Annotated in this window: 57 protein-coding genes and 1 tRNA gene (1 of these 58 cut by a window edge); 34 read left to right on the top strand and 24 right to left on the bottom strand. The window is 64.8% G+C overall.

Annotated elements, in window-relative coordinates:
* The 3 genes from Q4610_RS15985 to Q4610_RS15975 form a co-directional block, all read right to left on the bottom strand.
* A protein-coding gene (locus tag Q4610_RS15985; RefSeq protein ID WP_304536966.1) for a hypothetical protein crosses the window boundary here: on the bottom strand, positions 1-43 show its beginning. The gene continues 869 nt to the left of window position 1, outside the view; only the first 43 of its 912 coding nucleotides appear in the window; the start codon lies at positions 41-43; its stop codon lies beyond the left edge, outside the window.
* Positions 44-107: 64 nt separating this feature from the next.
* Entirely contained in the window at positions 108-1,745 is a 1,638-nt protein-coding gene (locus tag Q4610_RS15980; RefSeq protein WP_304536965.1) for an SUMF1/EgtB/PvdO family nonheme iron enzyme, read from the bottom strand.
* Positions 1,742-2,398 carry a hypothetical protein gene (locus Q4610_RS15975; protein WP_304536964.1) on the bottom strand — a complete coding sequence of 219 codons (657 nt, stop codon included), beginning with the start codon at positions 2,396-2,398 and terminating at the stop codon, positions 1,742-1,744. The genes Q4610_RS15980 and Q4610_RS15975 overlap by 4 nt, the downstream gene beginning before the upstream one ends.
* 148 nt (positions 2,399-2,546) lie before the next feature.
* Between Q4610_RS15975 and Q4610_RS15970 the strand changes: the two genes are divergently transcribed.
* Entirely contained in the window at positions 2,547-4,166 is a 1,620-nt protein-coding gene (locus Q4610_RS15970; protein WP_304537031.1) for a caspase family protein, read from the top strand.
* Positions 4,167-4,178: 12 nt separating this feature from the next.
* On the opposite strand, the gene Q4610_RS15965 is transcribed toward Q4610_RS15970, so the two are convergent.
* Positions 4,179-4,832 (bottom strand): hypothetical protein, encoded by a 654-nt coding sequence (locus tag Q4610_RS15965; RefSeq protein ID WP_304536963.1) that lies wholly within the window; start codon positions 4,830-4,832, stop codon positions 4,179-4,181.
* Between Q4610_RS15965 and Q4610_RS15960 the strand changes: the two genes are divergently transcribed.
* Together Q4610_RS15960 and Q4610_RS15955 are read left to right on the top strand one after the other, a co-directional pair.
* A complete protein-coding gene (locus Q4610_RS15960; RefSeq protein WP_304536962.1) occupies positions 4,831-5,760 on the top strand; it encodes a toll/interleukin-1 receptor domain-containing protein in 930 nt (309 codons plus the stop codon). The two genes, Q4610_RS15965 and Q4610_RS15960, sit on opposite strands and share 2 nt — an antisense overlap.
* A gap of 18 nt (positions 5,761-5,778) precedes the next feature.
* Positions 5,779-6,132, top strand: coding sequence for a hypothetical protein (locus Q4610_RS15955; RefSeq protein WP_304536961.1), 354 nt, complete (start codon positions 5,779-5,781; stop codon positions 6,130-6,132).
* Positions 6,133-6,134: 2 nt separating this feature from the next.
* Here Q4610_RS15955 and Q4610_RS15950 read toward each other — a convergent pair whose 3' ends face one another.
* Positions 6,135-6,893, bottom strand: coding sequence for a class II aldolase/adducin family protein (locus Q4610_RS15950; RefSeq protein ID WP_304536960.1), 759 nt, complete (start codon positions 6,891-6,893; stop codon positions 6,135-6,137).
* Positions 6,894-7,117: 224 nt separating this feature from the next.
* Here Q4610_RS15950 and rpsU point away from each other — a divergent pair, with 224 nt between their 5' ends.
* A complete protein-coding gene (gene rpsU / locus Q4610_RS15945) occupies positions 7,118-7,324 on the top strand; it encodes a 30S ribosomal protein S21 (protein ID WP_304536959.1) in 207 nt (68 codons plus the stop codon).
* A gap of 89 nt (positions 7,325-7,413) precedes the next feature.
* Positions 7,414-7,965, top strand: a complete 552-nt coding sequence (locus Q4610_RS15940; protein ID WP_304536958.1) for an FKBP-type peptidyl-prolyl cis-trans isomerase — start codon at positions 7,414-7,416, stop codon at positions 7,963-7,965.
* 161 nt (positions 7,966-8,126) lie between these two features.
* Here Q4610_RS15940 and Q4610_RS15935 read toward each other — a convergent pair whose 3' ends face one another.
* The 6 genes from Q4610_RS15935 to pyrE form a co-directional block, all read right to left on the bottom strand.
* Positions 8,127-8,462 carry a hypothetical protein gene (locus Q4610_RS15935; RefSeq protein WP_304536957.1) on the bottom strand — a complete coding sequence of 112 codons (336 nt, stop codon included), beginning with the start codon at positions 8,460-8,462 and terminating at the stop codon, positions 8,127-8,129.
* A gap of 72 nt (positions 8,463-8,534) precedes the next feature.
* Entirely contained in the window at positions 8,535-9,410 is an 876-nt protein-coding gene (gene lepB / locus Q4610_RS15930; protein ID WP_425262580.1) for a signal peptidase I, read from the bottom strand.
* A gap of 50 nt (positions 9,411-9,460) precedes the next feature.
* Positions 9,461-9,862, bottom strand: a complete 402-nt coding sequence (acpS, locus tag Q4610_RS15925) for a holo-ACP synthase (RefSeq protein WP_304536955.1) — start codon at positions 9,860-9,862, stop codon at positions 9,461-9,463.
* The gene (locus Q4610_RS15920) at positions 9,859-10,173 is read right to left on the bottom strand and encodes a hypothetical protein (protein ID WP_304536954.1); all 315 of its coding nucleotides are present in this window, start codon (positions 10,171-10,173) and stop codon (positions 9,859-9,861) included. The genes acpS and Q4610_RS15920 overlap by 4 nt, the downstream gene beginning before the upstream one ends.
* On the bottom strand, positions 10,170-10,898 hold the full coding sequence (locus tag Q4610_RS15915) for a pyridoxine 5'-phosphate synthase (protein WP_304536953.1): 729 nt from the start codon (positions 10,896-10,898) through the stop codon (positions 10,170-10,172). The genes Q4610_RS15920 and Q4610_RS15915 overlap by 4 nt, the downstream gene beginning before the upstream one ends.
* Positions 10,899-10,902: 4 nt before the next feature.
* The gene (gene pyrE / locus Q4610_RS15910; RefSeq protein WP_304536952.1) at positions 10,903-11,484 is read right to left on the bottom strand and encodes an orotate phosphoribosyltransferase; all 582 of its coding nucleotides are present in this window, start codon (positions 11,482-11,484) and stop codon (positions 10,903-10,905) included.
* A gap of 289 nt (positions 11,485-11,773) precedes the next feature.
* Between pyrE and coxB the strand changes: the two genes are divergently transcribed.
* From coxB to Q4610_RS15865, 9 genes are all read left to right on the top strand, one after another.
* Positions 11,774-12,787, top strand: coding sequence for a cytochrome c oxidase subunit II (coxB, locus tag Q4610_RS15905; protein WP_304536951.1), 1,014 nt, complete (start codon positions 11,774-11,776; stop codon positions 12,785-12,787).
* A gap of 15 nt (positions 12,788-12,802) precedes the next feature.
* Entirely contained in the window at positions 12,803-14,470 is a 1,668-nt protein-coding gene (ctaD, locus tag Q4610_RS15900; protein ID WP_304536950.1) for a cytochrome c oxidase subunit I, read from the top strand.
* A gap of 128 nt (positions 14,471-14,598) precedes the next feature.
* On the top strand, positions 14,599-15,519 hold the full coding sequence (locus Q4610_RS15895) for a heme o synthase (protein WP_304536949.1): 921 nt from the start codon (positions 14,599-14,601) through the stop codon (positions 15,517-15,519).
* Positions 15,516-15,653, top strand: a complete 138-nt coding sequence (locus tag Q4610_RS15890; protein WP_304536948.1) for a hypothetical protein — start codon at positions 15,516-15,518, stop codon at positions 15,651-15,653. The genes Q4610_RS15895 and Q4610_RS15890 overlap by 4 nt, the downstream gene beginning before the upstream one ends.
* Positions 15,653-16,228, top strand: a complete 576-nt coding sequence (locus Q4610_RS15885) for a cytochrome c oxidase assembly protein (protein ID WP_304536947.1) — start codon at positions 15,653-15,655, stop codon at positions 16,226-16,228. Before Q4610_RS15890 ends, Q4610_RS15885 begins: the two co-directional genes overlap by 1 nt.
* A gap of 35 nt (positions 16,229-16,263) precedes the next feature.
* The gene (locus Q4610_RS15880; RefSeq protein ID WP_304536946.1) at positions 16,264-17,094 is read left to right on the top strand and encodes a cytochrome c oxidase subunit 3; all 831 of its coding nucleotides are present in this window, start codon (positions 16,264-16,266) and stop codon (positions 17,092-17,094) included.
* An 87-nt stretch (positions 17,095-17,181) separates the two neighbouring features.
* On the top strand, positions 17,182-17,829 hold the full coding sequence (locus Q4610_RS15875; protein WP_304536945.1) for an SURF1 family protein: 648 nt from the start codon (positions 17,182-17,184) through the stop codon (positions 17,827-17,829).
* Between the two features lie 44 nt (positions 17,830-17,873).
* Complete coding sequence (thrC, locus tag Q4610_RS15870) at positions 17,874-19,274, top strand: threonine synthase (RefSeq protein ID WP_304536944.1); 1,401 nt, start codon at positions 17,874-17,876, stop codon at positions 19,272-19,274.
* A gap of 5 nt (positions 19,275-19,279) precedes the next feature.
* Positions 19,280-20,149, top strand: coding sequence for an RsmD family RNA methyltransferase (locus tag Q4610_RS15865; RefSeq protein WP_304536943.1), 870 nt, complete (start codon positions 19,280-19,282; stop codon positions 20,147-20,149).
* 6 nt (positions 20,150-20,155) lie between these two features.
* Here Q4610_RS15865 and Q4610_RS15860 read toward each other — a convergent pair whose 3' ends face one another.
* Genes Q4610_RS15860 through rnd form a run of 3 tightly spaced genes read right to left on the bottom strand, consistent with a single transcriptional unit; the run spans position 20,156 to position 22,087 of the window.
* The gene (locus Q4610_RS15860) at positions 20,156-20,539 is read right to left on the bottom strand and encodes a DUF4440 domain-containing protein (RefSeq protein ID WP_304536942.1); all 384 of its coding nucleotides are present in this window, start codon (positions 20,537-20,539) and stop codon (positions 20,156-20,158) included.
* Positions 20,540-20,598: 59 nt separating this feature from the next.
* The gene (locus Q4610_RS15855) at positions 20,599-20,910 is read right to left on the bottom strand and encodes an I78 family peptidase inhibitor (RefSeq protein WP_425262579.1); all 312 of its coding nucleotides are present in this window, start codon (positions 20,908-20,910) and stop codon (positions 20,599-20,601) included.
* Positions 20,911-20,920: 10 nt separating this feature from the next.
* Entirely contained in the window at positions 20,921-22,087 is a 1,167-nt protein-coding gene (rnd, locus tag Q4610_RS15850; RefSeq protein WP_304536941.1) for a ribonuclease D, read from the bottom strand.
* 127 nt (positions 22,088-22,214) lie between these two features.
* On the opposite strand from rnd, the gene aspS reads away from it, so the two are divergent.
* From aspS to Q4610_RS15830, 4 genes are all read left to right on the top strand, one after another.
* On the top strand, positions 22,215-23,999 hold the full coding sequence (aspS, locus tag Q4610_RS15845) for an aspartate--tRNA ligase (protein ID WP_304536940.1): 1,785 nt from the start codon (positions 22,215-22,217) through the stop codon (positions 23,997-23,999).
* A 57-nt stretch (positions 24,000-24,056) separates the two neighbouring features.
* Positions 24,057-24,839, top strand: coding sequence for a polyphosphate kinase 2 family protein (locus Q4610_RS15840; protein ID WP_304536939.1), 783 nt, complete (start codon positions 24,057-24,059; stop codon positions 24,837-24,839).
* Between the two features lie 73 nt (positions 24,840-24,912).
* The gene (locus Q4610_RS15835; RefSeq protein ID WP_304536938.1) at positions 24,913-26,214 is read left to right on the top strand and encodes a methyl-accepting chemotaxis protein; all 1,302 of its coding nucleotides are present in this window, start codon (positions 24,913-24,915) and stop codon (positions 26,212-26,214) included.
* Positions 26,215-26,279: 65 nt separating this feature from the next.
* Positions 26,280-26,465 (top strand): hypothetical protein, encoded by a 186-nt coding sequence (locus tag Q4610_RS15830; RefSeq protein WP_088184162.1) that lies wholly within the window; start codon positions 26,280-26,282, stop codon positions 26,463-26,465.
* A gap of 377 nt (positions 26,466-26,842) precedes the next feature.
* On the opposite strand, the gene greB is transcribed toward Q4610_RS15830, so the two are convergent.
* Together greB and Q4610_RS15820 are read right to left on the bottom strand one after the other, a co-directional pair.
* Positions 26,843-27,328, bottom strand: a complete 486-nt coding sequence (gene greB / locus Q4610_RS15825; protein ID WP_304536937.1) for a transcription elongation factor GreB — start codon at positions 27,326-27,328, stop codon at positions 26,843-26,845.
* A gap of 31 nt (positions 27,329-27,359) precedes the next feature.
* Positions 27,360-29,447, bottom strand: a complete 2,088-nt coding sequence (locus Q4610_RS15820) for a lytic transglycosylase domain-containing protein (protein WP_304536936.1) — start codon at positions 29,445-29,447, stop codon at positions 27,360-27,362.
* Positions 29,448-29,546: 99 nt separating this feature from the next.
* Here Q4610_RS15820 and dapA point away from each other — a divergent pair, with 99 nt between their 5' ends.
* From dapA to recA, 6 genes are all read left to right on the top strand, one after another.
* Positions 29,547-30,425: a 4-hydroxy-tetrahydrodipicolinate synthase gene (gene dapA / locus Q4610_RS15815; RefSeq protein WP_304536935.1), complete on the top strand. Its 879-nt coding sequence runs from the start codon at positions 29,547-29,549 to the stop codon at positions 30,423-30,425.
* A 43-nt stretch (positions 30,426-30,468) separates the two neighbouring features.
* Positions 30,469-30,951, top strand: coding sequence for an SsrA-binding protein SmpB (smpB, locus tag Q4610_RS15810; protein WP_304536934.1), 483 nt, complete (start codon positions 30,469-30,471; stop codon positions 30,949-30,951).
* The gene (locus Q4610_RS15805) at positions 30,951-31,559 is read left to right on the top strand and encodes a DUF2062 domain-containing protein (protein WP_304536933.1); all 609 of its coding nucleotides are present in this window, start codon (positions 30,951-30,953) and stop codon (positions 31,557-31,559) included. Before smpB ends, Q4610_RS15805 begins: the two co-directional genes overlap by 1 nt.
* A gap of 49 nt (positions 31,560-31,608) precedes the next feature.
* Entirely contained in the window at positions 31,609-34,023 is a 2,415-nt protein-coding gene (locus tag Q4610_RS15800) for a hybrid sensor histidine kinase/response regulator (protein WP_425262578.1), read from the top strand.
* A gap of 86 nt (positions 34,024-34,109) precedes the next feature.
* Entirely contained in the window at positions 34,110-34,466 is a 357-nt protein-coding gene (locus Q4610_RS15795) for a response regulator (RefSeq protein ID WP_304536932.1), read from the top strand.
* Positions 34,467-34,591: 125 nt separating this feature from the next.
* The gene (recA, locus tag Q4610_RS15790) at positions 34,592-35,665 is read left to right on the top strand and encodes a recombinase RecA (protein WP_304536931.1); all 1,074 of its coding nucleotides are present in this window, start codon (positions 34,592-34,594) and stop codon (positions 35,663-35,665) included.
* 23 nt (positions 35,666-35,688) lie between these two features.
* Here the strand turns inward: recA and Q4610_RS15785 are convergent, their stop codons facing one another.
* On the bottom strand, positions 35,689-35,844 hold the full coding sequence (locus Q4610_RS15785; RefSeq protein ID WP_304536930.1) for a hypothetical protein: 156 nt from the start codon (positions 35,842-35,844) through the stop codon (positions 35,689-35,691).
* A 376-nt stretch (positions 35,845-36,220) separates the two neighbouring features.
* Between Q4610_RS15785 and Q4610_RS15780 the strand changes: the two genes are divergently transcribed.
* Positions 36,221-37,000, top strand: coding sequence for a transglutaminase-like domain-containing protein (locus Q4610_RS15780; protein WP_304536929.1), 780 nt, complete (start codon positions 36,221-36,223; stop codon positions 36,998-37,000).
* A gap of 113 nt (positions 37,001-37,113) precedes the next feature.
* On the opposite strand, the gene Q4610_RS15775 is transcribed toward Q4610_RS15780, so the two are convergent.
* Together Q4610_RS15775 and Q4610_RS15770 are read right to left on the bottom strand one after the other, a co-directional pair.
* The gene (locus Q4610_RS15775) at positions 37,114-41,325 is read right to left on the bottom strand and encodes a translocation/assembly module TamB domain-containing protein (protein WP_304536928.1); all 4,212 of its coding nucleotides are present in this window, start codon (positions 41,323-41,325) and stop codon (positions 37,114-37,116) included.
* On the bottom strand, positions 41,325-43,433 hold the full coding sequence (locus tag Q4610_RS15770) for an autotransporter assembly complex protein TamA (RefSeq protein WP_304536927.1): 2,109 nt from the start codon (positions 43,431-43,433) through the stop codon (positions 41,325-41,327). Before Q4610_RS15770 ends, Q4610_RS15775 begins: the two co-directional genes overlap by 1 nt.
* A gap of 139 nt (positions 43,434-43,572) precedes the next feature.
* On the opposite strand from Q4610_RS15770, the gene recJ reads away from it, so the two are divergent.
* The 4 genes from recJ (at position 43,573) to Q4610_RS15750 (ending at position 48,975) form a co-directional block, all read left to right on the top strand.
* Positions 43,573-45,339, top strand: a complete 1,767-nt coding sequence (gene recJ, locus Q4610_RS15765; RefSeq protein WP_304536926.1) for a single-stranded-DNA-specific exonuclease RecJ — start codon at positions 43,573-43,575, stop codon at positions 45,337-45,339.
* A 103-nt stretch (positions 45,340-45,442) separates the two neighbouring features.
* Positions 45,443-45,517: transfer RNA gene (locus Q4610_RS15760), tRNA-Glu, on the top strand.
* A gap of 460 nt (positions 45,518-45,977) precedes the next feature.
* Entirely contained in the window at positions 45,978-48,116 is a 2,139-nt protein-coding gene (locus Q4610_RS15755) for a TonB-dependent siderophore receptor (protein WP_304536925.1), read from the top strand.
* A gap of 190 nt (positions 48,117-48,306) precedes the next feature.
* Positions 48,307-48,975, top strand: a complete 669-nt coding sequence (locus Q4610_RS15750) for a peptidylprolyl isomerase (protein WP_304536924.1) — start codon at positions 48,307-48,309, stop codon at positions 48,973-48,975.
* Between the two features lie 389 nt (positions 48,976-49,364).
* Here Q4610_RS15750 and Q4610_RS15745 read toward each other — a convergent pair whose 3' ends face one another.
* Complete coding sequence (locus Q4610_RS15745; protein WP_304536923.1) at positions 49,365-49,550, bottom strand: PspC domain-containing protein; 186 nt, start codon at positions 49,548-49,550, stop codon at positions 49,365-49,367.
* 337 nt (positions 49,551-49,887) lie between these two features.
* On the opposite strand from Q4610_RS15745, the gene Q4610_RS15740 reads away from it, so the two are divergent.
* Positions 49,888-50,280, top strand: a complete 393-nt coding sequence (locus Q4610_RS15740; protein ID WP_304536922.1) for a gamma-glutamylcyclotransferase family protein — start codon at positions 49,888-49,890, stop codon at positions 50,278-50,280.
* 9 nt (positions 50,281-50,289) lie between these two features.
* On the opposite strand, the gene Q4610_RS15735 is transcribed toward Q4610_RS15740, so the two are convergent.
* Complete coding sequence (locus Q4610_RS15735) at positions 50,290-50,820, bottom strand: peroxiredoxin (RefSeq protein ID WP_304536921.1); 531 nt, start codon at positions 50,818-50,820, stop codon at positions 50,290-50,292.
* Positions 50,817-51,224, bottom strand: coding sequence for a VOC family protein (locus Q4610_RS15730; RefSeq protein ID WP_304536920.1), 408 nt, complete (start codon positions 51,222-51,224; stop codon positions 50,817-50,819). The genes Q4610_RS15735 and Q4610_RS15730 overlap by 4 nt, the downstream gene beginning before the upstream one ends.
* A 103-nt stretch (positions 51,225-51,327) precedes the next feature.
* Between Q4610_RS15730 and Q4610_RS15725 the strand changes: the two genes are divergently transcribed.
* From Q4610_RS15725 to Q4610_RS15715, 3 genes are all read left to right on the top strand, one after another.
* Positions 51,328-51,816, top strand: coding sequence for a hypothetical protein (locus Q4610_RS15725; protein WP_304536919.1), 489 nt, complete (start codon positions 51,328-51,330; stop codon positions 51,814-51,816).
* 187 nt (positions 51,817-52,003) lie between these two features.
* Positions 52,004-52,747 carry a Crp/Fnr family transcriptional regulator gene (locus Q4610_RS15720; protein WP_304536918.1) on the top strand — a complete coding sequence of 248 codons (744 nt, stop codon included), beginning with the start codon at positions 52,004-52,006 and terminating at the stop codon, positions 52,745-52,747.
* Positions 52,748-52,978: 231 nt separating this feature from the next.
* Positions 52,979-53,518 carry a hypothetical protein gene (locus tag Q4610_RS15715; protein ID WP_304536917.1) on the top strand — a complete coding sequence of 180 codons (540 nt, stop codon included), beginning with the start codon at positions 52,979-52,981 and terminating at the stop codon, positions 53,516-53,518.
* Positions 53,519-53,582: 64 nt separating this feature from the next.
* Here the strand turns inward: Q4610_RS15715 and Q4610_RS15710 are convergent, their stop codons facing one another.
* On the bottom strand, positions 53,583-53,843 hold the full coding sequence (locus tag Q4610_RS15710; RefSeq protein WP_304536916.1) for a helix-turn-helix domain-containing protein: 261 nt from the start codon (positions 53,841-53,843) through the stop codon (positions 53,583-53,585).
* Between the two features lie 97 nt (positions 53,844-53,940).
* On the opposite strand from Q4610_RS15710, the gene Q4610_RS15705 reads away from it, so the two are divergent.
* Positions 53,941-54,864 carry a hypothetical protein gene (locus Q4610_RS15705; protein WP_304536915.1) on the top strand — a complete coding sequence of 308 codons (924 nt, stop codon included), beginning with the start codon at positions 53,941-53,943 and terminating at the stop codon, positions 54,862-54,864.
* Positions 54,865-54,870: 6 nt separating this feature from the next.
* Here Q4610_RS15705 and Q4610_RS15700 read toward each other — a convergent pair whose 3' ends face one another.
* Complete coding sequence (locus Q4610_RS15700; protein WP_304536914.1) at positions 54,871-55,443, bottom strand: CRISPR-associated endonuclease Cas1; 573 nt, start codon at positions 55,441-55,443, stop codon at positions 54,871-54,873.
* Positions 55,444-55,537: the final 94 nt, after the last annotated feature.

Genomic DNA, 55,537 nt, shown 5'->3' with positions numbered 1-55,537 from the left:
GCAGCAGGACGGCCAGTGCGCCCGCAATCATAAATTTCCGCATAATCTTACCCCTCTTTGCGTGCCGCAGTCCCACCTGCGGCGCGAACCTTCAAGAAAATCGTCGATCAGGTCGTGCCCCCGATCTCGTCCGGCTCCAGGTCGCGCACGACGCGCAGCCCGGCGTCCTGCCGCCTTTTGCCTGGCGGCACGGTGAAGCGGTTGGCGGCGCGCAGCGCGCCCGGCGCGCTTTCGAACGATCCGCCACGCATTACCCGCGCCCGGCAACTCGTGTCGGTGCAGCCCGATGTCCATTCCCACATATTGCCCTGCATCTGGTTGAGGCCGAAGGCATTGGCGGGATAGCTGTTCACCGCTTCGGGATAGCCGCGATAGGGCGCGGTGTCGGACCCGTGATAGCGGGCGGTATGGTCGTAATTGGCCATGGACGGGCTGATGTCGTCGCCCCAGGGAAAGGCCGTGGGCGCCCCGGCGCGGCTGGCATATTCCCATTCCTGCTCGCTCGGCAGGCGATATGCGCGGCCCGACTGGACCGTCAGCCAGGCGAGGAACGCCTGCGCATCCTCATAGCTGATGTCGCTCGCCGGGATCAGCGGATTGGGATTTTCCCTGGCCCAGTTGCCCAGCTTCGCGCAGGCATTGTCGCGCACGCATGCATTCCATTCGGCGATGGTCACTTCATAGACGCCGATGGCGAAGGGGCGGTCGATCCTGACCTGCGCCTGCACCGGCTCGTCGCCGCTGCGGCCCGGTTCGGACGGCGGCGATCCGAAGGGCGACAGGCCGGCGGGGATCGCCCGCATCCAGGGGCAATTGGCGCAATCGTAGAAACGGTCGCTCGCCGCCCGGTCGCACGAAATGAAGCAGGGGGGCGCCCCTTGCAGCCCATAGTCGAAGGTCGGTTTCTGGAAATTCCTGCCCGACGACAGCGCAACCCGGTCCGACACGCGCTTGAGCGCATCGGCGATATTCTGCTGCGGCCGGCGGATTTCCTCGGCCAAAATCTTGGAAAAGACGCCATCGTCGAAGGCGACCTGGTCGGCGCTGGTGGAAAAGGCGACCAGATAGCCCTGGTCGGGGCGGATCGTGGCGGCGGCCGCGCGCACCATGCGGCGCAGCCCCTTGCTGCCCGCCAGTTCGCCCACCGCGCTGGCCTCCGTCCCGGTTTCGGCCGCGATCATCTGGGTCAGCGTCGGCGGCGGGGCGGGCAGGACGTTGCGGCACATGTCGAGCACGATCAGCACCGTCTGCGCGCCCGATCCCAGCAGATGGTGGGTCAGCGCCGCGCGGGTCAGGCTCGCACTTTCGGGGCTGAGGTCGCGGCCCGCATCGACCGGCAGCAGCATCACGTCGCCATAGCTGCCCAGCGCCGCGCCATGGCCGGAAAAGTAGAGGGTGCCGAACGCCTTGGGACCGGCGGCGGCAAGCTGCGCGCGGAAATCGGCGATCGCCTGCGCCATCGCCGCGCGCGTCAGGTCGCGGCGCACCTGTACCGGGCCGGTGCCGCTGGCGTCGGTGAAGCCGGTGGCGTTGAGCGCGGTCGCGACCTTCTCGCCATCGGCATAGGTGGAGCCGAGCCGGTCGAACGACTGATAGGCGCCGTTGACGATCACCAGCGCCAGCCGGGGTTCGGCCGACGCCTGCGCCGGCGCGGCCAGCCCCGCCAGCCACAGCAGCGCGATCAGCCAGCCTGTCGCCAGCGCGCGAAGCCCGCTGCACCCGCCCCCCGGCGACGGCATGATCATGTGCCGGCCCGGCGCGGCGCGAATTCGACCTGGGTGACGACCTGGTCGACCGCATCGACATGCAGCACCGCGTCATAACCGCGCGCGGCCTTATAGGGTTCGGCCGGGCCACCGCCGAACAGTCTGGCGAAGAAGCCGCCCATGCCGCGCCCCTTCTGGCAATAGGGCGCGACGCTGACCGCGCCGCCGCTCTGCTTCACCTCGTTGAGCCAGGCGCCGAGCGGGGCGGGCGCTTCATTGTCGACGCGATAGGGGGTGTCGAGATCGACCACCACCGCCCGGCCCCGGCGCAGCTTGGATCGCAACCGGCGATCGAAGCCGCCGGCTTCGCTGAAGCGCAGCGTGGGTTTGGCGACCGGCCGGTTGCAGGGCGCGAGCACCGGCAGGGCAGGGGCCGGCGCACTGGCGACCGGCGCGATGGCGGGGTCTGCCCTGGGGGCGACGGCGTTGGCGGTCGGCGCGACAGCTTGTGGCGGATTTGCAACGGGTGCGGGTGCGGGCGGCTCTGGCGGCAATATCCGCACGCCACGGCCGGCCGCGCCTGCTTCCGGCGCCTGGACAGGCGGTGAGCCGTTTGTCGCCTGCGCCAGGGCGCTGATGCCGCTGCCCAGCGAAAATGTCAGGGAAGCAATGACTATAGTGCAGCGCAGCATGGCGGTCGGCCCTCTCCGAGTCCAGATATAGTTATTGCCCCGTATAGCTTTATGAGATTATGAGGAGGGGGCTGATCAGGCAACAAAAAAGCGCGGGGTGTTTCCAATGTCGACGGGGCGGCGTGGACTCTGGGCAACAATATTGACCATGATTGTCACAATATTGGCAGGCCCAGGTTATGCCCAGGCGGAAACGCGGGCGCTGCTGGTCGGCGCGTGGCAATTCCGTTCGAAGCTGATCATGGACCTGGCCGGCCCGGAAAATGATCTGGCCGCGATGGAAACGGTGATTCGCGGGCAGGGCGCCACCGATGTCACGGTTTTGCGCAATGATGGCGTCAGCCGTACCACGGTCGAAACCGCGCTCCATGCGCTGGGGCTGCGGTCCCGGCCGGGCGACTGGATCTTCCTTTATTATACCGGCCATGGCGCGCTGGCGGAGGCAGCGGTCAAGGGCACGCGCGACGGCGACACCGACCAGTTCCTGCCGCTGCCCGGCTTCGACCCCGATGTGAAGGACGCCGAACGCTTCATCGTCGACAAGGATTTCTACACCTGGCTGTCGCTCTATGTGCCGCGCGGGGTGCAGGTGCTGATGATGGCCGACACCTGCCATTCGGGCACGCTGCACCGTTCGGTCGATCCGCGCGCCATGGGCCTGACCCCGCGCCTGACGCTGGGCGCGCGCAATGTCGAACTGGGATCGCGCCCCGCGCCGCGCTTCGCCAGCGTGCTGGCGCCGGGCGAGGGGGCGCCGGTCAGCGTGACCCGCGACGACCTGCCCAACCTCTTCTACATCAGCGCCGCGCGCGACGACCAGATCGCCTGGGAAAACGCCCTGCCGGTCGAAGGCGCGCCGGCGCGCGGCTTCCTCACCTGGTCGTTCGAACAGGGGCTGACGACGCCGCGCGCCGATGGCCGGGGCATGGCGGCGGACCAGAATGGGGACGGCACGCTCGCGATCGGCGAACTGGGCAGCTATCTCAACGTCCAGGTGCGGATGCTGAGCGGCCAGCGGCAGGAAAGCAGCACCATCATCCCGCCGGGCCGCGACATGCAGGGCCTGTTCGCCACCGTGCCGCCACCGCCCGCGCCCCCGGCCCCGCCGCCGCTGCCCGGCCTCTATGTGGCGGACGCAAAGGCGCGGGCGGGCGTCACCGGCGACTATCCCTGGCGCATCCTGACCGATGGACAAGGCGCGGACTTCGTTTGGGATGCGCGCGCGCAGGCCATGCTGCGCCGGACCGGCGACATCGTCGCGCAGAATGTGAAGGGGTTGCCGCAGGTGCGCGGGGTGATCGACAAATGGGCGACGCTCGAAGCGCTGCGCCCGTTCCTGTCGGAAAGCGCGGCGCGGGTCATGGTCGGCCCGCTCGACAATGGCGCGCGCTATCCCGCCGGCGCGCCGGTCACGCTGGCGCTCGCCCAGGCAGAGGTCGCCAGCGGGCCGCGCTACGCGACCGTGTTCAACATCGCGGCGGATGGCACGGTGCAGCGCCTCTATCCGGTAGCGGACCAGGACAAGGACGGGCAACTTGCCCCCGGCCAGTCGCTTCCCGTGCTCGAAAGCCAGGTCATCCCGCCCTATGGCGCCGATCATGTCGTCGCGCTGGTGACGCCGCACCCGCCGCACGATTTCCGCCTGTTGTTGCGCACCGTCGAAAATCAGCGCGCCTCCGCCCGGCTGGTCGCGCCGATCCGCGACCTGCTGGCCAAGGACGGCGGCCAGTCCAGCCTGTCGATCGGCGAGCTTTACACCGGGAGCTGAACCGCCATGCGCCTAGTTGCTGAGGATCACCGTCCGGCTGCGCGCGGCGCTCTTGTTGCCGATATCGACCCGATATTGGCCCGACGCGCGGGGCGTCACCGCGCAGACCGGGGCATAATCGGCATTGTCGTCCAGGCAGATCTGTTTCCCCGACGCATCGAGCAGGCGGATATACATGCTGGTGCCGATGTCGCCGATCGCCCCGATGCGCAGCGGCTCTCCGCCCCTGGCGGTGACGCTGAAGCGATAGGCGTTGCGCGGGCTGACATCCTGCACCCGCCGCACCAGCCCCTTGCCAAAGGCCGACGCCACCACGCCGCGCCCGGCCGACTGGGCAAGGCGGATTTGCAGCAGCAGCGTCTGGTCGTCGCGCGCCAGCGTCCTGGCTTCGGCGAACAGTGCATCGGGCGAGAATGCGGCATCGCCTTCCCCTTGGGCATCGTCGCGCATCGGCACCTGTTGCAGCATCCGCGCGGCGGTCAGCATCGCATGGGGGTCGCGTTCCCGCCGCGCGAAGTCGGCGACCTGCCGCGCGGCGACCGCCTGGGCGAAGGGATCGGCCGGGATGGCGGGCGCAGGGTGCGCTGCGGGCGCGCCGTCCTGCGCGACGGCCGGACCGCCCATCGCCATCATCGCCGCCCCGGCGGCTAGGATACAGCGCATCATGTCCAATCCCCTCGGCAAGATTTTCTCCGTTCCTGTGGATACTGCCGCAGCCGTCGGAAAGCCAGTGCTGGCGGGCGGGGCGGACCTCGCCGGCTTTGCCCAGAAACATCTGTCGGCGCTGGTCGGCGGGGGCGCGGGGCGTTACGCCGCCTTCATCAGCTACAGCCATGCCGACATGGCGTTCGCCCGCTGGCTGCACCGCGCGATCGAAAATTATCGCGTGCCAAAGGGGCTGGTCGGCACGATCGGCGATCGCGGGCCGATCCCCGCGCGGCTGCGCCCCATTTTCCGCGACGAGGATGAACTGGCGGGCGCGGCCGAACTCGGCCCCAAATTGCAGGGCGCGCTGGCCCGGTCCGACGCGCTGATCGTCATCTGCTCGCCTGCTGCCGCGCGTTCGGTCTGGGTCGACAAGGAAATTCGCAGCTTCAAGCGGATCAATCCCGACGCGCCGGTTTTCGCGGTGATCGCGGCGGGCGTGCCGGGCGACCCGGAACGGGAATGCTTCCCCGCCCCCCTGCTGTTCGCACTCGACGACGCGGGCGAACTGGATCGCGGCCAGCCGCTCGAACCGCTCGCCCCCGACCTGCAGAAAAATGAGCGCCAGATAGTGAAGCTCAAGCTGATCGCCGGGCTGCTGGGCGCGTCCTATGCCGCGCTCTATCGCCGCGACCAGCGCCGCAGCCGGCGGATCGCCGCCGGGCTGTCGGCCGCCGCGCTGCTGCTGATTCTGGTGCTTTCCGGCCTGTCGATCGCCGCCTTCAGCTACGCCCGCATGGCGGTGGAGCAGCGCAACGAGGCGCAGGCCGCGCGCCGCCTTGCCGAGGAAAATGCCGACAAGGCGGAGCGCCGCGCCTGGCTGGCCCAGGTCGCCGCGCAGGAAGTCCGGCGCATGGTGGATGAAGGCCAGAACTGCCCCCGGCCGTGACTTGGATTGGAGGATAACATGCAAGAAAGTGACCGCTACGAACAAACGGTCTATAAGTCTCTCAACCGCTTCCTAGGGTACAGCTTCGTTTCAATCATTGGAATGCTGAGCATTTTGGCGATTCTGATTACCACGGGTGAAATGAGCCATCCAGATTATGAATCGAGTAGCTGCAATAAGGAAATGTGGATGGTTGTCCCATATTTCATGGGATTTGTGAACGTCATAGTTATATTGATTCAATTGTTAACGTTTCAAAATCGGCAATCGAAGATCATTGCGGCTGTTTCGGTGGTGTGGCTTGTCGGATTGGCGCTTCCCTTCTTCCTGATAGACTATGTCCCGCCTGAAACGCCGGGAACATGTCTCTGATTCTATTCCCGCCACCCCCGGTCGATCCGGTCGATCACCCGCACCATCGCTTCGAAATCCGGTACGCCCGGTCCGACCGGCAATTGCACGCCGGACAGGTCGCGCTGATGCACGGCGATCACGTCGGCGGGAATGTCGACCGGCGTGCCGGCAGCGCCGGCGGCCACCTGGATCTCGCAGGCGCGCTGGAGCATCCAGTGCTTGAGGAAGGCTTCGGGCAGGCTTTCCCCCATCACCAAAGTCCCGTGGTTGCGCAGCAGCATGACCCGCCGGTCGCTCAGATTGGCGATCAGCCGCTCGCCTTCCTCCGCGCGGATCGTGACGCCTTCGAAGTCATGATAGGCGATTCGCCCGATGAAGGCGGCGGCGTAGAAGCTGATCGGCCGCAATCCTTCGGCGCAGGCGCTCACCGCCATGCCGGCGGTCGTATGGGTGTGGATGATGCAATGGGCATCGGGCAGGTGGCGGTGGAACACGCTATGCTGGGTGAAGCCGGCGCGGTTGACCGGATAGGGGCTGCCGTCCAGCAGCTGGCCGTCGATGTCGATCTTGACCAGGTTGGACGCGGTCACTTCGCCATAGCCCAGGCCGAACGGATTGATCAGGAACGCGCCCGATTCGCCCGGCACGCGCAGGGTGATGTGGTTGTAGATCAGTTCCGACCAGCCCATATGGTCGAAGATGCGGTAACAGGCGGCCAGTTGCTGGCGCGCTTCCCATTCCGCGGGCGACATGTCGGGGCATTTTGCGGCTGTGGCCATGGCGATCCTCCTCTATCTTTATCGCGTCACTATCCCTCCAATGGCCAACAATGTCGAGATTGCGGCCTTTAGGGTTGAATTTGCGTGACCCTGCTGGTAGGGCGCCCGCCACATGGCGCAGGGCAACCTGCGGCGACTCACTGGCTTTGCTATTCGGTCGGCCCGTCGGGAAGGATGAAAAATCCCGGCGAACCGCTCGTTTTCGATTGGAGATTGACGGACTTATGCAGATCATCGTTCGCGACAATAATGTCGACCAGGCCCTCCGCGCGCTCAAGAAGAAGCTGCAGCGTGAAGGCGTGTATCGCGAAATGAAGCTGCGTCGTCACTACGAGAAGCCGTCGGAAAAGCGCGCCCGTGAAAAGGCCGCCGCCATCCGCCGCGCCCGCAAGATGGATCGCAAGCGCGCCGAGCGCGACGGCGCGAAGTAAGCGCCGCAGGGGCCGGCCCAGTCTTTTGACCCGGCCGTCCCTGCTTTCCTGACACTGCCTTCCGCCCCTAATTTGCGAGCCTTACGCCCATGTCCACGACGGCTGTTCCCCTTCGTCCTGTCGCCAAGGGGTCGCTGACGCGGCTCTGGGTCGGCATTGCCGCCGTCGCGCTGGCCGCGGGCGGCCTTGCCTGGGCGGGGCAGCAGGGTGTCGACCCGTCGCCGGCCGCCTTTCTGGTGCAGAACGGCCATGCCGATGGCGTTGTGACAACCGAATCGGGCCTTCAGTACAAGGTGCTGTCGGAAGGCGCGGGCGCCACCCCGACCACCGCCGACGTGGCGCTGGTGGGCTATAAGGGCACGCTGCTCGACGGCACGGTGTTCGACGAGAATCCGCAGGCTGCCATGCCGATCGACGGCGTGGTGCCGGGCTTCTCCGAGGGTCTGCAAAAGATGAAGAAGGGCGGCAAATATCGCCTCTGGATCCCGCCGCAGCTTGGCTATGGCGATCAGGCCGCCGGCCCGATCCCGGCCGGTTCGGTGCTGGTGTTCGACGTGACGCTGCACGATTACAAGTCGAAGGCGGAACTGATGCAGCTTCAGCAGCAGATGCAGCAGGGCATGCCGCAGCCCGGCCGCTGATCGCACAAAGCCATCGACATGGAAAAGGGGCCGCCACTCGGCCCCTTTTTTCTTGTCCGGTTATATCCGCCGCGAAGCCGAAGGGGATGCGCGCGCAGCGCGTGACGGCGGGGTGTCACGCTATCATGAGCGCGCCGCCTCTTCCTGCCGCCGCGACCCGTTCAGGCGTGGCCCTGGCACACCGAATCGTCCGGCACGCCCGCGCCGAACGCCAGCGCGTCGGCGGTGCCGATCTTTTCTTCCCCGGCGAACAGCTTGTCGAGTCGGGCCTTGATGTCGCGCCGATATTCGGCGGTCGCGACCGATCGCGGCGCCGACACCTCGATGTCGCAGGCGATGGCGTCCTTGATCCGCTCCACGGCCGGACCATCCAGCACCCCGGCGCGCCGCAACTCCATGCAAAGCTGCAACAGTCCTGCGGCGGTCGCATGGGCGCGCAGCCCCACATTGGTCAGGTCGAAATGCAGTCTCTTCTGCTTGTCCAGCGTCACGCTCATCGTCCGGCTCCTCTCGGCGAAACATCTATCATAGCCAGAAGCACAGCGCAGGAAAGACGGTTCCAGCCAGACCTATCGCACGGGTGCGACGCTCTGCGGCCGCAGGCTGTTGCCCGCACGGCCGCTGCGAAACGCATGCAGCCAGCTCAGCGGGTTCCAGCCCGAATCGCCATCCAGGCTGAAGGTGATGAACTCCGCCCGGCCGCCGATCGCTTCCCACGGCACCGGCCCGCCCAGGCCGTTTTTCTCCAGCGGCGCGCGGCTGTCGGCGCTGTTGTCGCGATTGTCACCCATCAGGAACACATGGTCGGCCGGCACGCGGACCGGCCCATACCAGTCGAGCGCGCTCGGCCCCATGTCGATCGTCACATAGGTCTTGCCATTAGGCAGGATTTCCTGCCGCACCGGCAGTTCGCAATAGTCGCGACCGTCCCGGCCAGTGACGCGCGCGCCGGGGAATTGCAGCGGCGGGCAGGGGGCGTTGCCGTCGACCGGGATACGCATCGGTTTCAGGACCTTCTGCGGCACCGCCACGCCATTCAGGATCACCTGGCCGCCGCGCACCTCCACGATGTCGCCGGGCAGGCCGATCACCCGCTTGATATAATCCTCGCGCCGGTTCTGGGGGGAGACGATCACGATGTCGCCACGCTCCGGCAATCGCCCGAACAGCCGTCCTTTCAGGAAGGGCAGGGGGTGGAAGCTGGGCGAGACATAGGACCAGCCATAGGGAAATTTGCTGACCACCAGCCGGTCGCCGGTCAGCAGCACCGGCATCATGGATTCGGACGGGATGTAGAAAGGCTTGGCGACGAAGCTGTGAAAGGCCAGCACCGCGAGGATCAGCAGGGCGATGCTTTTGACCTCATGCCACCAGTTGACCGACGCCGCCGCCTCCGCTGGCGCGTCCGGGGCGGGCTGGGCGTCTGGCAGGTCGATGGCCGTCACGGGCTGGCTTTCGCTGGAATCGTCGGGGGAAGGGGGCATGGGGGCAGAGGTCACAGGGGCAGCGCTTCGATGATGACAAATGCCTGCGCCCATGGATGATCGTCGGTGAGCGTCAGGTGAATGACGGGCCTGTGCCCGGCCGGCACCATCGATTCGAGCCGGGCGAGCGCGCCGCCGGTGAGTTTCAGCGTCGGCGCGCCGGACGGGGCGTTGACCACGCCTATATCCTTCATGAACACCCCGGCCTTGAACCCCGTGCCGACCGCCTTGGAAAACGCCTCCTTGGCGGCGAAGCGCTTGGCCAGCGTCCCCGCCTTGGTGAAGGGGCGGCGGTTGCCCTTGGCCTGCTCGACATCGGTAAACACGCGGCTTTCAAAGCGCGCGCCGAAGCGGTCGAGCGAGTTCTGGATGCGCTCGATATTGCAGAGGTCGGAGCCGAGGCCGATGATCATACGTCGTGCCGAAAGATAAAAACCATCCACCAGATGATAGCCACAGTAGGCACCACAACTACCGATAAAAGCAGAATAGGAGAGATAAACCGTCCCTCCATTCGCTTTTTTCTAGCAGTGCCCACGCAGCAAACCGCAAGGACAGGACTGGCGATCCATGCAATTCGAATAGCGAGCGCCCTGCCTTCCCAGCTTCCCCAGACAAAGATCCCTTCCAAAGCCGCTAAAGCTGCTAATGGCAGAGCGAAAATGGCAATTATGAACATCGCGCCGTAAATAATTTTTTTTGAGCGCTCTGCCGCCAGACTCACCGCGCCAGATCCATCTGCCGCCGCATTTCGCGGATGCTGCCCTCCAGCCCGCCGAAAATCGCTTCGCCGATCAGGAAATGGCCGATATTGAGTTCGGCGATCTGCGGGATCGCGGCGATCGGCGCGACATTGTCGAAGGTCAGGCCGTGGCCCGCATGGGGTTCGATCCCGTTCTTGGCCGCCAGCGCGGCGGCATCGGCGATTCTGCGCAGTTCGGCCGCGCGCGCCTCGCCGCTCAGATGCGCATAGGCGCCGGTGTGAAATTCCACCACCGGCGCGCCCAGCCGGATCGCCGCGTCGATCTGGCGCGCGTCCGCCTCGATGAACAGGCTGACGCGAATCCCCGCATCGGCCAGCGCCGCGACGATGGGCTTCAGCGTTGCGAACTGCCCGGCGGCGTCCAGCCCCCCCTCGGTCGTGCGTTCCTCGCGCTTTTCCGGGACGATGCAGGCAGCGTGCGGCTTGTAGCGCAGCGCGATGTCCAGCATCTCCTGCGTCGCGGCCATCTCCAGATTGAGCGGCACGGTCAGCGCAGCCATCAAGGTGGCGATATCGGCGTCGCGAATATGCCGCCTGTCCTCGCGCAGATGGGCGGTGATGCCATGGGCACCGGCCTTCACCGCCAGCAGCGCCGCCTTGACCGGATCGGGATGCTCGCCCCCGCGCGCGTTGCGGATGGTCGCCACATGGTCGATATTGACGCCAAGGCGAAGGGGGCTGGTCATGGTCCTACTGCTTCCGGCTGCCGGGCTTGATCGCGGGCACCGCCGCCAGTTCGGGCGGTACGGCGTCGGCGTCATAGACCGGAAAGTTGATCGACACGAGCGGGTAGAAGGGGACGCCCAGATCGACCTCGCCGGCCGAACGGTCGACCAGCGCCGCTTCGGCGACGACGATGCCGCCTTCCTTCTCGACCGCTTCGATCGCCTGACGCGACGACAGGCCGGTGGTCACGACATCCTCGACCATCAGCACCTTTTGCCCCGGCGTGATGGCAAAGCCGCGCCGCAGCTCGAAAAAGCCCTCCGGCCGTTCCAGGAACACCGCGTCCTTGTCCAGCGCGCGGCCGATTTCATGGCCGATGATCAGGCCGCCCATCGCGGGCGACACCACCAGGTCGATCTCCTGCCGCAATTCGCGCGGCAGTTTCTGCACCGTCGCGCGGGCCAGCTTGCCGGCCCGGTCGGCGTTCATCAACACGCGCGCGCATTGCAGGTAATTGGCGCTGCGCCGCCCTGACGACAGGATGAAATGTCCTTCGAGCAGCGCCCCCGCCGCCCGGAATTCCGCCAATACTTCCTCGTCGTTCATGCCGTCATATGTCCATGCCGGGCGATGCGGCGCCGTCGGGCGCGCTTCGCCATTCCCTTGGCATGGCGAACCTTCCGGCCCGCCATGATCGCGCCCCTGTGCGCACAGCCTGCCGAATAGGCGGGCAAGGGAAGCGTTGCAACAGCGAAGAAAATCTGCTCCTGCGCGCTTGAGGCGGAGGAAAAGCCTGCCTATAAGCCGCGACAGAACCGAAACGGGCGAGGACCATCGCGCATCAAGTGCGTCTTCGTTGCAGCGGCGCCAAGGGGTTTAGGGGTACGAAGACGCTATGAAGAAAGTGAAATCGCTCGTTCTTGCCGGGTTGCTGGCCTTCGCGCCGGCGCTCGCGCTGAACGGACAGGTGCTGGCGCAGGACAATGCGGTCGCTGCCGCGCCCGCAGCGGACAATGCCGCCGCACCGGCCGAATCGGCCGCCAATGCCGCTGCGCCGGCTGCCGAAGCCGCGCCTGTGGCAAAGGTTGCCGCGCCGCCGCGCATGAAGCCGACCGAAGGCATCGGCATGCCCAGGCCTGGCGAAGTCACGCTTCAGGAACAGTTCAGCCCGACCGGCCATACGGCGCGCTGGCTGCACGATGTGCTGCTGCTGCCGCTCATCACCATCATCTCCATCTTCGTGCTGGCGCTGATGCTCTATGTGATGGTGCGCTATCGCCGCAGCGCCAATCCGGTGCCGTCCAAAACCTCGCACAACACGCTGATCGAAGTGGTGTGGACGGTGCTGCCGGTCGTGATCCTGCTGGTCGTCGCGGTGCCCTCCATCGGCCTGCTCGCCGACCAGTACAAGCCCGCGCCCAAGGATGCGCTGACCGTCAAGGTGACGGGCTATCAATGGTATTGGGGCTATGAATATCCCGACAATGCCATCCCCGAATATGTTTCGAACCTGCTGCCTGAGGACAAGGCCAAGGCCAATGGCGAGCCTTATCTGCTCGCCCCCGACAACCGCCTCGTGCTGCCGGCCGGCCGTCCGGTCAAGCTGATCATCACCGGTGCCGATGTCATCCACGCCTTCGCCGTGCCCTCGCTCTGGCTCAAGATGGACGCCGTCCCCGGCCGCCTGAATGAAAAGAGCGTGTTCATCGAAAAGCCGGGTGTCTATTACGGCCAGTGCTCCGAACTGTGTGGTGCGCGTCACGGCTTCATGCCGATCGCGATCGAGGCGCTGCCGCCCGAACAGTTCGACCAGTGGGTGCTTTCGCAGGGCGGCAGCCTCAAGGGCGCGACAAAGACGGCGCAGGCCGCTCCGGCCGCCGCCGCTGTCGTCGCCGACAAGAAAATCTGATCAGGGTAGGAAGCCATGACAACCATCACCGCAGATCATCACGGCGACCACGCCCACGATCATCATGACGCCGATCACAAGCCGGCCTTCTTCCAGCGCTGGTTCATGTCCACCAATCACAAGGACATCGGCACCCTCTACCTGATCTTCGCGATCGTCGCGGGCATCATCGGTGGCGCTATTTCGGGCCTGATGCGCGCCGAACTGGCGCATCCGGGCATCCAGTATCTGCACCTGTGGGCGCAGACGATGGAAGGGCCGTCGGCGACGATGGACCAGGCCTATCATCTGTGGAACGTGCTGATCACCGCCCACGGCCTCATCATGGTGTTCTTCATGGTGATGCCCGCGATGATCGGCGGCTTTGGCAACTGGTTCGTGCCGATCATGATCGGCGCGCCGGACATGGCCTTCCCGCGGATGAACAATGTCAGCTTCTGGCTGCTCATCCCCGCTTTCGCCCTGCTGCTCGGCTCGACCTTCGTTCCCGGCGGCACCGGCAATGGCGCGGGCACCGGCTGGACGGTCTATGCGCCGCTCTCCACCAGCGGTTCGGCGGGTCCGGCGGTCGACATGGCGATCCTGTCGCTCCATATCGCGGGCGCGTCGTCCATCCTGGGCGCGATCAACTTCATCACCACCATCTTGAACATGCGCGCGCCGGGCATGACCCTGCACAAGATGCCGCTGTTCGTCTGGTCGGTGCTCGTCACCGCCTTCCTGCTGCTGCTCGCGCTGCCGGTCCTGGCCGCCGCGATCACGATGCTGCTGACCGATCGCAACTTCGGCACCACCTTCTACGATGCGGCCGGCGGCGGCGATCCCGAACTCTACCAGCATCTCTTCTGGTTCTTCGGCCATCCCGAAGTCTATATCATGATCCTGCCCGGTTTCGGCATCGTCAGCCAGATCGTGTCGACCTTCAGCCGCAAGCCGGTGTTCGGTTATCTCGGCATGGCCTATGCCATGGTCGCGATCGGCGTCGTCGGCTTCGTCGTGTGGGCGCATCATATGTTCACCACCGGCATGAGCGTGAACGTGAAGATGTATTTCACCGCCGCGACGATGGTGATCGCGGTGCCGACCGGCATCAAGATCTTCTCCTGGATCGCGACCATCTGGGGTGGCTCGATCAGCTACAAGACGCCGATGGTCTGGGCGCTGGGCTTCATCTTCCTCTTCACCGTGGGCGGCGTCACCGGCGTCGTGCTGGCCAATGGCGGCGTCGACGACGTGCTGCACGACACCTATTATGTCGTCGCGCACTTCCACTATGTCCTCTCGCTGGGCGCGGTGTTCGGCCTGTTCGCGGGCTTCTATTACTGGTTCCCGAAAATGTCGGGCAGGATGTACAACGAGTTCCTCGGCCATCTGCACTTCTGGGTGTTCTTCGCCGGTGTGAACCTGCTGTTCTTCCCGATGCATTTCCTGGGCCTGTCGGGCATGCCGCGTCGCTACCCGGACTATCCGGCGGCCTTTGAAAAGTGGAACAGCGTGGCGACCAACGGCTATATGATCATGGCCGCGGGCATGGTGATCTTCTTCATCAACCTGATCTGGTCGCTGGCCGCCGGCAAGAAGGCGGAGGGCAATCCCTGGGGTGAAGGCGCGACCACGCTGGAATGGACGCTGCCCAGCCCGCCCCCCTTCCACCAGTTCGAGACGCTGCCCGTCGTCGACTGACATCATGGCGCGCCCGGCTTCGGCCGGGCGTTTCCATCGCAAAAGGGACGGGCAGGGGGGATACCGCCTGCCCATTTGCCGAAATCGACCCATGGCTGTAAGCCGCCGTGTCGATGCAAGAGGAGTTTATGGCCAGTACGCCGATCATGTCCGGGCTGAATACGCCGGCAATGCCTGCCCATTGGCGCGACTTCCTCGCGCTGACGAAGCCGCGCGTCATGACCCTGGTTGTGTTCACGGGCTTGTGCGGCCTGCTCGCCGCGCCCGGCCATATTCACCCCGTCCTGGCCTTTACCGCGATTCTCTGCATCGCGCTGGGGGCCGGCGCGGCCGCCACGCTCAACCAGTGGTGGGAAGCCGATATCGACGCGAAGATGAAGCGCACCGCCAACCGGCCACTGCCCGCCGGGCGCATGGACCGGCAAAGCGCGCTGCATTTCGGTGTGGGCCTGTCCGTCTTTTCCGTGATTTTGCTGGGCATGGCGACCAACTGGTTCGCCGCCATCGTGCTCGCTGTCTCGATCCTCTTCTATGTTTTCATCTACACCATCTGGCTGAAGCCGCGCACGGCCCAGAATATCGTCATTGGCGGGGCTGCCGGCGCGTTCCCGCCGGTGATTGGCTGGGCCGCGGTGACGGGCGATGTCAGCGCGCTGCCGGTGGCGCTGTTCCTGCTGATCTTCTTCTGGACCCCGCCCCATTTCTGGGCGCTGGCCCTCTTCGTAAAGACCGATTATGCCGCCGCCGGCATTCCGATGCTGCCCGTTGTGTCGGGTGAAGTGGCGACCCGTCGACAGATCTGGCTTTACACCGCGATCATGGCGGTTGCGGCGCTGGTCCCGGTGCTGCTGCGCCTCACCGGCCTCGTCTATGGCGTGACCGCGCTGGCGGGCACGGCGCTGTTTGCTGTTTTCGCTTTCCAGGTCTATCGTCGCCGGGAAAGCGACCCCGCGCGCATGGCGCCGGAACGGCGGCTGTTCAAATATTCGATCCTCTATCTCTTCCTGCTGTTCGGGGCGGTGGTCGTCGACCGCTGGGTGCTGGCATGACGCCGGAGGAACAGGATCAGATCCGCGCCCGGCAGAAGTCGCGCGCCCTCGTCACCGGCCTGTTGCTGGGCTTTCTCGTCATCCTCTTCTTCGCCATCACCCTGGCGAAGATCGGCGCGAGCCATAGCATCTGATGGCGACGCTTCCGCCTTCCCCGTTCGACCGTGACAGGCGCAACCGCCGGACGCTGGTGCTGATGGCGGTAGTGGGCCTGTCCATGCTGGCGCTGGGCTTTGCCTCTGTGCCGCTCTATCGCATTTTTTGCGAAAGGACCGGCTTTGGCGGTACGACCAGCCGCGCGGCCGTCGATGTCCAGGTGCGCGCGGCGGCCGGCCACACCATGTCGATCCGTTTCGATTCCAACGTCCAGCCGGGCATGCCGTGGCAATTCTATCCTGAACATCGGACCGATACCGTCACCATCGGGCGCAAGGACATGGCCATCTTCATCGCGAAGAACCTGTCTGACCGGCCCGTCACCGGCACCGCCAGCTTTAACGTCACGCCGACCCAGGCGGGCGGCTATTTCACCAAGATACAGTGTTTCTGCTTCACCCAGCAGACGCTGCAACCGGGGGAAGAGGTGCGGATGCCCGTCCTCTATTATGTCGATCCCAAAATCCTCGACGACCCGGACAACAGGGACACGCAACAGATAACCTTGAGCTACACCTTCTATCCTGTTGAGCAGGGCAAGAAGGCAAGCTAAGGCATTTTGAAGAACAGGAGCAGGGAAGAGCGGACATGGCAGGCGTAAAGAATCACGATTATCACATCCTTCCGCCCAGCATCTGGCCGCTGTTCGGCTCGTTGTCGTCGCTGGTCATGGCGTTCGGTGCGATCATGTGGATGCATCCCGACGCGATGGGGCCGGGTGGCGGCTGGGTATTCCTGATCGGCGTCGCGGGCATTTTGTTCACCTTCTTCAGTTGGTGGGGCAATGTCATCGCCGAAGCCCATGCCGGCGATCATACGCCGGTGGTGCAGTTGCATCTGCGCTACGGCATGATTTTGTTCATCGCGTCCGAAGTGATGTTCTTCGTCGGCTGGTTCTGGGCCTTTTTCGACTTCTCCCTCTTCCCCAGCGCACTGGCCCCGATCGAGGGGATGTTCCCGTCCAAGGGGATCGAGGTGATGAACGCCTTCGAACTGCCCCTGCTCAACACGCTGATCCTGCTCTGTTCGGGCACCACCGTCACCTGGGCGCATCATGCGCTGATCCACGGCGACCGTGACGGCCTGATCAAGGGGCTGTGGTGCACCATCATCCTGGGCGCGATATTCTCGTGCATCCAGGCCTATGAATATGCCCATGCCCCGTTCCCGTTCGGTGGCAGCCCGTACAGCTCGGCCTTCTACATGGCGACCGGCTTCCACGGCTTTCACGTTCTGGTCGGCACCATCTTCCTCATCGTCAACCTGATCCGCGCCTATAAGGGCCACTTCACCCCGCGCCAGCATTTCGGCTTCGAAGCTGCCGCCTGGTACTGGCATTTCGTTGACGTGGTGTGGCTGTTCCTGTTCGTTGCCATCTATGTCTGGGGTGGCTGGGGCGCGCCGGTCCACGGCGGCTGATCGACCGTCTGACCATGTTGTGACAACGGCCGGGGCACTGCTCCGGCCGTTTTCTTTTGCTCCACCGCCCGCTATCAAGGATGCGCCATGACCGATCAGCCCACATCTGCCCGAATCCCGCTGATCGCCACGATGGTCGTTGCTCTTGCGGTGCTGGCGATGATCGGCCTGGGCGTCTGGCAGGTGCAGCGGCGGGAGGAAAAGGCGCAGGCATTGGCGCTCGCCGCCACCAATCCGGGCCGTTCGGCCATCGCCTTTCCGAAATTGGCGCCGGTCGATCCGGCCATCCTCTTCCGCCCCTCCTCGGTGCAGTGCCTGCGCGTCGTGCAATGGCAGGTGGAGGCTGGCCGCGCCGCCGATGGCAGCATGGGCTATCGCCATATCGCCCATTGCGCCACCGGGGCGGAGGGGCCGGGCGTGCTGGTCGCGCTGGGCGTCGGGCAGAAACCCGATGACAAGCCGGCCTGGACAGGCGGCCAGATCGCCGGCTGGATCAGCGAGGAGCCGGACCATCGCGCGCTCCTGACCCGCATCACGGGCAAGGCGACACCGCTGCGCCCGATGCTGATCGCCAGGGCCGCCCCCGCCGGGCTCAAGCCGGTTGCGCCGCCGACCGCCGCCGACATCCCCAACAACCATCTCGCCTATGCGGTGCAGTGGTTTCTCTTCGCGGGCGTGGCGGTCATCATCTATAGTCTGGCCCTGCGCCGCCGCAACGCCGCGCCAAAGCCGTAAAGGCTTGCTCCCTGGCCCGCCCGGCGCTACCGCGCTTTCCCATTATGCAATATCAGAGCACCAGGGGGAGCGCACCGGCGCTCGGTTTCGAGGATGTGACGCTGGCTGGCCTGGCGTCCGATGGCGGCCTCTATCTGCCGACAAGCTGGCCGGCCTTCACCGCCGACCAGATTCGCGCCCTTGCCGGCCTCTCCTATGTCGAAACCGCCGTCCGGGTGATGGCGCCCTTCGTTGCGGGTTCCCTTGCAGAGGATGAATTGCGCGACCTGTGCGTCGCCGCCTATGGCCGCTTCAGCCATCAGGCCGTGACCCCGCTGGTCCAGCTCGATCACCAGCACTGGCTGCTCGAACTGTTCCATGGCCCCACGCTGGCGTTCAAGGATGTGGCGCTCCAGTTGCTTGGCCAGTTGTTCGAACGCTTCCTGTCGCGCCGCGACGATCACCTCACCATCGTCGGCGCGACATCGGGCGACACCGGATCGGCCGCGATCGACGCGGTCGCGGGCCGGACGAAGATCGACATCTTCATGCTCCATCCCGAAGGCCGCGTGTCCGACGTGCAGCGCCGCCAGATGACGACGGTGCGCGCGCCCAACGTCTATAATATCGCGATCGACGGCAGCTTCGACGATGCGCAGGCGCTGGTGAAGGCGATGTTCAACGACGCCGCCTTCAAGAGCCGCTTCAACCTGTCGGCCGTCAACTCCATCAACTGGGCGCGGCTGATGGCGCAGGTCGTCTATTATTTCTACGCCGCCGTGCGCCTGGGCGCGCCGGACCGGGAAGTCGCCTTCTCCGTCCCCACTGGCAATTTCGGTGACGTGTTCGCCGGCTATGTCGCGGCGAAGATGGGCTTGCCCGTCGCCAGGCTGATCGTCGCCACCAACGTCAACGACATATTGCACCGTGCCCTGTCCGAAGGCGATTACAGCCAGGGGCAGGTCGTGCCGACCGCGACGCCCAGCATGGACATTCAGGTCAGCTCCAATTTCGAACGGCTGCTGTTCGACGCGGGCGGCCGCGACGGCCTGGCCCTTGCCGACCAGATGCGCGGCTTTGAAAGCAGCAGGGCGATGCGCCTGACCAATGCCCAGCGCGAAGGCGCGGCGCATCTCTTCTCCTCCGCCCGCATCGATGCCGATGGCATGACCATGGCGATGCGCTGGGCCTATGACGGCGCGGGCCAGATCCTCGACCCGCACAGCGCCATCGGCCTTGCCGCCGCCCGCGAAGCCGGGGTTCGGGCGGACATTCCGGTGGTCACGCTGGCGACGGCCCACCCCGCCAAGTTCCGCGATGCGGTGGAGCGCGCGACCGGCACCCGCCCGCCGCTCCCCGCGCGCGTGGGCGACCTGTTCGCGCGCGAGGAAAGCTATGCCAAGCTGCCCGGCACGTTCGAAGCCGTCACCGCCTACATCGCCGAACGCGCCACCCCGCGCGGATAAATCGCTTGGAACTCAAAACCTTCATCGGCGAACCCTGGTCCGATTACGGCCTGCTCGATTGTGGCGACGGGCGGAAACTGGAACGCTATGGCCGCTTCCGCTTCATCCGCCCCGAACCGCAGGCGATGTGGAAGCCCGCCACGACCGACTGGCGCGCGGACGCCGAGTTCATCCCCGGATCGGACGAGGATGGGGGCGGCCGCTGGTATTATGAGCGGCCCGTCCCGGCCGAAGGCTGGCCGCTGCACTGGCGCGAAGTCACTTTCCAGTCGAGCTGCACCCCCTTCCGCCATCTGGGCTTCTTCCCCGACATGGCGCCGGTCTGGGACGATTTGCGCGCCACCTATGCCGACAAGCCGGATGCAGAGGTCATGAACCTGTTCGGCTATACCGGCGTCGGCACGCTGGCGCTGTCGGCCGGCGGCGCGCGCATGGTCCATGTCGATGCGTCCAAGAAATCGGTGGCCCAGGCCCGCGCCAACGCGGCGCTTTCGGGCATGGAGGACAGGCCGGTCCGCTGGATCGTGGAGGATGCCGCCAAATTCGTCGCGCGCGAAGTGCGCCGCAACCGCCGCTATGACGGCATCCTGCTCGACCCGCCCAAATATGGCCGCGGCCCGGACGGCGAAGTCTGGCGGCTGGAGGAGGATTTGCCCGGCCTCATCGCCAACTGCCGCGCGCTGCTCGACGCCGACAGCCGTTTCCTGTTCCTGACCGTCTATGCCGTGCGCATGTCGGCGCTGGCGATCGGCGAACTGCTGTGCCAGGCGTTCGCCGACTTGCCCGGCACGGTCGACGCGGGCGAACTGGCGGTGCGGGAGGAAGCGCGCGGCATTGCCCTGCCCACGGCGATCTGGGCGCGCTGGAAGCGGTAGGCCAGATCAGGCGAGCGTGGCGTAAATCTCCGCCTCGATCACCCACGCCCCGGCCATCTCGCGCCATTTGGCGCTGTAGCTGCCCGACGCTTGGACGGCGCCATCGACGACGCCCTGCCACGTCCCATGCTCCATCGCGATCGGCTCGACCGGCGAGGCCATGATCATGTCGGGCGTGCGGGTATAGATCATGCGCGCCTTCGCGGCGAACTCGCGCTTCCATGCCAGCAATTGCGCCTTGCGCCCGGCGATGACCGCGCTGTCGGTGCCCGTCACCATGACGACATGCAGGGCCAGCAACGGCCCGATCGCGGCCAGGTCAGCCTCGGCCAGCGCCCGGTTGAACGCGGCCCGGCGCAACCGGATGGCAAGGTCGGCAGCGGCGGTCATGGATGAACTTTCGTGATCAGTTACAACATGTTCCTACCTGCGCGGGAACACATCCTTGTTCAACCACAGCGCGCAGAATTTATCACCATAGCGTCGTCATAACTCACCGTCAGCCGGTCCGCGCGATAATCCATCGTCATCGCCATGCCGGGACCACCCCAGCGCAGCGTCTTTGCACCCGACGTCTTGAGCAAGGCCGCGCCAACTTCAGCGCTCGCCTTCTGCCCGACGAAGCGATCCAGCCCGTCATTGCGGCACGGCCCTTCGGCAACGGTCGGCGGCGTTTCCGGCCCCGGCCCGTTCGCGCCCGCGCAAGCGGTCAGGCCCAGCAGCATCAGCCCCGCACCCATTGTCCGCCCAGCACGCTTCATCGCCGCTCTCCTATTCCGTGCGCGTCATCTTCAACCGGCCATTCTTGACCGCAAAGGCCATGCGGCCTTCCACCAGGTCAACGGCATCGCGGCCAAATTGTTCATAGCGCCAGCCTTCCAGGATGGAGAGCCCCTCGCGCACGCCTGCCGCCAGCGCGTCGATATCGTCGGTCCGGGCGATCAGGCGCGCCGCGACATTGATATCGCGCGACCGGATCTTGAGCAGCAGCTTGAGCAGGTCGGCGACCAGCGCCCCGTCCTTGCCCAGCCCCGGCCGTTTGGGATCGCGTTCGGGCATCTCGTCCTTGCCCAGCGGCTGGTGCCTGGCCAGCGCGTTCATCAGCCGCGCGCCGATATCATTGGTGCGCCATGTCGCGCTCAATCCGCGCACCTTGCCCAGATCCTCCTGCGTGCGCGGCGGATGGCTGGCAATGTCGGCCAGCGTCTCGTCCTTCACGATCCGCCCGCGCGGCAGATTCTTGTCCTGCGCCTCGATCTCGCGCCACGCGGCCAGCGCCTTCAACCGGCCCAGCACGTCCGCCTTCTTGCTCGCGATCCGCACCCGCTGCCACGCCTGTTGCGGGTCGTTTTCATAATGGGACGGGTCGCTGATCCGCTCCATTTCCTGGTCCAGCCAGTCGCCGCGCCCGGTCTTGCGCAATTCTTCCAGCATCTTGGGGAAAATCTGGATCAGGTAGGTGACGTCGCCGATCGCATAGTCGATCTGCCGCTTGTCCAGCGGCCGCCGCGCCCAGTCGGTAAAGCGCGCACCCTTGTCCAGCACTACCCCCATCCAGGCGTCGACCAGATTGCCATAGCCGATCTGCTCGCCCAGCCCCAGCGCCATCGCTGCGATCTGGGTATCGAACATCGGGTGCGGCGTCTTGCCGGTCAGGTTGTGGACGATCTCGATATCCTGCCCGCCGGCATGGAAGACCTTGAGCACATCCTCATTATTGACCAGCAGGTCGAGCAGGGGGGTCATGTCCAGCCCCGGCGCCTTGGGGTCGATCGCGGCCGCCTCCTTCGGGTCGGCGACCTGCACCAGGCAGAGTTCGGGCCAATAGCTGTTTTCCCGCATGAACTCGGTATCGACGGCGATATAGGGGGATTTGGCGATGCGGGCGCAGAAATCGGAAAGCGTCTTGCTGTCGGTAATCAGCGGATGAATTTGCATATGGTCATCGATCTTATTATGGGCTGGCCCGCGTCCGCGGACTGGTCACTGTTTGACAGGACCGGCCATAGCGGGACTGCAACAGTTTGTCATATCCGTAAAACGAATCTGAAAGATGTAAAACGCCATGCATGCCTATCGCACCCACACCTGCGGCGCCCTGACCACGGCGGAAGTCGGTAACGCGGTCCGGGTATCGGGCTGGGTGCATCGCAAGCGCGACCATGGCGGCGTGCTGTTCGTCGACCTGCGCGATCATTATGGCATTACCCAGATCGTGGCGAAGGCGGACAGCGATCCGCTCCGTACGCTCGAAAGCCTGCGGCTCGAATCCGTGGTGACGATCGACGGCCAAGTGGTCGCGCGGACGGCCGAGGCGATCAACCCCAAAATGGCGACCGGCGCGATCGAGATCGTGGCCGACAGCGTGACGATATTGTCCACCGCCGCCGAACTGCCGCTGCCGGTGGCGGGCGAGCAGGACTATCCCGAAGATATCCGCCTGCGCTACCGCTTCCTCGACCTGCGCCGCGAAACGCTGCATGCCAATATCGTCAAGCGCACGAAGATCATTTCCGACATGCGCCGCCGGATGGAAGGGGCGGGCTTTACCGAATATTCCACCCCGATCCTCACCGCGTCCAGCCCCGAAGGCGCGCGCGACTTCCTGGTGCCCAGCCGCATCCATGCGGGCAAATTCTACGCCCTGCCGCAGGCGCCCCAGCAATATAAGCAGTTGCTGATGGTCGCCGGCTTCGACCGCTATTTCCAGATCGCCCCCTGCTTCCGCGACGAAGATCCGCGTGCCGATCGCCTGCCCGGCGAATTCTACCAGCTCGACCTCGAAATGAGCTTCGTCACCCAGGAAGAAGTCTGGGACACGATGGAGCCGGTGATCGCCCAGATTTTCGAGCAGTTCGCCGATGGCAAGCCGGTGACACCCGCCGGCAGCTTCCCGCGCATCCCCCATGCCGAGGCGCTGCTCAAATATGGCAGTGACAAGCCCGACCTGCGCAACCCGATCCTCATTCAGGACGTGACCGACCATTTCGTCGGATCGGGCTTCGGCATCTTCGCCTCGCTGGTCGACAGCGGCAGCGTCATCCGCGCGATTCCCGCGCCGGGCGCGGGCGCGGGCAGCCGCAAATTCTTCGACGACATGAACAATTGGGCGCGGGGTGAAGGCTATTCGGGCCTTGGCTATATCAACATCAAGGATGGCGTCCCCGGCGGCCCGATCGCCAAAAATCATGGCGAGGACGCGACCGCGAAGCTGATCGCGGCGCTCGGCCTTGGTCCCAATGACGGCGTGTTCTTCGCGGCGGGCAAGGAAAGCCAGGCCGCCAAGCTCGCCGGCCTCGCCCGCACCCGCGTCGGCGAAACGCTCGACCTCATCGACAAGGACCGCTTCGACCTGTGCTGGATCGTGGACTTCCCCTTCTACGAATATGATGAGGATACCAAGTCGATCGACTTCGCGCACAACCCCTTCTCCATGCCGCAGGGTGGCCTCGACGCGCTGAACAATCAGGACCCGCTGACGATCAACGCCTATCAATATGACATGGTCTGCAACGGCTATGAGATCGCGTCAGGTTCGATCCGCAACCAGTCGCCCGACCTGATGGTCAAGGCGTTCGAACTGGTGGGCCTCAGCCAGCAGGATGTGGAGGAACGCTTTGGCGGCCTCTACCGCGCCTTCCAATATGGCGCGCCGCCCCATGGCGGCATGGCGGCCGGCGTCGACCGCATCGTGATGCTGCTGTGCGGCGCGCAGAATCTGCGCGAAATCACGCTGTTCCCGATGAACCAGCGCGCCGAAGACCTGCTGATGGGCGCGCCCAGCGCCGCCGAGTTCAAGCAGTTGCGCGAACTCCATGTCCGCGTCGTGGAGCCGCAGACGAAGGGATGAGTTTCCGCTTTGCGCCATGCCGGAACTGGTCCAGCATGGCGCAAAGGAGACGCGCCCATGACCATCGACCTGGCCGATTATGAAAAGGGTGCGAAGTACAAGGGCGATTATGACGCCGACCTGGCGGCCCTCCAGCAACGCCTCGCCAAGATTCAGGTCGCGCATATCCTGCATGGCAAGCGCAGCGTCATCCTGCTGGAAGGGTGGGACGCCGCGGGCAAGGGCGGCATCATCAAGCGGATGACCGCCGACTGGGACCCGCGCTATTATCAGGTCCATCCCATCGCCGCCCCGACGGACGAGGAGCGCGACCATCATTTCCTCTGGCGCTTCTGGACGCGCCTGCCCGCCAGCCGCAACATCGCGATCTTCGACCGGAGCTGGTATGGCCGGGTGCTGGTGGAGCGGGTCGAGGGCTTCTGCGGAAAGGCCGACTGGAAACGCGGCTATGACGAAATCAACGCCTTCGAAAAGCAGTTGGCCCAGGCTGGCGTCCATTTCGTCAAGCTGTTCGTCCACATCACCCAGGAAACCCAGGACGAACAGCTTGCCCAGCGGCTCGACACGCCCTGGAAGCGGTGGAAAACCGGCACGGACGATTATCGCAACCGCGCCCGCCGGGCCGACTATTGCGACGCCATGCACGCCATGTTCAAAAAGACCGACAGCAAGCATGCCCCTTGGCATGTCATCGACAATAATCACCGCAAGGCGGGGCGGATCGCCGCACTGGCCTATGTTGCCGATCGGCTGGAGGCTTTGGTGCCGATGGATTTCCCGGATGCAGACCCCGCCGTGGTGGAACTGGCGCACGCGGCGTTCGGATATAAAAGCAAGTAAAAACAGTATCTTGTAACAAAAGTGTCATGAAAATCTAACGGCGCATTTACCATTGCCCGGCTAAGGGCTGTGCATGTTCGCAGCGCCCATCGCCCTTTTCGATCCCGACCTGCCCGTGGCTGACCGCTTTCCGGTCGTCAGGCTCGGCCAGCCGCTCAGCGACGCGGTGGACTGGTTCCAGCGCGATTCGGGCCTGCGCCTGCTGCCGGTGCTGGACGCGGCCGACCGCCCGGTCGGCGCCATCTATGAGCGCGACATGCGCCGCATCCTGTTCAACCCCTTCGGCCATGCGCTGCTGCGCAACCCCAGCTTCGGCGGGCGGCTGGACGATCATGTCCGTCCCTGCGCCTGTGTTGACCGGGCCACCGGGGTCGAGGCGCTGGTCGATCTCTATGCTGCGCAGGGGGTGGACTGTGACGGGCTGATCGTCACGACCGGCGGCCGCTATTGCGGCGTACTGGGCGGGCCGCTGCTGCTGCGCCTCACGGCCGAGCGGGACGCGCGGGTGGCGCTGGCGCGCGCGGAACGGATCGAGCATATTGCGCAGGAAAGCGCGGTGTTCCGTCAGGATATCGCGACGATGATCGGTGACATGGCGACCATGGCGGATCGACTCGCGGGCCTTGCGGCGCAGGCGGCCGAACGCGCATCGGGGGACAGCGCCGATTCCACCGCCATGGCCGTCGCCGCCGCGCAGACCGCCGAACGGCTGGCCGAACTGGCCGCCGGCGGCGCGGATCTCAGCCAGCTTTTCCAGGCGATGGAGGTCGAGGCGCAGGACGCGGGTGCCGCCATCAGCGACGCCGCGCGCCGCAGCCGCGCGAGTGCGCAGCGCAGCGCGGCGCTCCGGCAGGAGGCGGACGGCATCGGCGAAGTCATCGCGCTTATCGACACGATCGCGCGGGCCACCGCCATGCTGGCGCTCAATGCGGGCATAGAGGCGGCGCGCGCGGGGGAGGCGGGGCAGGGCTTCGCCGTCGTCGCGCGCGAGGTGCAATCGCTCGCCCAGCAGACGCGCGAGGCGGCTGGCGGCATAGCTGGCCGGATCGACCATATCCGTGCCACCATCGCCGAAGTCGCGGCGGGACATGCCCATATGGATGCGGCCATGGGGCGCGCCGATCGTCTGTCGGCGGCGGTGTTCGAAGCGGTTGCCCGGCAAAGCGCCTTCAGTCGCGCCATTGCCGACAGCGTGGCGGAGGCCGGAGCGTCCAGCGCCCATATCCGCGCCGGCGCCCGGCAGATCAGCGACAATGCCCATGCCACCGTGCTCGCCGCGCGCGGGATGCGCGATGTCGCGGACCGGCTGGCGGACGAAGCGCGCCGGCTGGAACAGCGGGCCGGCGGCTTCATCGCGGCGATGCGCGCCGCCTGAATAATCCCACTGGCGTCCGCGCCAAATGGCGCTAGGCTGGCTGTCCATAACAAGGAGAGGACGCCATGCTCGTGATGTTCGTCGGCACCGATCGCACCCAGACCGCCATCAACCCCGCGCAAGTCACCTTCGTCTCCCAGGTCAGCGATGGCACCCGCATCCGCTTCAGCGAAGGCCGCAGCGTGACCGTGACCGAACCGATCGGCGCGGTGCTCGACAGCCTCAACCAGGCGTTGCGCCCGCACGAATAGGGCGGTCCCGCCCCGCTATTGCGCCAGCGCCACCTCCGCCGTCGCGCGGGCCGCTGTCCGACAGTCCGGTCCTGATGGTGCAGGCCGCCCTGTCCGGCCCAGACCTGCGCGCCGGCCGGCTGGTTCGCCCCTTCGCCCCGGCCTCGATCTCGGCCGCTATTGGCGCCCGCGCCTCATGTCCCGCCCGGACAGGTCCGCCATGGCCGATTTCCGCGTCTGGCTGATGGCCACCACCGGGGACGGATCATCGGTGTGAATCGATGATCAAAAATCACGCATGTCCCGATGGCTGCTGTTAATTCGTGCATGTGCATATCGAAACAGATGTAAACTTCGCTGTCTCACCATGCGTCCCTCACGCTGAAAGACAGCCTGTTTCACGTCGGATAGGTGATTTTCATCACCTCATATTCCTTCTCCCCGGCGGGCAGCATCACCCGGCGCAGGTCGCCCACCGCCGCCCCGCGCAACGCGCGCGATATGGGCGATCCCCAGCCGATCCGGCCGGCGTCCACGTCCGTCTCGTCATTGCCCACGATCGTCACGGTGCGGTGGTTGTCATCCTCGTCGGCGATGGTGACGGTCGCGCCGAAATAGACCCGGCCCTTGTCGGGCTGTTGCCGGGCGTCGACCACCTTGGCGTCCTTCATCTTCTTCGACAGGCGCTTCAATTGCCCGTCAATCTCGCGCATCCGCTTGCGGCCGTAGAGATAGTCGCCATTCTCGCTGCGGTCGCCATTGCCCGCCGCCCAGCTCACCGCCTCCACGATCGCCGGCCGCTCGACGCCCAGCAGATGGTCATATTCGGCGCGCAGCTTCGCGAAACCTTCGGGGGAGATATAGTTGGGATAGGGCGTGGTCATGCCGCCACCCTAATGCCCAATCCCATGTCCGTCACCCCGGCGTCTGTTTCCCCAGATAGCGGCTCAGCACCGCGCTGGTCCCCCGGAACTTCGCCCGTTCCGGGTTCATCGCTTCATAGACGACCGCATTTTCCAGCACCCGCTGCACATAGTTGCGGGTTTCGAAAATCGGGATCTGCTCGATCCAGCGCAGCATGTCCGCACCGGCCAGCCGGGGGTCGCCATTGGCGGCGATCCATTTGTTCACATTACCGGGGCCTGCATTATAGGCCGCCACCGCCAGCGGATAGCTGCCGCCATAATAGTCCAGCATCCGCTGGAAATAGCCTGATCCCAGCATGATGTTGTAGCTGGGATCGTTGAGCGACGCGGGGTTGTAGCCCATGCCCAGCTTCCCCGCCTGCTCGCGCGCGGTGCCGGGCATCAACTGCATCAGGCCGCGCGCGCCGGCATGGGACACGATCTGCTTGTCGAACTGGCTTTCCTGCCGGGCGATGGCATGCACCATGGTCCAGTTATATTGCGCCTGCGCCGGCACCGGCACGCGCGGGAAGGCGCTCTGGCCATAGCCGGTCAGGCCGCTCGACACCGCCCGCCGACCGACCATCACGCCCATGTCGGGCCGCCCGATCTTCTGCGCCAGTTCGGCCGCCAGATAATGGTCGGCATCGCTGTCGGCATTGTTGGCGATGGCGCGGGCGAATTTGCTCTGCTCCTCCCAATAGCCCATCTGCCCCAGCGCCGTGACCGCACGCACGACCGATCGGCTATCGAAGGCGGCGCGTTCGGCCGCGGAGATCGGCACCGGCCGCTCGACCGTCGCGGGCGGCGGGATCGGCCGGCCCAGCCGTTCCAGCGCCAGTTGCCCGTAAAACTGGTCGGGATAGACGCCGGCCTGCGCGAAATAGCTGTTGGCAGTGGCTGCATCCCCCGACTGGAGCGCCGCGCGCCCGGCCCAATAATAGCCCTTGGACTTGGTCTGGGGCGATTTGGCCGCGTCCGCATAGCGGCGGAACATCGTCACCGCGTCGGTCGGGCGATTGAGGTTGTAGAAGGCGGTGCTGCCCGCCAGCCAGGCCAGGCTGGTATAATCGTCGCGCACGCCGATCGCCTGGTCGCTGATGTCGGTGCCCGGCGCGACCGCATCGTCGATCTTGCTGGCGATGCCATAGGCAAAGCTCCACTGGCTGTCGGCCGCCGCCGCGCGGGCCTGACCCAGCAGCACTTCGTAGAATTTCTCGGCATTGCTCGGCCGATATGTCACCGCATTGCGGTTCGCCAGATATTGACGCGCCGCCACCCAGTTGCCCGTGTCGCGCAGCCACACCGCCTTGTCGGCGACGAAGCCGGCGTCGCTCGCGCCGATCGCCTCTGCCGCCTGCATCCGCATCGCCGCGTCGGGCGCCCGGCGACGGAAGGCGATCCGCGCCTCGAACGCGGCCCGCCGCGCCGGACTGACATAGGCCAGCATCCGGGTCGCCCCGGCGGTGTCATTGCCCCACAGCAACGCATCGGCGCGCTGGTCATGGTCGGCCGGTGTCAGGCTCGATCCGAACAGCGACAGCAGTCGCGCCTCGTCAGCGGGTGAGAGCGATCCGCCGATCCAGGCGTTGCGCGCGGCCACCCGCGCCTCGGCCATGCGGCCCAGTTGCACCAGCGCCACCGCATTGCGGGCGTGGCCGGTCGCCGTGCGCGCGGGGAAACGGGCGAAGAAGGCGGCGACCTGATTGGGATCGAAACTGTCGGGATTGATCCCCGTCTCCGCCAGCCGCCGCGTCCGGTCCTCGCCGGGCCAGCCGGGATTGACGATCAGGAAGCTGGCATAGGTGGAAAAGCCCAGCCCATCGCTCGCCTGCAACGCGCGCCACTGGTTGATCGTCCCGGCGATGCCGCTGTCCTGCGCCATGCCGATGCGGCTTTGCACCTGTTGCCAGGGGCTGGGATGGCTGTCGTTGGCGGGCAGCGGCTGGACCATGGGCGCAGCCGAAGGATATTCCGGCGGCACGCGCTGCACGGTTTCGGTCTGCGCGCCGGCACCGGCGGTCATGAGCAGGAGAGCGATGATCGGCATTCGGATGAGGTAACTTTCGACATGGGAGGCGGCGCACATGCTGGACATTATCCCCATTGCATCCTTATCAGGCCCTGAATGACGCGCTATAGCGCGCCGCTTGACTGATCATGCCCCGGCCGCCCGGAGATTTGAAGGAGTTTAATCATGTTTTCGGGCTCGATTCCGGCTCTTGTCACCCCGTTTCGCGATGGCGCGGTGGATGAAGCGGCCTTCCGCGCCTTCGTCGACTGGCAGATTGCGGAAGGGTCGAGCGGTCTTGTCCCCTGCGGCACCACCGGGGAAAGCGCCACCATGACGGTGGAGGAACATAATCGCGTCGTCGCCATCTGCGTCGACCAGGCCGCCGGGCGGGTGCCGGTGATCGCGGGGTGCGGGTCCAACGACACGCGAATCGCACTGGAACATATGTATGCCGCCCAGGCCGCCGGGGCCGACGCGGCGCTGGTAGTCGCGCCTTATTACAACAAGCCCAACCAGGACGGCGTCTATCAGCATTTCGCCCATCTGGCCGAACGCTGCGACCTGCCGATCATTCTCTACAATGTGCCCGGCCGCACCATCACCGACATCGGCGTGCCGGTCATGTATCGCCTGGCGGAGGAATATCAGTCGATCGTCGGGATCAAGGACGCCACCGGGAATCTGGGGCGTGTCACCGCGCAGCGCCTGGCCTGCGGCCCGGACTTCTGCCAGTTGTCGGGCAATGACGAAACGGCGCTGGGCTTCAACGCGATGGGTGGCAAGGGGTGCATCAGCGTTACCGCCAATGTCGCGCCGCGCCTGTGCGCCGATTTCCAGGCGGCGATGGCGGCGCATGACTGGGATGGGGCATTGGCGCTCCAGGATCGTCTCTACCCCTTGCATGACGCGCTGTTCAGCGATTCTTCACCCGGCCCGGTCAAATATGCGCTCACGCGCGTTCGCCCCGACATGCCCGGCGATGTCCGTCTGCCGATTACCTGGCCGTCGGAATCGAGCCGCGCCGCGGTGGATCGCGCACTGGAGATTGCGGGTCTGGTTTGAGCGTTCCGCGCGCCTATATGCTGAAGTGAGTTAGAACAGAATCATGGCCCGCCCCCGCCCCGCAACCTTCGACAAGAAGAAGATCGTCGCCGAGAACCGGCGCGCGAAGTTCGATTATTTCATCGAGGACGTGTTCGAAGCGGGCATCGCCCTGCAAGGGACCGAGGTGAAGGCGTTGCGCGGCGGCGAGGGCAATATCGCCGAAAGCTATGCCGAGGTGAAGGGCAACCAGGTGTGGCTAGTGAACAGCAACATCCCCGAATATAGCCACGGCAACCGCGAGAATCACGAACCGAAACGGCCGCGCAAGCTGCTGCTGCACGAACGCGAAATCGAAAAGATGCACAGCGCCGTGTCGCGCAAGGGCATGACGCTGGTGCCGCTGATGATCTATTTCAACAGCACCGGCCGGGCCAAGATCGAACTGGCCCTGGCCAAGGGCAAGCAGACCCATGACAAGCGCGAGACGATCAAGGATCGCGACTGGAAGCGCGACCAGCAGCGCATCATGCGGGACAAGGGCTGATGGGCGCAAAGAAGGAGATCGGGCGCCTCACCCGCTGGTGGCACGCCAATGCGCCGACCCGCGAATCGCTGGAAAAGAGCCGCGTCCTCGCGCCCGTCGCCCATCGCATCCTGGAACCCTCGCTCTGGCGCTTCACCCGCCGGTCGGTGCCGCGCGGCGTGGCGCTGGGCCTGTTCGTGGGCATCTTCCTCATGATCCCCGGCCTTCAGATCGCCGGGGCGGCGCTCCTGGCCCTGCCGTTTCGCGCCAATATCCCGGTTGCGGCCGCCATGACCTTCCTCTCCAACCCGGCGACGACCCCGCTCATCCTGATGGCGTCGGTGTGGATCGGCAACTGGATGCTGGGCCGCAGCGCCGACGCATCGGGCTTCATGGCCCTGGTCGATCGCCATGCCTCGATCCGCGAATGGGGCGCCTGGCTCTTTTCGGAGGCCGCGCCCGCCATGCTGCTCGGCCTTTTCCTCATTTCGCTGGTCAGTGCGGTCATCGGCTATGTCATTGCCGACTGGTTCTGGCGCCACCGCATGGGCCGCAAATGGCAGGCGCGCAAATTGAGGATTGGCAAGGTCCATCAAAGCGGCGCATTGGAGAAGGCGGCCGGCATCTGACGCCGGCGGTTGGGATGTCGGCGTTGGCCTATCGGGCAGGGGTATCGGGTTGAAAAGAGGTGATCAGGTCTGGCTGATCCAGCCGCGGTCGCGCCTTGCGCTGCCGCTGTTGATCCTGGCGGCGCTGGCGTCCGCCGCCCTGGTCCTCTACGCCGTGGGTAGCTGGGCGCTCGCCGCCGGTTTCGGCGCGACGATATTGACCGTCGCGACGCTGCTGGCCTGGTATCGGCATCTCTATCCGCCCCAGCTATCGGATCGGGAAGCCATCCCCGACTGGACCGTCGCCCGCGCCGCCGCCGACGCCTCCAGCATGGCGATTGCCGTCACGGATCGCGCCGGACGGCTGGTCTGCGCCAGCGACCTGTTCGGCGAATGGTTCCCCGGCTATCCCACCCCGCCCGCTGTCACCGCCGATACGGCTCTGGTTGAGAGCCTGTCCGCCGCCGCCCGCGCCGCCTGGCGCGATGGCGATGCCCGGCATGAAGGCATGGTGCAGGGCGCGCTGCGGCTCGATGTCGACATTGCCCGCACCGGCCGGACCGAGGATTATCTGCTCTGGCGCTTCACCCCCGTGCGTCAGCCCAGCGCGCTTGACGATGTGCATCGCTTCCTGACCGGGGAAGCCGGCCGCCAGCTTGGCGAAGCGGGCATCATGGCGGCGATGATCGGCGGGGAAGGGCGTATTCGCGCCGCCAATGGCGCCTTTCTGCTGCGCGCGGCCGGGCGGATCGACGCCAATATCACTGGCCGCGACTTCGCCGCCCATATGCGGGTGGATGACAAGGGGCGCCTCTTCCTGGCGCGCGAGGAACAGGGCGGCCTGCCGCTACGCCTGCTCCAGGTGCCGTTGAAGCGCGCCGCCCAGCCCAACGGGGCGCAGGCGTCGGCGCAGGACGGGCCGATGCTGCTGCTGCTGATCGACGAGCCGGCGGGCGGCGGCGGCACGTCGGCGCTCTCCTATATCGAAACCCTGCTTTCGCTGCTGCCCTTTGGCCTGGCCATGGCCGACCGCGACGGGCGCGTGCTTTTCCTCAACAATGCCTTCGCGCGCGCCGCGGGCCTCAAGCCCGGCGAAAAGCCCAGCTATCCCGGCGACCTGGTCGTGCGGGAGGATCAGGCGGCGGTGGCCGATGCGGTGCGCCGCTTTGCCGTCGGCCCGCAAATGTCGGGCGACATCGCCGTGCGGATGCGCGACCAGCCCGACGAATCGACCGCGCTCAGCCTGGCGGGCGTGCGCGGCCTGGGCGAGGCGGCGGTGCTCCTCTCCCTCAAGGACAATAGCGAGGAATCCAAGCTCAAGCGCCAGGTCGCGCAGGCGACCAAGATGCAGGCGATCGGCCAGCTCGCCGGTGGCGTCGCGCATGATTTCAACAATATCCTGACCGCGATCATCGGCCATTGCGACCTGATGCTGATGCGCCATACGCCCGGCGACAGCGACTATGACGATATCCAGCAGGTCAAGTCGAACAGCAACCGCGCCGCCGGCCTGACCCGCCAGTTGCTCGCCTTCTCGCGCCAGCAGACGTTGCGCCCGCAAATCCTCCAGCTCCCGGATATCGTCGCCGACGTTTCCACGCTGCTCAAGCGCCTGCTGGGCGAAAATGTGAAGCTCGACGTCACCCATGGCCGCAATCTGGGTGCGGTGCGGGCCGATCCCGGCCAGATGGAACAGGTGATCGTCAACCTGGCGGTCAACGCCCGCGACGCCATGCCCGAAGGCGGCACGCTCCATATCCAGACCTATGCGGTGCCGGCGGTCAAGGTGCGGGAGATGCGCCAGCAGATCCTGCCCGCCGGCGATTATAGCGCGCTGCGCGTGTCCGACACGGGCCTGGGCATCCCGCCCGACATACTCGCCAAAATCTTCGAACCCTTCTTCACCACCAAGGAACTGGGCAAGGGCACCGGCCTTGGCCTTTCGACCGTCTATGGCATCGTCAAACAGTCGGGCGGCTATATCTTCGCCGAATCCGAACTGGGTCGCGGCGCCAGCTTCGTCATCTACCTGCCCGTCTATGCCGGCGCCGACGCGGAACAGCAGCCGGTCGCCATGCCCGCGCCCGCGCCGCGTGCCGAAACCTGGGGCACCGGCACGATCCTGCTGGTCGAGGATGAGGATATGGTCCGCGCCGTCGCCGAACGCGCGCTCACGCGCCAGGGCTACAAGGTGCTGACCGCCAATGATGGCGAACAGGGGCTGGAGGTGCTGGCCGGGCCGGAAAAGATCGATCTGCTCATTTCCGACGTGGTGATGCCCAATATGGACGGCCCCGCCATGGTCGCCCGCGCCCGCCACGCCTATCCCGACCTGCCGGTCCTGTTCATGTCTGGCTATGCCGAAGAGCAGTTGCGCAAGTCGATCGACATCGCCAATGTCGCCTTCCTGCCCAAGCCCTTCTCCGTCAGCCAATTGGCCGAAGCCGCGCGCGACGCGCTCGCCACCCGTCCGGTCGCCGGGTAAAGTTGCTGCACATCAAACGGAATGGGCTGGGCAATCCGGCACCGATGCGGTAGCGATTCGTCGGTATATTTGGGGATAGACACGGCATGTCGGACAGCAAGAGCATTTTGATCGTCGAGGATGAAGCGATGATCGGCATGATGCTGGAGGATTATCTCGACGCCCTGGGCTATCGCCTGCACGCGGTCGCGGCCACGGTCGATGAAGCCTGCGCCCATGCGCGGGAGGGCGGCTTCGACGCCGCGCTGGTCGACTGCAATCTCCAAGGCGAAAAAAGCTGGCCGGTCGCCGATATCCTGGCGCAGGCCGACATTCCTTTCATCTTCGCCACCGGCGGCATGGCCGACGACCTGCCGCCCGACCATGCCGGTCGCCCGACCCTTGCCAAACCCTTCACCATCGGCGCGGTCGAACGCGCGCTGGGCAAGGTGCTGGGCGTGTAAGAACATGGGGACAGGCGGCGAACAGGAAATTCCCGTTCCCCTCTTGTTCTTGTGGAACAAACAGGATACATCATCGCCAGGCGCCAGAGACTCGATGCTGCGCGTTCTTGATAAAGGACTGGCCGATGACTGCACTGCTCTCCCTCATCGATTCCAAGAAGACAGGAAACATGGACAGACAGAAAGCATTGGACGCGGCCCTGGCGCAGATCGACCGCGCCTTCGGCAAGGGGTCGGCGATGAAGCTCGGCAGCCGCGAAAAGCTGGAGATCGAGGCGATTTCCACCGGCTCGCTGGGCCTTGATATCGCGCTGGGCATTGGCGGCCTGCCCAAGGGACGGATCATCGAGATTTATGGTCCGGAAAGTTCGGGCAAGACCACGCTGGCGCTCCACGCCATCGCCGAAGCGCAGAAGAAAGGCGGGACCGCCGCCTTTGTCGATGCCGAACATGCGCTCGACCCCGGCTATGCCAAGAAACTGGGCGTCGACATCGATGAACTGATCGTGTCGCAGCCTGACACCGGCGAACAGGCGCTGGAAATCGTCGACACGCTCGTTCGCTCCAATGCGATCGACATATTGGTGATCGATTCGGTTGCCGCGCTGGTGCCGCGCGCCGAGATCGAGGGCGAGATGGGCGACAGCCATGTCGGCCTCCAGGCGCGCCTCATGTCCCAGGCGCTGCGCAAGCTGACCGGCTCGATCTCGCGCTCCAAATGCATGGTGATCTTCATCAACCAGGTGCGGATGAAGATCGGCGTGATGTACGGCAACCCGGAAACCACGACCGGCGGTAACGCGCTCAAATTCTACGCTTCGGTCCGGCTCGACATCCGCCGCATCGGCCAGATCAAGGATCGCGAGGATATTGTCGGCAACACGACCAAGGTGAAAGTGGTCAAGAACAAGGTCGCACCGCCCTTCAAGCAGGTCGAATTCGACATCATGTATGGCGAAGGCATTTCCAAGATCGGCGAACTGCTCGATCTGGGTGTGAAAGCCGGGATCGTCGAGAAATCGGGCGCCTGGTTCTCCTACGATTCGGTTCGCATCGGCCAGGGGCGCGAAAATTCCAAGAATTTCCTGCGCGAGCATCCCGAACTGGCTGAAAAGCTGGAAAAGGCGATCCGCGCCCAGACCGAAAAAGTCGCTGAAGGCATGATGGCCGGACCCGATGCGGAGGATGATGGCGAATAAGCCTGGCCCGGCGCCCGGCCGGATCAGCCGGGCACCGACCATGCACGCTCGCCCGCCTTGCGCATCACGCTCTGAAAAGGCCCGTCGCCGCGTCGCGCGACGGGCCTTTTACCATCCGGGTGCCGCGGCGAAAACAGTCCGCCAGCAGCATCGCGCGCCATGACCAGACGGATCATCATGCAGGCATCGCATCGCCGCGCTGGCAATTCCGCCCCGCGCGTCCGCAGACCGTCCAAATGGGATGCCGCTTACCCCTGCGCAGCCCATAGCCCTGCACGGCATGTGATGCCGAATTCCGCAACCGGATTCAGGCGATGGAACCCGAATAAACGGCGGCTGTTACGCATTGTGGTGGCGGCCAGGGACATAGGCTTTCGTCCGACAGGAACAGATGCCAGGGCCGGACGCTTGTGTGAATCTCTACCACTTTGACTGTCATTTGCCTGTTGGCGCGCATGCCTTGCCCTCAACGCTCCCTTGATAACCGCTTGCCGCTTCACAATGCTTCCCCGCAGGCCGAATCGGTCCGCTTCCTCTTTTATCTGGACCTTGCCCATGCGCATCGCGATCGAAGCGATCCTCGATTATGATTTCGCCGAGCCGACCGACGTGCTGCTGGCGGTGGAGGCCGCTGCGCTGCCCGACCAGCGGGTGGTCCAACAGTCGCACATCATCAACAATGCCGGCCCGCTCACCAACAAGGTCGGGGGCAGTGGGGTGGGCCGCCGCACCTGGACCCGCACCGGGGTCGGCCGCATGGTCAGCACCTATCGCGCCACGCTCGATGTCGAACGACCTATGGTGGACATTGCCAGCCTGAACAAAAGCCCGCTTCCCAGCCTGCCGGAAGAGGTGCTGCCCTTCATCTGGCCCAGCCGCTATTGCGAAGCCGACCGTTTCGTCAGCTTCGTGTGCGGTCACTTCCCCGATCTGGAAGGGGGCGCGCTCGTCGCGGCCCTGGTCGAATGGGTCCACGCCAATCTCGTCTATGTGCCGGGCAGTTCCGACGTTTCCACCACCGCCGCCGACACGTTCGTCGCGCAGCAGGGCGTGTGCCGCGACTATGCCCATCTCACCGCCGCGCTGATCCGGTCGCGCGACATTCCTGCCCGGCTCGTCTCGGTCTATGCACTCGACCTCGATCCGCCAGACTTCCATGCCGTGGTCGAAGTCTGGCTCGACGGCGCCTGGCATATCGTCGACGCGACCCGCCTTGCCCCGGTCGAAACGATGGTCCGCATCGCGGTGGGCCGCGACGCCACCGACATCGCCTTCATGACCGCCTTCGGCAACGCCATGATGAACGCCCAGTCGATCACGGTTCGCCGGGTGTAAAGCGGTCTGCGATCCGACTGCGCCAGACCCAATCGCTTCAGCCATCGGGTCTGGCGCCATTGCGGTATCAGCGGATCGGTATCAGCGGCTGTCCCGCCTCTTCCTGCCCGTCGTCAATAATCCTTCGAATAGCGCAGATTGGCCGATGATCCGGCATTGGTGCCGGTCTTGGACAGCAGGCTCAGCGTCCGGGACAGGGCGATCTCCAACTGGGTGGCGGTGAAGCCCTTGGAGTCGGTGATCACCTCCACATAGACATTGTTGGAGATATGCTGCCCGACCGCCAGGCTCGTGCCGCGCCCGGTCGCCTCGTCGCCGCCGACGATGCCGATCCGGTCGATGCCCGACGCATTTTGCAGCTTGCCCATCGGGTTCAGCCCGCCGCTGCCACCGCGCAGGCCGTTGAGCGCGGCGGCCAGTTGCACCGCCTGCACCGCCGACAGGTTGGCGACATTGTCGCCGAACAGGATGCGCGACAATATCTCGTCCTGGGGCAGGGTCGGCGTGGAGATGAAGGCGATGGAGGGCTGCTGCGCATTGCCCGTCACCTGGATGCCCGCCGTCACCGTGTCGATCCGCGTCTCCGCCTTGATCGCCAGCACCGGGTTCAGCATCGGCCCGTTAAAGCTGATGACGCCCTGCTCCAGGTCGAACTGGTGGCCAGAGAAGCTGTAGCGACCACGCAGCACCTCCAGCTTGCCGACCACGCGCGGCGCGGTGGTGCTGCCGGTGACGCGCATGCTGGTTTTCCATTCGCTGTCCAGCCCCATGCCGGTGACGTAAATTTCGTTGTCCGCCCGCACGCGTATGTCGAGCTTCCAGTCGGCCGGTTTTGACGCCGCCTGCCGCGCCGCCAGGCGCTGGTCGAGCAGGTCCGTGCCCTCGCCCTTGCGCCGCACGCCGGTCAACTGGCGGATATCCGTGCCGCCTTGCCACGCCACCTTGTAGCGGGTTTCGGGCAGCGTCAGGTCGCCCTTGATCAAACCGCCCGCCTGCGCGCTGTTGCTGATGGCGAGCGTGCCGCTCACGACGCTGGTGATCGCCTCGCTCCGCGCCAGTCGTGCCCGGTTCAGCTTGACCGCGATGTCCATCGGGAATCCGCTGGCCGCCGCCAGCCCGACATTGCCGCTCGCCTGCACCGTGCCGTCGCCGGCCCGGCCGGAAAAATCGCGAATCTCCAGATGATCGTTGGTGAAACGGCCATCCAGTTTCATCTGGGTGACGCGGGTGCCGAACGTCTCATTCTCGTAAGTGAGCGCATTGGCGCGCACCACGCCATTGAGCCGTGGATCGGCCAGCCGCCCGCTGAAATCGGCCGCCACCGCCAGCCCGCCGGTCAATTGCTGGTCGGCGATCCCGGCGAAGGAAAACAGCACGTCGGCCGGCCCTGCGTAGCGGATGCCCCCGCCCAGCGGCGCATTGCGCAACTGTTCCGACCAGCTTGCGCCCGCGCCCGGCGGCGCCAGCGTCGCGACGAAGCGGCCGAGCGTGTTGTTGCCGGCACGGATCAGCCCGCGCAGGTCGCCGCCTGCGGCCGACAGCTTGCCCTCTACATTCATCGCCACCGGATCGGACACAGCGCTCAGGCTGGACCGGCGGAAATCGGCGATCGCCAGCCGCGTCGTCGCGGTCGGGAAGTCATTGCCACGCTGCGCGAAGTCCAGCGTGCCGGTCGCCCGCCCGCCAATGCCCAGACCAGGCGCGGCGAGGTTGACGATGGCAAGGTCGAAATCCTTGAACCGGGCCTGGGCGGTTGTCACGTCGCCGAACCGGCCGGCCAGGTCGACCTTGCCCTGCGGCAACACCAGCGTCGCCGGTTCCAGCCGGTATCCGCCCTGCTCGACCCGGATGATCGCCGGATTGGCGAGACGAAAATCAATATTGGCCGCCTTGCCCTGCACCACCACCGCATAAAGGTCCGGCCTAAGCGCCGCATTGGCGGCGATGGTGAACGGCACGCCGCTCGATCCGTCGGCCACCAGTTGGGCGCGCCCGCGTCCGCCCTGATAGTCGATCCGTCCCCGCGCCTTGCGCACCACATAATCGCCATAGGCGGCATTGGCGATCTGGGCGTCGGCCTTGATCTGCGGCTGATCGGTCAGCAGCAGCGACGCGGTCACGATCGCCCGGCCGATCACGACCTCCGCATCGCCCGGCAGCCGGGCGTTGCTGGCGGTTGCATTGATATCGACACCCTGCACCTTGCCCACTGCCGCAAGCCGCACCGCGCCGGTGATGCCCGACCCGTTCATGGCAAGCTGCCCGGTAAAGGGACCGGCGGCGCTCTGCTGAATGCGGCCGTTCATGTCGACCCCGGCAAAGCGCGCTTTGGTCACGTCGATGGTCAACGGCCCCTGGGCGCTGCGGATCAGCACATTGGCGAAGAAGGGGCCATAGGGCGACCCGCCGGTCGCTTCCAGCCGGTATCCCGCCGCCTCGCCATTCAGCTTCGCGACCACATCGGTCAGTTGCACCCCGACATTGGGCCGCGCCGCGCGCAGCACCGCCTGCGGCCGTGCCATCGTGCCGCGCACGGTCAGCGCCAACGGCCCATATTGGCGGGACGAGGCGGTGGCATCGAACATGAGTTGCCCGTCCGTGCCATAGCTGCCGGAACCGCTATGGATCGTGAAATTGGGCGCCGCGCCTTTCAGGCCCGCCAGCGTGAATTTGCCGTCAGGCGTCATGCCGATCCGGCCGCTCGCCACGGCGTTGCCGCCCAGAAAATCGCGGACGGATGCATTGTCCCAGCGCGCCGTGCGCACGCCGAAACGGCCCGACAGGCCAAAGCCGCCTTTGGGTCCGGGCACCAGTTCGACATCGGTGTTGAGGTTGACGATGCCGACGCCGTCGATCCTGTAATCGTTCACCCGTCCTTTGAGCGCGCCGCGATAGAGCGCGTTGTCGAGGTCGGCCAGCACGATCGCGGTGGCATCCACCCGGTCGCTGTCGATCTTCAGATTGTCGCTGATGAGCTTCCCGGCGGCATAGGCGAAATCGCCCTTGACCCGCAGATTCTGGAGCAAGCCCCCCGCCGCCGCGTTCAGTCCCGTCACCCGGCTTGCCGTCGCGCTTACCGGAATGCGGATACGGTCGGTGTCGATCACCGCCCGGCCGCTGGCTTTCAGATTCTCGATTCCCGTCGCGTCGAACGCCAGATAGCGGGCGGTCAGGTCATAATCCACAAACGGCGTCGCCATCGGCCCGTCGAGAATGACCGACGCGCGCACGTCGCGGCCCTTCACCTTCTCCATGATTGCGCCCGGCGTCAGCAGCGCGGCATTGATCCGCAGCGCGCTGAACCGGCTGGTGCCAAGGTCGATCAGCCCCTGCGTATCGGCCGACAGGGCCGGCGACCGCAATGTGCCCTTGATGTTCACGCGCCGCTCGTTCAGCCCGGCGAACAGATCGACGTCCAGTTGCGGCGCGGTCAGCCGGTCGACTGTCCCGGCCAGCACCAGCCCCGGCCGTACCGGGCCTCTGGCCGTGAAATTGCCGTCCCGCGCCGCCAGGGCGATGTTCGCCAACTCGCCTTTGGGCGACCGCGCGACGATTCGCCCGTCCCACGCCTGCCACGTCCCCCTGCCATCCAGCGTCGCGGTCATGCCATCGGTCAGGCCCGACATGGCGGCGATGACCCCGCCTCTGGGCGCCGTCAGCGTGCCGCGCATGGACAGGCGGTTCTGGTCCGGCACCGCATCCAGTTGCGCCTGCAAGCGGTCGCCGCTGTCGACCCTGGCATCGGCGGACAGGATCGCGCGCCCGTCGGCGATATGGGTCGCGCCATCAATCGCGATCTCGCGCTTCTGGCCGATCACGGGCTTGGCCAGAATGAACTTGCCGATCTTCATCCGGTCGACGTCGATGTCCAGGTCGGGCAGGATCGGCGCATCGGGATCGCTGGCGACGACGTTGAACTGCGGGCTGCGCGCCAGCACCACCAGCGGCGTTTCCAGCAGGCTGACGGAAATATGATTGCTGACATATCGAAATGGCCGCCACACCACATGGACCCTGGGGCTGACCGCGAACACGCCCTTGGGATCGCGCAGCACCAGATCGTGGATCGTCATGTCGCTGTAGATCGACCCGTCGATGCGACCGACCTCGATCCGCATCCCCGATTCCATCTGGAGCGCGGCAATCTGGCGGATCAGGAATTTCTTGCCCGGTTGCGTGTCGAGGCCCAGCAGCAGAGCGCCGGCCAGCACGGCCAGCGCGACGATCAGGCCGACGACGCCGATGGCGATCTTCTGCCACATGGGGCGCGCCTGGCGGATGATGACAGTCTCCGAATTGGGGGGAAGGGCGTCGTCCTGCGCCATCAGAAAGCCTGCCCGATGCCGATATAGAGCGCGAATTTGCTTTCGCCCGGTTGCCGGTCGATCGGCATGGCGATGTCCGCGCGGAAAGGGCCGAAATTGGTGTAGAAGCGCCCGCCAACACCCACGCCATAGCGCATGTCGCTGAATTTCGGGATGGCGCTGTCATAGACCTGACCGCCATCGACAAAGGCGACCACGCCATAATTGCCGAAGCGATAGCGTCCCTCGACCGCAAATTCATTGACGGACCGGCCGCCGACCGGATCGTTGTTCGCGTCCTTTGGCCCCAGTTCCTGATAGCCGAAGCCGCGCACCGATCCGCCGCCACCGGCATAGATGCGCCGCGACGGTGCAACATCGTTGCGGCTGACCCCGCTGATCGTGCCGACTTTGGCCCGGCCCGCGATCACCAGGCTGTCGGATACCGGGTAATAGCCGCTCAGGTCGAAACTGGCGCGCAGATAGGGGGAAAAGCGACCCTGCAACGATCCTTCCGGCTCGGCGCGCAGGGTCGCGCGGAACCCCCTGGTCGGGTTCAGCAGGTCGTTGGAGCGGTCATAGCCGATCTGCACCGGCACGCCGCCGATGAAATAGGTCCGCCGCGTCTTGTCCGCCGTCGCCGGGTCCAGCACCACCTGTTCGTTGGTCAGCAGGATTTCCGCGCCATAGCTGTAGGTCCATCGTTTCTGGAAGATCGGTGTCGATGCCCGCGACCAGCCGATGTTGAGGCCAGCGGTGAACGCTTCATAGGCGTCGTAATTCTGGTGGTTGAGCGTAATGCCGGTCTGGAACGTCCGGTCCCGCTTGCCCGCATTGGACCGGCGGAACGTGCCCGACACGCCCTGTTCCTGCGTGCCCGCCACCGCGCCTGCGATCAGCGCGCCTTCGGGGCGGAACAGGTTGCGGTGGGTCCATGTCCCTTCGGCGCGGAATCCCTGTCCGGTGCCATAGCCGGCTTCGCCGGCCAGCGTGCGTGGCGGCCCGGCCTCCTGCTCGACGGCCAGGTCGACATATTCGGTCCCGTCCGGTGCCGTTTCACCCGTGCGTACCGGCTCCACCGCCACGCTGGCAAACAGTCCGGTCGCCACCAGCGCCTTGCGCAGATCGTCGACCTTGCGGCTGTCATAAAGCTCGCCGGGCCGGTAGCGCCTGATCACCTCCATATGGTCCGCGCCGAACGCCTGTTTCTGGCCCGACGTGGTGATCTTGCGGAAGGTGCCGCGCGGACCGACATCGACCGGCAACCTGTAGTCGCCCGTCACCGTGACGGGATCGAGCAATATGTCGCGTTGCCCGACCTGCGCGAAGGGATAGCCGTTTTCGGGCAGGCGGACGCCGATATTGGCCTCCGCCCCTTCGACATCGGTGGCGATGATATAGTCGCCGCTCCTGAGCGGCAGGCTGTCGCGGACCAGGGTCGGCGGCACGGTCGGCCCGGCCGTGATGACGATATTGCCGATTTTGTAGCGCTTGCCCGGCGTGACCGAAATCACGGCCTTCAGCGTCCCGTCGCCGCTCTGGTCCAGGCTGGCGAGCGCGGTCGCGTCATAATAGCCCTGCGAATGGAACAGCCGGGTCGCCAGCTTTTCATCCTCCTGCGCGCGCGCCTGCACCATCGCCGCCGTCTCGGCCTTGCCCTTGCCGTCGATCAGCGCGGCTTCGGCGCGGAACTCGTCCTCCAGTCCGGTCTTGCCGAATCCTTCGATGCTGGTCGCATAGCGGACATCGGGCAGCTTTGCGTCAGGATCACCGTTCGCCGCGACATTGGCCGGCACGGTCACGCTGTCCAGCGGCGGCAGCGGCTGGGCCAGTTCCGGCGTCTCGGCCGGTTCGGTCGCGACGGGCAACTCGGCCGCCGCGCTGCCTTGTGCAGGCATCTGCTGGTCGATCCAGCTATCGATCGAAGGAAGCGCGGCCTTGGGATCGCCGCCCTCTACCTTGGGCAACCGCGCCTCGAACTGGTCGTCGGGCAGGATCGGCTCTTCGGCTTCGGGTTGCGCGGCGGTCGCGGGCGGCGTGTCCGTCTGCGCCAGCAGCGGCAGCGGGGATGCAGTCAGCAACAACAGGCTGCCCAAGCGCCGGACATGATAGGCCTGTCGTCTGCTCATGAACCCGCGATGCCCCTTTCGCGCCGCGCATTTCACAGGCGCAGCAAAGAGGCAATACGCCCAACGGGTTGCGACGGTTCCGCCAGCGACATGATTTGGCACGCTTCCCTCCAGACTCGCGGGTCGCTACAGCCGGTGCATGACATTTGCCCTGAATATTTCGCGATCGATTTCGGGCCAGCCCTGGCGCTGGCGGGGGGCGGGGTCCGACGGTCGCGATCCGGGCTATCTGCCCGACGATCTGGTGACGCAATTGCTGCTGGCGCGCGGCTGTCCGCGTGACGGGGTGGAGGCGCACCGCAACCCCACCATCCGCGCCTTCATGCCCGACCCCAGCCTGTTCCGCGACATGGATGCGGCGGCCGAACGGATTGCTGACGCCGTTCAGCGCGGTGAGGATGTTCGCATCTTCGGCGACTATGATGTCGATGGCGCGACCAGCGCGGCCTTGCTGATCCGGCTGCTGCGCGATCTCGGCCTCCATGCCCGGCCCTATATCCCCGACCGGCTGATGGAAGGCTATGGTCCCTCCGGCGAGGCGCTGGTGCGACTGGCGGGGGAGGGGGCGACGCTGATCGTCACCGTCGATTGCGGCGCGCAGGCGTTCGAGGCGCTGGGCATGGCGAAGGCGACCGGGGTCGATGTCGTGGTGGTCGATCATCATAAATGCGCGACACAGTTGCCCGAAGCCTTCGCGCTGGTGAACCCCAACCGGCTGGACGAACATCCCGAAGCGGCGCTTCACGGCCATCTGGCGGCGGTCGGTGTCGCCTTCCTGCTGGGCGCGCGGCTGCTCAAGCTGCTGGAGGCCAGGGGCTGGTTCGTCAGCCGCGCCAAGCCGAACATCCTGGACCTGCTCGACATTGTCGCGCTGGGCACAGTGGCGGACGTGGCGCAATTGCGCGGCCTCAACCGCGCCTTCGTGGCGCAGGGGCTGAAGGTGATGGCGAAGCGCCGCAATGTCGGTCTGTCGGCCCTGATCGACGCCAGCCGCCTGACCCGTGCGCCGCTGTGCCATGATCTGGGTTTCGCGCTGGGGCCGCGCATCAATGCGGGCGGGCGCGTGGGACAGGCGGATCTGGGCGTGCGGCTGCTGACGACGGACGACCCGGAGGAAGCGGCCCGCATCGCCGCCCAGCTCGACCAATATAATGAGGAACGCCGCGCGATCGAATCGACGGTGCAGGAACAGGCCGAAGCCTTGCTCGCAGCCCAGGGCAACCGCGCCGTGGCGGTCATCGCCGGCCAGGGCTGGCATCCAGGCGTGATCGGCATCGTCGCCGGCCGCATCAAGGAAAAGGCCGGCCGCCCTGCCATCGTCATCGCGCTGGACGAGGCGGGTTTGGGCAAGGGATCGGGCCGTTCGATTTCGGGTGTCGATCTGGGCGCGGCGGTGCTGGCGGCCAAGGATAGCGGCCTGCTGGTCGCGGGCGGGGGTCATGCCATGGCGGCGGGACTGACGGTGGCCGCCGACCGGATCGACGCGCTGGCCGACTATCTGGACGAACGTCTGTCCGCCGCCGTCGCCAGGGCGCGCGACGACCGCGCGCTGCTGATCGACGCGGTGCTTGCGCCCGCCGGGGTCAACCCGGATTTTGTCGCGGCGATCGAACAGGGCGGCCCCTATGGTGCCGGCTGGCCCGCGCCGCTGATCGCCGCCGGGCCGATGCGCGTGATCAAGGCCGATGTCGTGGGCAACGGCCATCTGCGCGCGATCATGGGGGGGGAGGATGGCCGATCGATCAAGACCATCGCCTTCCGCCAAGCAGAAACCGATCTGGGCCAAGCGATATTGGGCGCGCCGCGCGATCGCAGGCTGTGGGTCGCGGGCAAGGCGAAGATCGATGACTGGGGCAGCCGCCCCGCCGCCGAACTGCATCTGGAGGACGCGGCCTGGGCTGATTGAGCGGGATTGTCATTTTCTTGGCATTGGGGGGTTGACCCTTTCCCCGTCCCCGCCTAATTGCGCCCTCGCTTCGCAGCGCTGCCCAATGGCGGCGCCAACGAACGGCCCCTTCGTCTAGCGGTTAGGACGCGGCCCTTTCACGGCTGAAACACGGGTTCGATTCCCGTAGGGGTCACCAATCAGGCGATGTATCGCATGATTTGCGTGGCAATTTCAGCATTGCAAACCAGTCTCATGCGCTTTCCCCATTTTGCCTGGGGCATGATGTTATCCGTTTGAACACAAGGCGCCGGAATCGGCACTGCGCCCTTCTGATATGCGCCCAGCCCGCCTGTGCCTTTTTTGCGCGATACCTCCCCCTCTCAATCCGCCGTCCGGTGCCGTTCGCCCGCGACAGCCGGGGCGTGCGCTTGAACGCGCTAGGCAAAACGCAAGGCGATGCGTTCGCAAAAAGGGCGGAACGCTTTCCCTGATCCCAATACGGCTTTTCGGGCCGGTATCGGGTTCGACAGGCGCTGACGGGAGCAGGGAGATATCCACCGCGCCGCATTGGGATGAAACATAAATATATTGCGAATCATTCTCAATTTACGTTATGCGCCCTCACCTGTCGCAATCGAGACATATCAGGGGGTTTTATGGTTCGTTCGGTTCTGCACGCTTCTATGCTGGCCTTGTTGGCGACGAGCTTTCTTTCGCCCTGCGCGTACGCGCAGGACAGCGACAAAATCGAAGCGGCAGATGGTGCGATCATCGTCTATGGGAACGGCACGGACAGGAATGGAGCGGCCACGGGTCTTGACCTGTCCCCGCGTGAAACGCCGCAGTCGCTTACCATCATCACCCGCGAACAGATCGACGATCAGGCCGCCTCTGCGATTGCCGATGTGCTGGAATATACCACAGGCCTGTCGGTCAAGCGTGTCGACCGGGGCCGTAATCTCCTGTCGGCGCGCGGCTTCAACATCACCAATTTCCAGTTGGACGGTCTGCCGTTTGCGACCGGCAATATCGGGCTAGAAGAGAGCAGCACGGTTATCTACGACAGGGTGGAGGTCGTTCGCGGCGCGGTCGGCCTGCTCCAGGGGGCGGGGGAGCCATCCGCATCGATCAACATGGTGCGCCGTCAGGCCGATGCGCGCACGCTGACTGGCGCGCTGACGCTCGAAGCGGCGTCGTGGGATCATCTTTCGGCGACGGCCGATATCAGCACCCCGTTGACCAGTGACGGATCGGTACGCGCCCGTTTCGCGGCGGAAGTGTATCGGCAGGATGCGTTTGTCGATTTGGAAAGCAGCAAGGGCTTCACCCTCTATGCGGTGATTGGCGCGGATCTGGGGCCGGGCACGCGGCTGCGCGCGGGGGGCAGCTACCAGAAGGATGAACGCAACGGGGTGATGTGGGCGCAACTGCCCTATTGGTATGATGACGGCACGGTCGCCCGCTGGTCCCGGTCGAAAACGACAGCGGCGAACTGGAATGCCTGGGACACGGCTGAAACCTCTGCCTTCCTGACGATCGGGCAGGATCTGGGGACAGGCTGGACGCTGACGGGGGATGTCTCCTATTTCCAGCAAACCGAAGATTCCAAACTTATCTGGATGTATGGCAATCCGAACCGCGCCACCGGCGCCAGCATGACGAGCTGGCCCTACTGGTATCTGAGCAAGCCCAGGCAATGGAACCTCAATCTTCAGTTGAAAGGCCATTTCGGCCTGCTTGGCCGCCAGCATGAACTGGTGGTCGGCGCGATGTACCATCATCGCAAGACGGGCTGGAGCAACCGCGATCCCGATCCCTCCACCGTCGCGCCGACAGGCGATTTCAATGCATGGGATGGCAGCTATGCGGAGCCGGATTGGGGGCCGCGCTTTCGGATGAGTGATTTCGGCACGACGAAACAGAGCGCCCTCTATGGCGTGACGCGGCTCCAGTTGCTCGATCCGGTCAAGCTGATCGTCGGTGGACGGTTCAGTAACTGGGTACGGGACGAGGATGAGGCGTTCTACACGCTCAACCCCTATCGTTTGAAGAAGAAGAACATATTCACGCCCTATGCCGGCCTGGTCGTCGATCTCACCGATATCCTGTCCGCCTATGCAAGCTATACCAGCATATTCAATCCGCAGACCAATCGCGACCGTAACGGGCGTTATCTCGATCCGCTGGAAGGCGCCAATTATGAAGCGGGTTTGAAGGCGGACCTGATGAACGGGCGGCTGCGCTTGTCCGGGGCGCTGTTTCGTATCGAACAGGATAATTTCGCCGTACCCGATACCGGCTATTTTGTACCTGGCACCACAGACATCGCCTCGAAGCCTGCCATGGGCACGGTATCGAAAGGCTATGAGATGGAGATGCAGGGGGAAGTCCTGCCAGGATGGGATATCAGTGCAGGCTGGAGCCACTTCAAGGCGACCGACGCCGATGGCAATGACGTGCAGGCCCATCAGCCGCGCAAGGTTTTCCGCATGGCCACGAAATATGCCTTCGCGGGCGCGCTGGACGGGTTCACGGTGGGCGGTTCTTCCCGCTGGGAAAGCCGGCCGCCGCAAGAAGCGGCAAATCCCGCCACCGGATTGACCGAAAAAGTGGGGCAGAAAGCCTATTGGCTCATCAACCTCATGGGCGCCTATGATTTTACCGATCAGCTATCGTTTCAAGTCAACGTCAACAACCTGTTCGACAAGCGCTACTATAATACGAATAGCTGGTTTGGCGGCTATATCTTTGGCGAACCGCGCAATGTGCGGGCAACATTGCGCTTTGGCTTTTAATATTGGTCCGACCAGATAGAGTGATTTTCAGCCGTTTTTGGGAAGGGAAGGGCGTCGGGGCGACAGGCCTGGGCCTTTCCGACCCCTCTGACATGTTAGGGAGGCGTTCCGCTTCCGTCCATGTCAGGGCCATGGCGACGGGCACGGCGCCGGTTGCGCGCCGGATATGGTGTGTCTAGAGTCGCGATTGATGCCGCTGATCTTTCGACTGTTCCTCCTGTCGCTCGGCCTTGCCCCCGTCGCGGCCTTCGCCCTTCCCGCCAACCGGCCCACGCCCGGCTTCACCCGTGTCGCGATCACAACCTCGGTCGGCACCATCATCGTGGCCGTGGATCAGAAGCGCGCGCCGCGCACCTCGGCCAATTTCCTGACCTATGTTGATGATGGCCGGTTCGATGGCGTCACCTTCTACCGCGCGGCGCGGCGCAAGAGCGATCCCAAATATGGCCTGATCCAGGGAGGCATCGACACCGACGCCCGCCGTTCGCTGCCGCCGATCCCCCACGAACCGACAACGCAGACGGGCATCCTGCATGGCGATGCCACAGTGTCGATGGCGCGCCCGAACCGTCCCGATTCGGCGATGGGCAATTTCTTCATCACCATCGGCCCGACCCCCAATATGGACGCGCGCGGCGCCTATATCGGTTATGCCGCCTTTGGCCATGTCGTGGGCGGCATGGATGTGGTGCGGAAAATCCTGGCCGTGCCGACCTGTTGCGGGTCCGGCCCGATGCGGGGGCAGATGATCGTCAAGCCGATCCTGATCCTGCGTGCGCGGCGGCTGGACGGCACGCCCCGGCCCTCGCGCGGGGTGAAGCCCTGGCTGATCGGTCTTGAAAGAGCGCCAGCGAAATAGACGGCTTCATGCCGTGCCGCCATCGCTTGGGCCGCTGCATCCCCATGATCGTGGCTTTGGGGTCACAAGCCTGTTGCATTTCATGCAATTGGAAAGCCGTGCTTTGCGATTGTTACAACAGCATGCTGGGCGTAGGGGCGCATCACCTCGCAGAAAGCGGGGCATGTTCGAAATGATGGAGCAAAATATGCGTCAGGCTTTTCAGGGCGCTGTGCTGGCCGTTGCGGTCGGTGTGCAGATGCTGACTTTCTATTCGGTGCTTTATGCCTGATCGCGGTTCAGCCGCGATCTTCATCCTGACTATACGGGATGGAAAAAGGCCGCTTCTGGGTTAACCAGAGCGGCCTTTTTACTATCTGGCAACTGTCCGTGATCGACCGGGGATGGCATCAGCCCTCCGCCAGCCAGCCTGCGAGCAGATAGGCCACGACGCCGATCGGTCCCAGCGCGCACAGCGTCAGCAGCACCAGCGCGACGCGCAGCAATGTGACATCGATGCCGCTGCGGTTGGCAAGGCCGGCACACACGCCCATGATCTTGCCGTTAGTGCGGTCGAGGGTGAAGCTGTTGTTCATGGTTCTGGCCTTCTGCTTGCAATGTCGGGATAGGGGGTAGGCGGGCCGATCAGGCGATCGGCGCGAGCGGTACGGCGGCGCTGACGAACAGCCCGGCGAACAGGACGGCGCCGACAAGGGCGAAGGCGACGTTCTGGATCCTGGCGATAGACATGGTAGAAACTCCCTGATTGTGGCGGCCGGATCGTCCGGCCTTGATGTCAGGCGACATTGCAGGGGGCGTGCCAGTTTCGATTTTTCGCGGAAAAAGCGGGATTTTGGCAATGGAGAACGGGATGGGCTGCGCGCAATATTCAATCTGTTGGGATATTTCGCCGCAGCTTGGTGAAAAGTCCTGGTGAGCGAGGCTGCTCTCTTCGTCTATGGCACGCTGCGCGCCGGCTTCGATAGCTCCATGGCGCGCCGCCTGCGGGCGGAGGCGCGGCTGATCGGCCCGGCCCGCGCGCAGGGCCTCCTCTACCGGATCACCCATTATCCCGGCTTCGTGCCCGGCGGCGACGCCTGGGTCATGGGCGACCTGTTCGCGCTGGCCGATGCCGCGACGACCCTCGCCTGGCTGGACGAGTATGAGGAATGCGCGCCGCACTTCCCCCCGCCGCACGAATATCGCCGCGTCAGGACAAGCGTGGCGGGACCGCACGGCCCCGTACTTGCATGGACCTACGCCTATGCGCGCGCTGTCGACGGGCTGGCGCGCATCGACGGCGGCGATTTCCTTTCAGGCGGCTGACGGCGCACCTTATTGCGCTTTCATCGCCTCCACCGCCGCCAGCGTGCTTTTCACATGCGCGGCATAATTCATCTCGCTATGGACGAAGGCGATCCGCCCCGCCTTGGAAATGACATAGGAGGTACGGTCGGTCATCCCCGGCCGCATCTTGAGCGCCACGTCATAGCCCGACACGATGCCCGGCCCGGCTGAAGCGACGGCGAACTTGCCGGCGCATTCCTTGGTCGAAAAGGCGACCAGATCATCGACCGGGTCGGCCGACATGCCGATCACGGTCGCCCCCGCGGCCTTGAACTTGTCGATATTCTCCGCAAATTCGCGCGCTTCGGCCGAACAGCCCGGCGTGAACGCCTTGGGGAAGAAATAAAGCACCACCGGCCCGCGCTTCAACTGGTGCGACAGGGTCAGGGTAAAGGTTTTGCCCGCCTGCGCGCCGCGTGTGGTGAAGTCGGGCGCCTTGGCCCCGACCGCCAGCGCGGCCATCGCGCCACTGGAACTGAGGGCGGCGGCAGCGGCGATAAGCAGGGACAGGCGCTTCATGATTCACTTCCTTGGGGCGGGCGTTGGTCGGGTTGTTCCCATAATTCGATCGCATTGCCCTCCGGATCGTGAATGCGGGCAAAACGGCCGATCATGGGGTCGTCCCATTCGGGATTGGTGATGATCGCGATGCCGGCCGCGCGCAAGTCCGCCAAAAGGGAATCGAGGTCGGACACGCGGAAATTCAGCATGAACGCCTTGTCGGCGGCGAAATAATCGCTGTCCGCCTTGAACGGGGCGAATACCATCGGCCCGCCCTGCGGCTGCCAGATCCATTCATTGGGCGTGTCGGCCGGATCGACCACGCACCCACTCCCGACATTGAGGTGCGTGCGATACCAGTCGCCCAGCGCCTGCGGATCGCGCGCCCGGAAAAACAGACCTCCCATTCCCAGCACCGGCATGGCATCGACTCCGTCATGGATGGGCCACGCTAACATGCCGGCAGGCCCAAGTCATGTGAGGGAACCGGCGGTCGCTGCTTGGGGTTCCTTCTCCATGCTTCGGATGACGCCAATCGCATTGCTCCTGCTTGCCGCCTGCGACCGGCCATCGGATGACGCCGCGCAACAGCCCGGCGTCGCCACCACCATCATGAATCAGGCGCCGCCCGCGATCCGCCCGACCGACGCGCCCGCCAACGCTATTGTCCCGGTCGAGCCAGCGCCGAGGATCGACACCCCGCCATCCCCCGCCGCGTCCGATGGTCTGATCCCCGCCGCCTTCCAGGGGCGCTGGACTGGTGCAGCCGATCGCTGCGGCGACCGCGCCGCCGCGCTGGAACTGACGATCGCCCCCGACCAGATGATCTTCCACGAAAGCGTCGGCGCGGTGCAGGCGGTACGCGAAGGCACGGACGGCCGCGTCACCATCGACGCCGCCTTCACCGGCGAAGGCCAAAGCTGGACCCGCACCCTGGCGCTGCGCATCTCGGCGGACGGCCGGGCGCTGACCATCGTGAATGACGGCACGGCCGTCACCCGCAAGCGCTGCTGAGCCGGGTAGGGGGACTCAGGCGAATAAATATGCCCGCTTTGCCAGATAAGCGGTCCAGAACCCGCCATTTCACACCCACCCATTTTCGCCATTCCTGCCTCCGTTGAGATGACGGCGCAGGCGTGGCGTGTCTGTTTACGCATATTTACGGATAGGTTGCGGCCTTCCGGGGCGTCATGCAGCGGCTATGGATATGCGATTTGACATGGCGCAAAATGTCGCCCCCGTGCCGATGGCCCGCCCGTGCAGCGGCCATTCCTGCGATGCCTGCGTCGTGCGCGATTCCGCCATCTGCGCCGACCTCAACGACGGCGATCGCGATGCGCTGAGCCGGATCGGGCGGCGGGTGGCGCTCCATGCCGGGCAGACGGTGATGTGGGAGGGGGATGACAGCACGGTTGTCGCCAATGTGATCGAAGGGACGCTCAAGCTCGCCACCTCGACCGGGGACGGACGCGAGCAGATCGTCGGCGTGGTCTATGCGTCGGATTTCATCGGCCGGCCCTTCGGCGCGCGCACGCCCCATAGCGTGACCGCGTTGACCGACGCGCGCCTGTGCCTGTTTCCGCGCGGGGCGTTTGACGGCTTTGCGATGCGGCATGGCGAATTGCAGCACCGGCTGCTCCAGCGGACGCTGGACGACCTGGACCGCACGCGGGCGTGGATGCTGTTGCTGGGACGCAAGAGCGCGCGGGAGAAGGTCGCGACCTTCCTGCTCGACATGGGACGGCGGCTGCGCGGGGACGCCGACGGGGTGATCGCATTGCCGCTGTCGCGCCAGCAGATCGCGGACGTGCTGGGCATCACCATCGAGACGGTGTCGCGCCAGATGACCGAGATGAAGCGCGAAGGCATGATCGACCTGGTCGGGCGGCGCGGTGTGCGGCTGGCGGACATGGCCGCGCTGGAGGCGCTGGCGGAGGCGGGCTGAACCTGCCGTTATTGGTGAGGGGGCCTCGCCTTCGACAGGGCGCCCCCCTCCGTCATCGCTGCGCGATGCCACCTCCCCTGCCAGGGGGGGTATAGTGATAGCTGCAACATTGTAGGTTTATGACCACACCACCAACGCCCATCGTGGACAGTTTACGGACCACAGCATGATAGCTGGTGCTTGCGAGTTATAGGCAGATCGATACTGTGTCCCCAAAATGCGGGGGGCTACATGCAAAATTCAATCATCTGGCTTGAAAACCATGACAAGTTGGCGGGATGGGCGCAATTTCTCGGAGCGATGCTCGCCTTGGTCGCTACCTACTTCACCGTCTTTGTACCAATCTGGCACCGAAAACGGCAGCTAAACAATGCGGCTAAAAGATTACTTTTGCACGGCTTTGAAGTGGTAGAAAGCTATCATCGCACATCTGCCTTTTTCCTGCCGTTTCCAATTTCCCTCAAGGGTGCGGCTCGCAGCGTTGGTGCGGTAGTCGATGAAATAAATCGTTTTCCAGTGTTCGAGTTGGACGATCAGGGAGAACGTTCAACGGCTCGACATTTATTCGCTTTGGTCGCCATGCTCGACCTGATCCGCATGGCACTTGAAAATTTCGCCAATGATCTGGATGGAAAACAGGCGTCCGAGGATGATCGCGATTTCATTCGAGATTTTATTGGTCAGCAGCTTGAATTTATACGAAAGATGCTGGCTGGAGAAGAACTCAAACGGCCCGAATGGCCGGTAGAAATTCCAATCAAACCTTCATAAACCGGGCTGGTCGCGCCTTGCTTCAAATAGCTATGCTCAATCAAACAGCGGCGCGCCTGTCGTTTTATAGTATGATAGACTCCGGCAAAGCCGCCCTCACTCGTTGAAGCAATTCTTCGGGTCGAAAATCTATTGCTTCTGCGATGGCAATAAACTCTAGCACATCCATTCGCCGTTCAAGCTGCTCGATCTTATTTACAAAAGATGGCGGCTTGCCCAGCCTGCGCGCCAATTCCCGTTGTGAAATTCCGGCCTGTGTCCGAGCATCTTTCAGGGCGTCGATGACCGCTCGATAGTCGGGCGAAACCACCCATCCCCGCTGCATCAACAAATCCCCGATTCTTAAGCCGGGGCTTTAAGTATATGTGAAGCGCATCGTCCCCATAATGGGGACACTTGATTGGCGTCGTTGGAGGGTGCGGGTGTCCTACAAAAAATTGCTCTTTTCTTTGGCGACCGCCACCATATTGGTGGCGTGTTCCAGCACTTCGGGGAAACTCGGCAGCTACATCGCGTCGGACGACGATGCTGCATTCATGGTTCAAATCACCTCCATGGAAAATGGTCAGGTCAAGGGATCAATGTCCGTGGTGATGGCGGATGAAAGTGGGAAAACCACGGCTGCAACCCGCCCCATGTCCGGCACCATCGAAGGCAATGCCCTCAATCTATCTGTCGAAAATGGGACGGGCCTTTCCCTCGTTACCGGCACCACCGAGGATGACGGTTTACGGCTGACATTCTTCGCCAAAGGCAATTCATCGCAATTGAAGTTCGCGAAAAGTAGCGCTAGCAAATTCGATGAGTTGGCGAACGCCACGCGGCATCGCGCAGCGGAAAAAGGGCAGGAGATTGAAAGCGCCGCCGCGACGAAGGGGCGTATCGAACAACGGGCCAAGATTCAGAAATCTATCGATCGTCTGGCGGACGCCATATTCTCAAAAACCCAAGAAGTGCAGGAGAAGGTGCGAAAGATAGATGTTGTCATTGCTGGATATGGCGCAGCGCATAATCGCGCCGGAAAGATGCAGGGCGCAAAAGCCACGATAGGTTCGGCCTCACCGGAAGCGGAATATCGTGCCAGCCAGATTGACTATCAGTTGAGCAGCATATCCAATGACATAGAAAATACGCACAATCAGGTGCAGAATTATATGCAGTCACTCAACAGCTTTATGGCCAACGCGGCGACCCAAAGCCCACAATTTCTAGCCGAATGCCAAGCAGACGAACTGCTGAATTGCTCTCGCCTTTCGGTAGGAATGCAATCGCTGCGCACCCGATACCAGCAATTCCGCGCTGGTTATGACCGGGAGAATGCCGCCTTCAAAAGCAAGCGGGCGTAATGCCGATCAGGTAATAATCGTCGCCACCATCCGAGCCAGTTGCGGGGACAGGCGGCAAACGCCGTCCTTGCGCAGCACGAAATCCGCCCCGGAAAATTTGCGGCTTTTGGAAAAGGACAGAATGGCGGCGTCCACCTTAGGTCGCTCTGGCTCGATCAAATCATAGACATAGGCGGGGAAATCGGGGCGCGAATGGTGCATGATCCCGGCATAGGGATCGAAGCCATCCGCGACCGCCTGAATTTGTAGCTTCGTAGCCTTCACCGCATAGGCGTAGTTCAGCATAGCGTTGATCGGATGCGATGCTTTCCAGTTTCTCGGTTTACGCCCGGTCAGGATCGAACTTCGCGATCTATATGTCCGCCATTGATCCGGGACGGGATAGCGGGCCGCTGCGGTCCATTGCATTTCAATGTCTGCCCATGCCGCGAAATAGGATGCGGCGCTTTCCCCCTCGATAGCCCGGATCACATTCATATCGCTGATGGCTTCCGACCGCAGTCGCGTAGCCGCGTCCTTCGCCTTCGCGATTGCCGTTACCGCAAACCGGCTGTCAACGGCGGAGCAAAAGTCGGCCATTCGGCGGCGTAAAACCAGGCCATCGTGTTACATGCCGGGGGGAGTGGCGTGAGGGCGTAGCCCGAGGGCCACTCCCCCCGGCATTGGTGTAATT

It is taken from the genome of Sphingobium cyanobacteriorum (assembly GCF_030580935.1).
Classification (GTDB): domain Bacteria; phylum Pseudomonadota; class Alphaproteobacteria; order Sphingomonadales; family Sphingomonadaceae; genus Sphingobium; species Sphingobium cyanobacteriorum.
The sequence above is the reverse complement of the archived record's forward strand: the minus strand, read 5'-3'. Positions and strand labels throughout refer to the sequence as shown.

Coding starts and splice junctions, on each gene's coding strand:
- Q4610_RS15980 (WP_304536965.1), bottom strand. CDS start 1,745: ATGATCATGCCGTCGCCGGGGGGCGGGTGCAGCGGGCTTCGCGCGCTG.
- Q4610_RS15975 (WP_304536964.1), bottom strand. CDS start 2,398: ATGCTGCGCTGCACTATAGTCATTGCTTCCCTGACATTTTCGCTGGGC.
- Q4610_RS15970 (WP_304537031.1), top strand. CDS start 2,547: ATGATTGTCACAATATTGGCAGGCCCAGGTTATGCCCAGGCGGAAACG.
- Q4610_RS15960 (WP_304536962.1), top strand. CDS start 4,831: ATGTCCAATCCCCTCGGCAAGATTTTCTCCGTTCCTGTGGATACTGCC.
- Q4610_RS15965 (WP_304536963.1), bottom strand. CDS start 4,832: ATGATGCGCTGTATCCTAGCCGCCGGGGCGGCGATGATGGCGATGGGC.
- Q4610_RS15955 (WP_304536961.1), top strand. CDS start 5,779: ATGCAAGAAAGTGACCGCTACGAACAAACGGTCTATAAGTCTCTCAAC.
- Q4610_RS15950 (WP_304536960.1), bottom strand. CDS start 6,893: ATGGCCACAGCCGCAAAATGCCCCGACATGTCGCCCGCGGAATGGGAA.
- rpsU (WP_304536959.1), top strand. CDS start 7,118: ATGCAGATCATCGTTCGCGACAATAATGTCGACCAGGCCCTCCGCGCG.
- Q4610_RS15940 (WP_304536958.1), top strand. CDS start 7,414: ATGTCCACGACGGCTGTTCCCCTTCGTCCTGTCGCCAAGGGGTCGCTG.
- Q4610_RS15935 (WP_304536957.1), bottom strand. CDS start 8,462: ATGAGCGTGACGCTGGACAAGCAGAAGAGACTGCATTTCGACCTGACC.
- acpS (WP_304536955.1), bottom strand. CDS start 9,862: ATGATCATCGGCCTCGGCTCCGACCTCTGCAATATCGAGCGCATCCAG.
- Q4610_RS15915 (WP_304536953.1), bottom strand. CDS start 10,898: ATGACCAGCCCCCTTCGCCTTGGCGTCAATATCGACCATGTGGCGACC.
- pyrE (WP_304536952.1), bottom strand. CDS start 11,484: ATGAACGACGAGGAAGTATTGGCGGAATTCCGGGCGGCGGGGGCGCTG.
- coxB (WP_304536951.1), top strand. CDS start 11,774: ATGAAGAAAGTGAAATCGCTCGTTCTTGCCGGGTTGCTGGCCTTCGCG.
- ctaD (WP_304536950.1), top strand. CDS start 12,803: ATGACAACCATCACCGCAGATCATCACGGCGACCACGCCCACGATCAT.
- Q4610_RS15895 (WP_304536949.1), top strand. CDS start 14,599: ATGGCCAGTACGCCGATCATGTCCGGGCTGAATACGCCGGCAATGCCT.
- Q4610_RS15890 (WP_304536948.1), top strand. CDS start 15,516: ATGACGCCGGAGGAACAGGATCAGATCCGCGCCCGGCAGAAGTCGCGC.
- Q4610_RS15885 (WP_304536947.1), top strand. CDS start 15,653: ATGGCGACGCTTCCGCCTTCCCCGTTCGACCGTGACAGGCGCAACCGC.
- Q4610_RS15880 (WP_304536946.1), top strand. CDS start 16,264: ATGGCAGGCGTAAAGAATCACGATTATCACATCCTTCCGCCCAGCATC.
- Q4610_RS15875 (WP_304536945.1), top strand. CDS start 17,182: ATGACCGATCAGCCCACATCTGCCCGAATCCCGCTGATCGCCACGATG.
- thrC (WP_304536944.1), top strand. CDS start 17,874: ATGCAATATCAGAGCACCAGGGGGAGCGCACCGGCGCTCGGTTTCGAG.
- Q4610_RS15860 (WP_304536942.1), bottom strand. CDS start 20,539: ATGACCGCCGCTGCCGACCTTGCCATCCGGTTGCGCCGGGCCGCGTTC.
- Q4610_RS15855 (WP_425262579.1), bottom strand. CDS start 20,910: ATGAAGCGTGCTGGGCGGACAATGGGTGCGGGGCTGATGCTGCTGGGC.
- rnd (WP_304536941.1), bottom strand. CDS start 22,087: ATGCAAATTCATCCGCTGATTACCGACAGCAAGACGCTTTCCGATTTC.
- aspS (WP_304536940.1), top strand. CDS start 22,215: ATGCATGCCTATCGCACCCACACCTGCGGCGCCCTGACCACGGCGGAA.
- Q4610_RS15840 (WP_304536939.1), top strand. CDS start 24,057: ATGACCATCGACCTGGCCGATTATGAAAAGGGTGCGAAGTACAAGGGC.
- Q4610_RS15835 (WP_304536938.1), top strand. CDS start 24,913: ATGTTCGCAGCGCCCATCGCCCTTTTCGATCCCGACCTGCCCGTGGCT.
- Q4610_RS15830 (WP_088184162.1), top strand. CDS start 26,280: ATGCTCGTGATGTTCGTCGGCACCGATCGCACCCAGACCGCCATCAAC.
- greB (WP_304536937.1), bottom strand. CDS start 27,328: ATGACCACGCCCTATCCCAACTATATCTCCCCCGAAGGTTTCGCGAAG.
- Q4610_RS15820 (WP_304536936.1), bottom strand. CDS start 29,447: ATGTCCAGCATGTGCGCCGCCTCCCATGTCGAAAGTTACCTCATCCGA.
- dapA (WP_304536935.1), top strand. CDS start 29,547: ATGTTTTCGGGCTCGATTCCGGCTCTTGTCACCCCGTTTCGCGATGGC.
- smpB (WP_304536934.1), top strand. CDS start 30,469: ATGGCCCGCCCCCGCCCCGCAACCTTCGACAAGAAGAAGATCGTCGCC.
- Q4610_RS15805 (WP_304536933.1), top strand. CDS start 30,951: ATGGGCGCAAAGAAGGAGATCGGGCGCCTCACCCGCTGGTGGCACGCC.
- Q4610_RS15795 (WP_304536932.1), top strand. CDS start 34,110: ATGTCGGACAGCAAGAGCATTTTGATCGTCGAGGATGAAGCGATGATC.
- recA (WP_304536931.1), top strand. CDS start 34,592: ATGACTGCACTGCTCTCCCTCATCGATTCCAAGAAGACAGGAAACATG.
- Q4610_RS15785 (WP_304536930.1), bottom strand. CDS start 35,844: ATGATGATCCGTCTGGTCATGGCGCGCGATGCTGCTGGCGGACTGTTT.
- Q4610_RS15780 (WP_304536929.1), top strand. CDS start 36,221: ATGCGCATCGCGATCGAAGCGATCCTCGATTATGATTTCGCCGAGCCG.
- Q4610_RS15775 (WP_304536928.1), bottom strand. CDS start 41,325: ATGGCGCAGGACGACGCCCTTCCCCCCAATTCGGAGACTGTCATCATC.
- Q4610_RS15770 (WP_304536927.1), bottom strand. CDS start 43,433: ATGAGCAGACGACAGGCCTATCATGTCCGGCGCTTGGGCAGCCTGTTG.
- recJ (WP_304536926.1), top strand. CDS start 43,573: ATGACATTTGCCCTGAATATTTCGCGATCGATTTCGGGCCAGCCCTGG.
- Q4610_RS15755 (WP_304536925.1), top strand. CDS start 45,978: ATGGTTCGTTCGGTTCTGCACGCTTCTATGCTGGCCTTGTTGGCGACG.
- Q4610_RS15750 (WP_304536924.1), top strand. CDS start 48,307: ATGCCGCTGATCTTTCGACTGTTCCTCCTGTCGCTCGGCCTTGCCCCC.
- Q4610_RS15745 (WP_304536923.1), bottom strand. CDS start 49,550: ATGAACAACAGCTTCACCCTCGACCGCACTAACGGCAAGATCATGGGC.
- Q4610_RS15735 (WP_304536921.1), bottom strand. CDS start 50,820: ATGAAGCGCCTGTCCCTGCTTATCGCCGCTGCCGCCGCCCTCAGTTCC.
- Q4610_RS15730 (WP_304536920.1), bottom strand. CDS start 51,224: ATGCCGGTGCTGGGAATGGGAGGTCTGTTTTTCCGGGCGCGCGATCCG.
- Q4610_RS15725 (WP_304536919.1), top strand. CDS start 51,328: ATGACGCCAATCGCATTGCTCCTGCTTGCCGCCTGCGACCGGCCATCG.
- Q4610_RS15720 (WP_304536918.1), top strand. CDS start 52,004: ATGGATATGCGATTTGACATGGCGCAAAATGTCGCCCCCGTGCCGATG.
- Q4610_RS15715 (WP_304536917.1), top strand. CDS start 52,979: ATGCAAAATTCAATCATCTGGCTTGAAAACCATGACAAGTTGGCGGGA.
- Q4610_RS15710 (WP_304536916.1), bottom strand. CDS start 53,843: ATGCAGCGGGGATGGGTGGTTTCGCCCGACTATCGAGCGGTCATCGAC.
- Q4610_RS15700 (WP_304536914.1), bottom strand. CDS start 55,443: ATGGCCGACTTTTGCTCCGCCGTTGACAGCCGGTTTGCGGTAACGGCA.